This is a genomic window from Bacteroides muris (ex Afrizal et al. 2022) (genome assembly GCF_004793475.1).
Lineage (GTDB): Bacteria > Bacteroidota > Bacteroidia > Bacteroidales > Bacteroidaceae > Bacteroides > Bacteroides muris.
This window is the reverse complement of record NZ_SRYZ01000017.1, coordinates 1-57,671: the sequence shown is the minus strand read 5'-3', so window position 1 is coordinate 57,671 and position 57,671 is coordinate 1. Positions and strand designations below refer to the sequence as shown.

Genomic DNA, 57,671 nt, shown 5'->3' with positions numbered 1-57,671 from the left:
ATTCCCGTAGACTTCTCACTCCATCCTTGTACATACATCGGAGACGTATCGAAATAATTCACACCATGTGCAATGGCATAATCCACCAGTTCGTTTACGGCATCCTGGTCTATCATTTCCCCTTTTCCATCCGGAGCAGGAATGGTAGGCCAGCGCATACAGCCATATCCTAAAATAGAAACTTTGTCACTTCCTAAACCGGGAAAACTACGATAGGTTATCTTATCCGTCGGAACCGGTCCCAAGATATTGTTACTTGTATCACTTCCTTCTTTAGAACTGCAACCATACAAGGCGGTGGCAGATGTTGTAGCCGTGATACCTACAATCTTCAAAAAATCACGGCGACTCATGTTTTTATGACGTTCTTCCATATTCACCAATATTACAGATATCTATACAATCCTGTGTCTTTCATGCCCTTCCACATAGATGGCACTGAAGGGACGGGCAGGGCAAAGATTTTCGCACGCACCACAGCCGATGCAGCGCTCTACATTGACAACCGGGATTTTCGGAGAATTCTCATCTTCCGGACTGCTCGGTACCATTTGTATGGCAGCTACCGGACAATGGCGGGCACAATTGCCACATTCCATCCCGTCGGTCAATGGTATACAGTTCTTTTTCGCCCACACAGCATGTCCTATCTGAATGGAAGATTTATCAGCTTTGGTTATTGGACGAATGGCACCTGCGGGACACACTTCGGAACACTTTGTACACTCCGGTCTGCAATAGCCGCGCTCGTAGGCCATTTCCGGCTGCATTAGTTTCATCAAGTCTGCAGATGGCCGAAGCACTTGATTGGGACAAACCGATACACAGAGTTGGCAAGCTGTACAATGTTGTGTCAAATGGCGTATGCCCAATGAACCTGGAGGGACGATAGGAGTGCTACGCTCCGGAATTTTCTTATCTTCAATGGTTGCCAATCCACCGTCCCCTTTCTTTTTTTGTGCTTTCAAAACAGAGTTGACCGCTACCAGAGCAGTGACTGTAAAGAAACGACGACGAGTCTCGTTCATTTGTTTCGGAACTTTCTTCGGAGTCGTATAGGAGATAGCTCCATGGCTGCACTTGTCTATACAGTTCATGCAAGTTACGCAACGGCTGGCATCAACCTTATGCTCCTTAATATCAATACAAGCCGCTTTGCAATTACGGGCACACAAACTGCATTCATTGCATTTATCCGGCTCTATCATAATACGGAAAAAAGAATAACGTGAAAGGAAACCTAGCACAGTTCCTACAGGACAAATCGTATTGCAGTAAGTACGTCCGTTTCGTCCTGCCAAAACGGCAAGCACTACGAAAGTGGCAACAGCAATAATAAAGGTAGACCAGCTTTTCAACCACACATCTGTTTCATAAAAGGCATAACTGCCGGCACGTTCTGCAAAATAGGCGAGCAGGTTGTTGCTCCATTGCCACAACGGCTGGAAAAAATTGTTGGCTATGCGCCCATATGAACTGTAAGGTGCCAGCAAAGCCGCCAAAGAACTGAATCCGGCAACCAAGGCAATAATGAATATTCCCAGCATTCCATAACGTAACCATGATATTGCCGGAGAATAGGAGTAGGGGAGTTTTTTACGTTTCTTAAACTTCCTGCCTATCCAAGCCATTACATCTTGAAGTACCCCCAACGGGCAGATAACGGAACAATAGACACGCCCACATATCAATGTAAGAATTACAAGAAATAATACTACTCCTACGTTCAACGCCAATACTGCCGGTAAGAACTGGATTTTGGCTAGCCATCCGAACCATCCGTGCAGCATTCCCGTGAAATCAAGGAACAACAAGGTAATGAGTGCAAAACAAAGCGTTGCAAAGGCCAGTCTGATTTTACGTAACATGATAGTTTTGTATAAGTGTTTTAATTATATGGACAGCGGATATCTTCATTACGCATTTCATGCAATTTGTATATGGCCACTTCTTTCATGTACAGCCTCTATCAACGCCTTGTTTGCCTGCGATTCTTTGATATTAGGATGCGCCAGGAGAACCACTATCTGCTTTGAATCTTTTCCCATATTGTGTTTCTTTTAGTCTTAGAAATATAAATGAGTACGCAAATATAAAGAAATATGGATACATAACAAAAAAAGGAACAACATTAGTTGTTCCTTTTTTTGTTATGTACACCCTCAGGGATTCGAACCCTGGACCCACTGATTAAGAGTCAGTTGCTCTACCAACTGAGCTAAGAGTGCATTTCTTATTTGCGGGTGCAAAAGTAATCCTTTTATTTTATTCATGCAAATAAATTGAAGTGTTTTTTGCTATGAAATGAGATTTTTTATTCAAACTCATATAAATCAGAAGGAGTTGTACGCTTCAAAGCGCATAACTGCACATCCTTTCCTACGATAATTCCTTTTTCCCTTAACTTCCATTCCACTGTCTTATAGGCCAATTCTGGATGGTTATTGTCCTTGCTCAAATGGCAAAGCCAAATATACTGTAAATGCTCCGTCATATTTTCCGAAAGGAATTCGGCAGTAGCAATATTGCTCATGTGCCCGGTACGGCTGGTAATACGTTCTTTCAGGTATTGGGGATAGGTACCCATACGCAACATCTCCTCATCGTAGTTGGCTTCCAATATCAGATAATTGGCCTTTTTGATATATTCTGCAGCTGTAGGAGTGATTTCACCAAGATCTGTAAGAAAAGCAAAGACCTTTCCGTCTATCTCAATACAATAGCCCACATTGTCCGTGCCGTCATGAGGTACTTCGAAAGATTCGATATGAAAGTCTTCCAACTGCATGGGTTGCTGCTTTTCCAGATAACGGACAGACGAATATAACTTTTCCGTCATGCAATAGCTCCGGTTGATACCCTTATGAATCTGGGCAGTTGTATAAATAGGAATATTCTGCTTCTCACCCAGTCCGCCTACCGCTTTAATATGATCTGCATGGTCGTGCGTAACAAATACCGCACGTATCATTTCCATGCTGATACCTGCTTCCTTGAGTCCTTTTTTTATCGTCCGTACTGCAATGCCGGCGTCAATGAGTATTCCATATTTTTCTGTACCTATATAATAGCAGTTGCCACTGCTTCCACTGGCAAGGCTTATAAATTTTACTTTCATCCTAATCTCCTTAATTACAAAAAAACCGTCACTTTTAAAAAAAGTGACGGCAAATATACAAAAAGTATGCAATACATGCCCCTTATGCCTTCTTCTTTTTGTCGATGAATTCGGTCGTTTTGGCAAAAACGAATAATGCAATTGCTGCAACCAATCCTATAGCAGCGAAATAATACCAAATATAATGTGCATTGACACTGGCTGCTTCCCACGCTTCGCGGGTTTCAAACAAGCTTGGGTCAGGACAATATTTTGTCAGAAGTACCCCCGCAATACCAAACCCCAAAATAGAAGAGAGGAATGAATGAAGATGACTGAAACCAAGGTACATGCCTTCTTCGCCCTTGGGGGCTTGCAAAGAGAAGTATTCCAGATAACGTGGTGAAATGAAACATTCAGCCAAAGCCTGTACTACAATGCCAAGCACCATCATTAAAGTAATATTACTCATGCCGGCAATAATGTCATTACCCAACAAATTACCGCATGCCATCAGCAATGCCGATACCGGAATAAGAAACATGCCTATATTCATGGAAGTAATTGCGGTGCGTTTTGCCATCCATCGAGTAATAAAGCTTACGCAGCAAACCACTACAAACGGGTTTACATTGGCTATCCACCCCGGTTTGGCCGTTTCACCCGCCATACGGATGACATATTTGGGCATAGTTGCATAGAGTTGTTGCTGCACCATCCAAAAACCGGTTACGATGAGAATAAGAATCAGCAAACGCCAATTAGTGATAATACGCAGAAAGCCTTGTCCAATTTCACGCATGCTTTTTCCTTCACCTGCTGTATGTGCCGATTTATACAATAAGATGACAGCCGATAATGCTAACAACGTCATGACAGCCGAGAAGTAATTGATATAAATATAAGCTTGCTCACCGATAACATTCCGTAGAGGATCGACCACCGTTTTCCCGGTAAATGCGCCTATATTCACCATCATATAGAAGATGGAATAACCGCGTGCACGGGTAGCCTCTGTTGTTTCCTTAGCCACCGATCCCGATATAATAGACTTGATGAACGAACCTCCCACCATGATAACAAACAATACAGGGACAATCATCCAGCGGTCATTACTGTCTGGCAATCCGGAAAAACGGGTTATCTCACCATACTTCACCAGACCGGCAGCTTCCAGCAGGGTAGGAAGCAGTCCCAAGCCCAAATATCCGATGGATAGTAATGAGAAAGCAATAATCATTGACTTTCGGAAACCTATCTTATCGGCATATGCGCCCGTAAAGATAGGCAACAGATAGAGTCCTCCCGAAAACAAGCCGGAAATCATGCTTGACTCAAAATCATTGAAACCTAAAATGTTGGAAAGATAAATGGTAAGAATAATAAATACGGCATAATATGCCATGCGTTCGAACAGTTCTACTGTACTACTTACCCAAAAGGCTCTGTTGAAACCTTTGGAAGTGGGTTGGGGTGATGTCATCATCCTTTGTAACGATTAAAATTTATGCATTAAATGAAAAAATAAGTGCAAAAATAGAAAATTAATATCGTGTTTGCAAAATATTAATTTCTTGCAAACACGATATTAATAAGCTGCAGACAAAGTATTAACTTCCTATTTATCGCTATTTATCTTTTCATTTATATGGAATACTCCGTATCTTTGGACAATTTTATAAAAACGACCATTCATGAAAGATAAAATTGAATTCATAGCTTTTGATGCTGATGATACACTGTGGGAAAGCGAACTTTATATTCAGGAGTTCGAACACAAATTCTGTAACCTTTTAAGGCAGTATCTGCCCGCTTCATCCATATCACAAAGTTTTTTCGAAACAGAAATGAAGAATCTGCACATGTATGGCTACGGACTGAAGAGTATAATGCTCAGTATGACTGAAACCATCTGCAAAGTGACAGACGGAAACGGAAGTATACATCTTATAGAGGAAGTAATAGGATGGGGACAAGAACTACTGCAGAAACCGGTCATACTGCTGGGAGGCGTGGAAGAGACCATATCGTCACTTCATGGGAAGTATAAATTGGTGTTGGCCACTAAGGGGGACTTGTTCGACCAGAAAAGGAAAATAGGAGCCTCCGGACTGCAAGAATATTTCCATCATATCGAAATCATGAGTGACAAGAAAATCGATGATTACCGGAGGCTGATTGAAACATTGGGCTGTCTGCCTGAAAAACTCCTGATGATAGGTAATTCTGTAAAATCAGACATACTTCCGGTATTGGAACTTGGGGGGTATGCTGCCCATGTACCATACAACGTGACTTGGGCATACGAGCAACATGAAGGGGAAATACGACATCCCAATTTTATACAATTGGATAGTATCAAAGAAATATTAGATAAGCTATAAGTTATGAGTTAAACTGCATGACTTATAGCTTACTAGTGCTGTTAGAATTGGAAGAAATTCTTGGCATTATAATAGCTGATATCTTCAATCATCTGGTTTACGCGTTCCATCTCGGAGACAGGAATTTCACCATTTTCCACATCACGGCCTACAAGATTGCACAATGTACGGCGGAAATATTCATGACGCGGATAGGAGAGGAAGGAACGGGAATCGGTCAGCATACCAACAAATCGGCTTAACAAGCCTAATACAGAAAGGGCATTCATCTGCTTTTCCATACCATCCTTTTGGTCGAGGAACCACCAACCGGAACCGAATTGAATCTTACCGGCAATCGTCCCATCTTGAAAGTTGCCCAGCATAGTGGCAATTACTTCATTAGCGCATGGATTCAAGTTATAAAGAATAGTTTTGGTCAGTTTACCATTGGAGTTTAAACGGTCGAGGAATTTTGCCATGGCTTTTGCTGTAGTAAATTCGCCAATGGAATCAAAACCGGTGTCAGGTCCTAATAGCTTGAACATCTTACTGTTATTGTTGCGAATAGCACCATAATGAAACTGTTGTGTCCAACCTTTCTCCCAATCCATTTCGCCAAACACAACCAGCATGGCCGACTTGAATTTCAGAATTTCTTCTTTCGTCAATTCGGCACCGCCATATACTTTATTAAATATAACCTTAATCTCTGCTTCTCTATAATCTTCGGCATAGAATTCTTCAATTCCGTGGTCAGACAGTTTACAACCTTGTTCTGCGAAGAAATCGTGACGCTTACGCAAGGCTACAACCATATCGTCAAAGTTGGAAATAGTTACATCGCTCGCTTCGGCCAATTTTTCTACGTATATACGGAAATCGGCAGGAACTTCCACTGCCATTGCCTTGTCTGGACGCCAAGTGGGCAGCATTTTGATTTCAAAGCCGCTTTCTCGTGTTTTAATATGATGTTCCAAAGAATCAATAGGGTCATCCGTAGTACAAACCACTTCCACGTGATAGCGGCGCATCATGCCGCGGGCAGAATATTCGGGCAGTTTCAGCTTCTCATTACATTCATCATAAATTTCACGAGCTGTTTGAGGATTCAGAATCTTATCGGTTCCAAAAGCAGTCTTTAATTCAAGATGAGTCCAGTGGTACAGCGGATTACGGAAAGTATAAGGTACAGTTTCGGCCCACTTCTCAAACTTTTCCCAATCTGTAGTATCCTTACCGGTACAGAAGCGTTCGTCCACACCATTGGTACGCATAGCACGCCACTTGTAGTGGTCACCTCCCAACCAGATTTCAGTCAGTGACTTAAATTGATAATCTTCCGCCACCATTTGAGGAATCAAGTGACAATGATAGTCGATAATCGGCATCTTAGCCGCATGCTCGTGATACAACTTCTGTGCTGTTTCCGTTTGCAACAAGAAGTTTTCGTCCATAAAGTTTTTCATCTTTTTGTGCTTTAAGTATCTAAAAATATTACTTTCTATTCATTATATCTATATAGTGTTGATTGTGAATATAATAGACTTGATAACTGTTTTCGTTTTTATTAACCGTTATCGAACACAAAAGTAGAAATTTTACTTGGAGAAACAAAATAATCCGAATCTTTGTATTCATACTGCTGTGTTAGTATTGCTTCTTAAAATCCATCCAAGAAAAAGGTATGCAGGAATACTATAAAAGGTATTCTTTTATTCCTGTGGCATAAACAAGCAGACCGTACAAAAGGAGTTTTTTGTACGGTCTGCTTGTTTATGCCACAGTTGATGGAAAATATTAAGCCACAGTTTTCTTTTTCGTCTAAAGATTTTCCTGCTCTGCTGCCCGCAATATAAAAGTAGTGGCGCCAATGGTTACGATGGCTCCATCGTCAATGCGAATGCGGTCTTTGTCACCCAAAATTTCATTATTAAGGAAAGTTCCCGTCAGGCTGGGAGCATCGCGTAAGGTATAAATCAACGCTCCCTGCTTATTGCTCTTTACATTAATGATACAGTGACGCCGATCCATACTCATATCCGAAGTCTCAATCGGTACTTCAATAACATTCCCCACGCAACGCCGGCCTATGATATTGTCACCTTCCTGCAATGGAAGCACCTGCTTAAAACCAAACACATTCTCAATGACCGTGATGCTGCCAAAGGCTTCTTTAAACTCTGCTTCATCCGGACGTTCTTCTTTTTGAGGGGCTTTCATCTTTGATTTGCCTAAACGGATACTGAACTGCTTCTTACACTGGTCGCATACAAAGACCAGCGATTGACCTTCGGTATACTTGGTTTCATCGAATGTTAGGTAATTCTCACATTTAGGACAACGGATACGCTTCATGATAGTTAAAAAATTAAAGAATTAAAAAATAAGGCAAGGGTAGATTACTTTCTACTTCTTTAATACCCAAGCGTTCTTATACGCTTTATTCTGGCGAACTCTGTTCAATTCCTGATATGCTTCTGTTTCTGTATCGCAAGACTTAATGCTGACACGCATTTTACCATTGCCAACGATTGCTTTTGCATGAGGATAACCTTTTTCAATCAGTTGCTTTGCCATTGCTTCGGCATCCTTCTCTGTACCTACACTGGCAATGATGACATGGTATTTCTTTGCGGAGACAAGTAACGGAGCTACACTCTCTGTAGTTGTCTTTTGAACTTCACTTTTTGTTGTTGCAGATGCAGAGGACACTTCTGCCGTCTGTTGCTTAGGTTGGAGAATAACCGGAACTACCTCTTTCTTTGCCTGCAGCCTCGTGTGTGTTTGAGCCGACGCTTTCGGAATGTCGGCCTTCTGGCTGACAACAATCGGATTAATGGCAAGTGATTCCTTTTCTATCATCTCGAAAAGTTCATTCGGAAGTAGTTGCGCATAATTTCCTTCAATCACTTCTGTATTTTCTATCGGTGTAGACAAAAAGAAAAACAAGGCGACCACTGCAACCATGGCAACTGCATTCAGCAAATAGGAACGGTTGAATTTAATCTCAAACTTTCGCTTTTTGTCTTCCGGCACAACTGGAACAGAATAACGGACGGTCTTTTCCGTATACGGTTTCTTCTGTTCTGCCAGTTCCTGTATTTCAAAACTATCCAGTCCATATAAGTAGGGAGTAGTTATCTTGTGGTCATAGGGAGCAAAGTCATAAGTGCCGTGAATGGAGTAACGCAATTCGCCAATGTTGGGCAAATCCACCTTGCCTTCTTCATGGAGAGCAGTGACTATATACGACACTTTTTTTTCTACAATCCGCGTAGCATCGGAAAAGTCGGTATCATAGACAGCCATGTAAGATTGTACAAGTAATCCGTCATTCATCTTCAATTGAGGATTAAAGCCGATGATACGGGTAGGAGGCAGAAAAATATTTTCTTCCGCTACTCTCATTGCCGACGTATAATGGGCTACAAATCCTCCCAAGCCGGGAACAATGACACAATCGTTCTCCAATAACAATATTTCTATATGTTGTGCTAATTCAATCATGCTACAAAAGTAGCGGAAATATCGGATATACGCCAGTTTCAGAGCTTTTTTTCTTACTAAAAAATTATAAACACTGCCTCTTGAAAATGCATTTTCAAGAGGTATTTCGATAAGGAAAGAGGTTTTTTACCAGAAAAATTTCTACTTTTGTATAGTTTTACTATGCTCGCCAAGAATAGAAGGATAATTGCCCTTGTAAGAGTATACAAACCTAAATATTTAACTAAAACTATTATGCGTATTATCTTCTGTCTGATGGTTTTCTTGTCTGTAGGAAAGAGCACGATGCTGGCACAGCAATTGTCTTCATTCTTGGAATATGGAGTAACTCTGCATACTGGTGCAAATACCCCTCTTTGGCAGGTCAGCAACCAGCAAGGACTCACTTCGCTTGACAACAACACTTACATGCGTGGGGGTATATCCCATAAACGCGAACTTGGAAAATGGAGATTTGAGGAAGCACTAGATGTGGCAGCGGTAGCGGGATTCACTACTTCCTTCATTGTACAACAGGCTTATGTAGACATCCGCTATAAATGGTTCGGATTCTTTGTCGGCAGTAAAGAACGGAATTCCCCATTACTGAATCAAGAACTGAGCAGTGGCGGCATGACCTGGTCGGGCAATGCACGTCCCATTCCACAGGTACAGATAGGTATACCCGAGTATGTACAGTTGCTGCCCCGTTTAGGCCTGAAAGGAGAAATCTCGTACGGGTGGTTTACAGACAATAAATACCAACGGGAACAAGTCGGAGAGAAATACTGGTATACCAAGAACATCAAATATCATCATAAAGAAGGGTTTCTGCGTATCGGCATACCCGAAGGAAAATGGCAGTTGGAACTCGGAATGACTCTCGACACCCAATTCGGAGGATATAAGATTGGAGGAGCCGAACCGGGGGACTTGGGCAACGGATGGAAGGATTACATACGCGTATTCTTCCCCGGCCACGGGCGTGAAGACGGACCGGTAGGTGAACATCTGGCTTTCCAAGGCAATTTTCTGGGCAGCGAATATGTCAAAATGACTTATCGTCCTAAGGAAGATTTCTCCATCAGCGCCTATCTGGACAATCACTTCGACGACTTTTCCGCTATGGTCAAACTCAACGGATGGGATGGCTTATGGGGGGTGGAATATAAATCCAACCATACCCAGGCTATCAATGGAATCGTTATCGAATATCTCCAAACGACCAACATGAGCGGTCCTCTGCACGGTTTGCAGAATTCCGTAGTAAATAAGACCGGAGGCGCCGACAACTATTACAACAACGGTTACTACCCAGGGTGGGTACATTGGGGTATGGCGATAGCCAATCCGTTGATAGCATCGCCTATCTATAATAAGGATGGCAATATGAGTTTCAAATACAATCGCGTTAAGGCCTTGCATCTGGGATGGAGCGGTGACATCGGCAGTGAGTGGAGATACATAGCAAAATTGTCCCACAGCAGAACTTGGGGAACTCCTCACCGTCCGATACCTGATATATTAGAAAATTTTTCTACTTTTGCATCGTTTTACTATACTCCCCGCAAATGGAAAGGCTGGTGCTTCAACGCATCCCTTGCATTGGATATGGGGGAGATATATGGAGACAATTTCGGATTCCAACTGAAAGTACATAAAACATTTTAAGAAAATGAACTATATACAAACAGAGATTGATGGTGTATGGCTGATTGAGCCGAAAGTATTCCACGATGCCCGCGGATATTTTATGGAAGCATTTAAGGAAGAAGAGTTCCGTGCACATGTCGGAGATGTTCACTTCATTCAAGATAATGAGTCCAAGTCCTCTTTCGGGGTATTACGTGGTCTGCATTACCAAAAGGGTGATTGCAGCCAGGCTAAACTGGTACGTGTCATAAAAGGAAAGGTACTGGATGTGGCTGTCGATTTAAGAAAATCTTCTCCCACTTTCGGAAAGCATGTCAGTGTGGAACTGAGTGAGGAGAATAAGAGACAGTTCTTCATTCCGCGTGGCTTTGCCCACGGTTTTCTGGTGCTGAGTGATGAAGCTGTCTTTACTTACAAGGTAGACAACGTATATGCACCGCAATCCGAGGCATCCATCCGTTTTGACGATGAAAGCATCGGCATTGAATGGCCCGTTGCTGCGGAACAGCTTCTATTGTCAGATAAAGACGGACATGCCGTATCGTTTAAAGATGCGGTCTATTATGAATAAAATATGAAAATAGCCATTGTCGGTACAGGATACGTCGGTTTGGTAACCGGAACCTGCTTTGCGGAAATTGGTGTCAATGTTATTTGCGTAGACACGAACAGTGAAAAGATTGAGTCACTGAAAAAGGGCATTATCCCTATCTATGAAAATGGACTGGAAGAAATGATTAGCAGGAATGTGAAAGCGGGGCGCCTGCGATTCACCACGTCTCTGGAGAGTTGCCTGAATGAGGTGGAAGTGGTGTTCAGTGCCGTAGGCACACCACCCGATGAAGATGGCAGTGCCGACTTGAGTTATGTGCTGGAAGTTGCCCGCACCATCGGACGCAATATGCAGAAATACGTGTTGGTGGTAACCAAAAGTACCGTTCCCGTAGGTACCGCCGAGAAAGTGCAAGCTATTATTCAAGAAGAGCTTGATAAGAGAGGGGTGAATGTTGAATTTGATGTCGCTTCGAATCCCGAATTTCTGAAAGAAGGTAATGCCATCAACGATTTCATGAGTCCCGACCGTGTAGTGGTGGGAGTGAAGTCCGACCGTGCGAAGAAAGTTATGAGCAAACTCTACAAACCGTTCCTGCTGAATAATTTCCGCGTCATCTTTATGGACATCCCTTCTGCAGAAATGACAAAGTATGCAGCTAACTCCATGCTTGCCACCCGTATCAGCTTCATGAACGATATTGCCAATTTGTGCGAATTGGTGGGGGCAGATGTAAACATGGTGCGCAATGGCATTGGCTCGGATACCCGCATCGGGCGCAAATTCCTCTATCCGGGAATAGGTTATGGTGGTTCATGCTTCCCTAAAGACGTCAAGGCACTGATTAAGACGGCCGAACTGAACGGTTACAAAATGCGTGTACTCCATGCTGTAGAAGAAGTGAACGACAAACAGAAAAGTGTCTTATTCGAAAAGCTGCAGAAGCATTTCAATGATGATTTGAATGGAAAGACTATCGCCATTTGGGGATTGGCCTTTAAACCCGAAACAGACGACATGCGCGAAGCCCCGGCCTTGGTCTTGATTGACAAGCTGTTGAAAGCAGGTTGCAAAGTACGTGTCTACGACCCGGCTGCCATAAACGAATGCCGATGCCGTATAGGTGAGAGCATTTATTATGCAACAGATATGTACGATGCTGCATTGGATGCAGATGCATTGATGCTGGTGACTGAGTGGAAAGAATTCCGCTTGCCTTCATGGGCAGTCATCAAAAAGACCATGAAGCGACCGCTGATATTGGACGGACGTAATATCTACGATAAGAAAGATATGGAAGAACAAGGTTTCACCTATCATTGTATCGGAAAATGAAGTTGCAGAAAAAACAAAAGAAATAAACAGAGACGCTATGACGATAAAAGGAAGTGCGATTCTCATTGTATTTGTTGTCTCATTGGCATCATGCAGCAACAAACAAAAAGGGGAGGTTTTCGTAAAGGAAGACCTCACTGCAAAACAGCTGTTGCAAGGCATTTGGGTGAACGATGAAACAGAGATGCCGTTAATTCGCATTGAGGGAGATACTGTATATTATGCCAATTCGCAAAGCATTCCCGTACCTTTCAAGGTAGTTCACGATACAATCTACATATACAGCAATGAACCGGTGGCCTATAAGATAGACCGGCAAACGGAATATAGCTTTTGGTTCCGCTCGCTGGCCGACGAAGTAATCAAACTGCATAAATCAGAAAATGAGGAAGATTCATTGGCTTTCACCAGCCACGAAGTAGAGGTTATCTCTACTACTCCGGAAGTAATAAAGAAAGACAGCATTGTGACATACAAGAATGTAAGATATAGGGGATATGTGTATATCAATCCCTCAAAAATGAAGGTTTTCAAGACTTCTTATTCCGAGAATGGTATCAACGTGGACAATGTGTATTATGATAATGTAATCCATATCTGTGTATACGAAGGGAAGAAAATACTTTACGGCCAGGATATCACCAAAAAGATGTTTACGGATATATTCCCTGCCGAGGTGCTGAATCAGACCATTCTTGCCGATATGAATTTCATGGGTGTGGATGACAGAGGGTACCATTACCAGGCAACTCTCGGCATACCCGAAAGTTCTGTATACAATCTGGTAAATATGATTATTGGTTTTGACAATACTATGAATATAGAAAAAGCAGAATAAATCCGCTTTTTCTATTTCTTCTCGCCGCTGTTCTGCGGGCGCTTATTTCTAGGCTTGCCACCTTTATTACTATTGCGACTGTTCCTGTTTCCTTCTGGCTTACGTCCGCTATCATGGCTACCTCGTTTCCTTCCACCAGATGCTCTCGGCTTGTATTCGGGTGCTTCACCCAGCTCTTCGGGAATCGGTATCTTATAGATATCCCTATCCAGAAACTTTTCAATATTCTTAAAATTACTTTGCTCCTTCTCGGAAACGAAGGTGATGGCTACGCCATCATTGTTGGCACGCGCCGTACGTCCGATACGGTGTACATAATCTTCACTGTCGTGGGGAACGTCATAGTTTATCACCAGACGGATGTCATCGATATCAATACCTCTCGCAACAATATCCGTAGCTACCAGGATATTGATACGTCCTGCCTTGAACTCGTACATTACTTCTTCGCGCTGTGCCTGCTCCAAATCGGAATGCATTTCCCCAACGTTCAGTTTCATCTGCTTCAAGGCTTTGGTCATTTCCTTCACCTTCAGTTTAGAAGAAGCAAAGATGATAACACGTTCCGGCGTCCCCTCTGCAAACAGACTGCGGATAATCCCCAGTTTCTGGTTCTCATAGCAAATGTATGCAGCCTGCACAATCTTTTCCGCCGGCTTAGAAACTGCCAGTTTCACTTCGGCAGGGTTGTTCAGAATGTTACCAGCCAACTGTTGTATCTTAGCAGGCATGGTGGCAGAGAACATGATTGTCTGCCGCTCTTTAGGGAGGAATTTGACAATCTGCATAATATCGTCATAAAATCCCATGTCCAGCATCCGGTCTGCTTCGTCCAGAATAAAATAAGAGACACGGGAAAGGTCTACATAGCCAAGGCTAAGATGGGCTATCAAACGCCCCGGGGTAGCAATAACGACATCAGCACCGAGTGTCAACCCTTTTTTCTGCTGCTCAAACAGTATTCCGTCATTACCACCATACACGGCCACGCTGGAAACCGGCATGAAATAAGAAAAACCTTCCATCTGTTGGTCTATCTGTTGTGCCAATTCACGGGTAGGAGCCATGACAATGCAGTTGATGGCATCGGCTGGATGTCCACCCTCTGAAAGCTTGTTCAATATAGGCAACAAATATGCAGCCGTTTTTCCTGTTCCGGTTTGTGCCACTGCTATTAAATCTCGACCTTCGAGTATGACGGGTATTGATTTTTCTTGTATAGGGGTGCACTCTTCAAAGCGCATGGCATCCAGTGCCTCCAGCACATTGCCATTCAAATGTAGTTCTGAAAACTTCATGTATCTCTTTTAAATTTGAGTACAAAGATAGGAAAAAGACTTATAAAATAGATTCTTACAGTAAAAAAATGAGCCCTTGGGACAATAATTGTCTAAAGGGCTTGCAAATTTATTTCAAATATCTGCCTTCAACGGGGAATATCAATGTATGAATCCTTGAATCCCAGAAAGTAAAGTACGCCATCTAAGCCGATGGTGTTGATGGATTGCTTGGCATTGGCAACTACTTTGGGCTTTGCATGGAAAGCAATTCCAAGGCCGGCAATTCCCAGCATGGGCAGGTCGTTGGCACCGTCGCCCACAGCAATAGTCTGTGCAATATCCACTTTCTCCACCTGGGCTATCAAACGCAGTAATTCCGCCTTACGCTTACCGTCTACTACATCACCGAGATAGCGACCGGTCAGTTTACCATCTTCTATTTCCAGCTCGTTGGCATACACATAGTCTATACTGTACTTCTTCTGGAGGTATTGCCCGAAGTAGGTAAAACCTCCAGAAAGAATAGCTATCTTATAGCCGTATTTTTTCAAAACATACATCAGGCGATCCACACCTTCCGTAATGGGAAGGTTCTCTGCAATCTCCTGCATCACAGATTCATCCAATCCTTTCAACAAAGCCACTCGTTCGCGAAAACTCTCAATGAAATCTATCTCACCACGCATGGCACGTTCGGTAATAGCCTTTACCTGGTCACCCACACCTGCACGTATGGCCAGTTCGTCAATCACTTCGGTTTCAATCAGCGTAGAGTCCATATCGAAGCAAATGAGGCGGCGCATTCGGCGGTACATGTTGTCCAACTGGAAAGAGAAATCCATTTCCAGCTCTGTTGCCAGTTTCATCAACTGCTCTTGCATGGCAATACGGTCTTTCGGAGTGCCGCGAACGGAAAACTCGATGCAGGCACGCGTATGTGATTCGCACTCGTCCAGCGGGATACGTCCTGTAAGGCGCTTGATGGCATCGATATTCATGCCTTGCTCTGCAAGAATACGGGTAACGGAGGATATTTGACGGGCAGACAACTTACGCCCCAATAAAGTAAGAATATAGCGGTTCTTTCCCTGCATATTCACCCAATTCTCGTACTCTTTGGCAGTAATGGGGTAGAAACGGACAGTCACTCCCAAGGAGGAAGCCTTGAAAAGCAGTTCTTTCATAATAAACCCAGAGTGTTGTTCTTCCGTCTTGCACAAAATGCCCAATGAAAGGGTATTGTGAATGTCTGCCTGGCCGATATCCAGAATGGTAGCGTCATATTTAGCCAGAATTTCTGTCACGGAAGCTGTCAGTCCTGGACGGTCTTCACCCGTAATACGTATCAGGATAAGTTCAGTGTTCAATGGTTGCATAAGTCATCTTTTTGATAGAATAATAGGCTACAAAAGTAAGGAAAATTCCCGCTATTTATGCTAAATAACATAAAAATGTACCCCTAAAAAGTGAGAAAAATGCTTGTTTATTTGGAAGTTTGTTTAAGAATTACTTACCTTTGCAACCGATTTCAGAATTAAAAGCTTTGAATATCAATGGGTTCCTTCCCATTTCAAGCTTTGAGAAGACGATGTTCCGGGAAGAAATCACTGTTGAAGGACAGTCCCGGATAGTATTAACCAAAACCGTGCCGCATGAAATATGCAAAATGGATTTTTGTTGTATTACTAATAAGTTCCTTGACTTCTTTTGTAGAAAAAGACAAACCTACCGGAGGTTTGAATGTGGGTGACATGGCCCCGGATTTTAAAATCCAATCCATGTCGGCAGAGCAATCCCAAACCGACCTTTCCGATTTGAAAGGAAAGTATGTGTTGCTCAGCTTTTGGGCAAGTTACGACGCGCAATCCCGGATGCAGAACGCAAGTTTGAGCAATGCGCTTCGCTCTACTACCCACAAGAATGTGAAGATGGTTTCAGTTTCATTCGATGAGTATCAGTCAATCTTTGAGGAAACCATCCGTAAGGACCAAATAGTTACGCCCACTTGTTTCGTGGAAACTAAAGGCGAATATTCCGGCCTCTTCAAGAAGTATCGCTTGGGCCGCGGATTTACTAACTATTTACTGGATGATAATGGTGTAATTATTGCCAAAAACATCTCTGCTGCAGAACTTTCCGCTTACTTGAATTAAGCTTGTCGATGCTCGGTGCATACGACAGCGACTTAAAGAACCTGTAAGATGAAAGTGAGGGTTGTTCCCCGAAACCCGGCATCTCTTTCCGGCAAAAAGGGGAACAGAACAAAAGAGGAAATGAATACAACAAAAAACCCCTCCCGCACTTGCACAACGCAAGAGTGGGAGGGGATTCTTATTTTATGGCTTTCCGAAGGCAAGCATCCTAAACCTCTACTTTAGTATGCTAAACCTTAATTTGAGCAGGCTAAAGCAGAGGTTTGGAATACTTATTTCGGTGCTTTCCTATATAGATAGAATGCAATGAAGGCATACATTACGTTCGGTATCCACACTGCGATGACCGGAGGCATATTGCCGTTCACGGCAAATGTGGAAGCAATGGTCTGAAACAGAATATAAGAGAAACTCAATGCCAGACCGATACCCAAATGCAATCCCATTCCGCCTTTCGTTTTCTTGGAAGACAAAGACACTCCAATCAACGTCAGGATAAAGGAAGCGAATGACATGGCAATACGCTTGTGGTACTCTATCTCAAATTCCTTGATGTTGGCAAAGCCGCGCTGCCGCTGCCTGCTGATGTACTCGCTCAGCTGAGGGTTGGTCAACATCTCCTGCTGGTTCTTCATAATCAGGAAGTCGGCAGGCTCCATGAACAGAGTGGTATCTATGCGGTCTCCTTTTATGATACTCTCTTTCATGCCATCCATCTGGCGAATCATATAATCCTTGATTTTCCACTTATGTACGGCCGTCGTGTCGTAAGTAATGGAACGGGCCGTCAGGTGGGAGACCAGTTGCTTGTCGTTGAACTTGTCCAAAGAAAAACGATAGCCGGTCTTGCTGTAGTCTTCAAAACGTTCGATATAGGCAATTACTCCCGAATCCACTTCCAGCTGGATATTCCGTGCCGTATTCGCCTTGCGGGGTTTGTAGTACTTGTCCTCAAAATTAATACGTGTCACACTGCCTTTGGGAATGACATAAGACCCGAGGCAGAATGTCACTACCGCAATGATTGCCGCAGACACCATGTAAGGACGCAGCATACGCTTGAAACTCATTCCCGTAGAGAACATGGCGATGATTTCCGAGTTCTCCGCCAATTTGGAAGTAAAGAAGATTACGGCAATAAACACAAACAGCGGACTGAACAGATTGGCAAAGTAGGGGATGAAGTTCAAGTAATAATCAAAGACAATCGCGTTCCACGGTGCTTCATGAGACATAAAACGGTCCATCTTATCGTTGAAGTCGAACACCACCGCAATAGAGATAATCAACGCAATGGCAAAAACATACGTACCCAGAAACTTCTTAATGATGTACCAGTCCAGCCGCTTCAGGAATTTACCTCTCGGCAGCTTTACATTCTTCCATATCCTCCAGTTCTTTCTTCTCATAATCTTGTCGATACGCGTTTCACCATCATTGGTTTCCAGGTAGCAAAGTCGCCTGCAATGATATGCTTGCGTGCTTCGCCCGCCAGCCATAGGTAGAAGGCCAAGTTGTGGATGGATGCTATCTGCATGGCAAGCAACTCCTGTGCATGGAACAGATGGCGCAAGTACGCCTTGCTGTACATGGTATCTACGTAGGAGGCACCGTCTGCTTCAATGGGAGAGAAATCCATTTCCCATTTTTTGTTGCGCATGTTCATGATGCCGTCCTTGGTAAATAACATGCCGTTGCGTCCGTTTCGGGTAGGCATCACACAGTCGAACATGTCGACACCGCGTTCAATGCCTTCCAGGATGTTTACCGGAGTCCCGACTCCCATCAGATAGCGAGGCTTGTCTTTGGGAAGAATCCCGTTCACCAACTCAATCATCTCGTACATCTTGTCTACAGGCTCGCCCACAGCCAGACCACCAATGGCATTGCCGTCAGCACCTTTGGAGGCAACAAACTCTGCCGACTGCTCACGGAGGTCGCGATAAACGCAACCCTGCACAATGGGAAATAAGGATTGCTGATAACCGTACTTCGGTTCTGTTTCGTTGAAACGCTTGATACAGCGGTCTAGCCAGCGATGCGTCAATCCCAGTGATTTTTTGGCATATTCGTAGTCCGAATCCCCCGGAGGACATTCGTCAAAGGCCATCATGATGTCTGCACCGATAGTACGTTCTATATCCATCACTTTCTCCGGTGTAAAGACATGCTTGCTGCCGTCAATATGCGAACGGAATTCCGCACCTTCTTCACGCAACTTGCGGATACCGGACAACGAAAATACCTGGAAGCCGCCACTGTCTGTCAACATAGGACGGTCAAAGCCGTTGAACTTATGCAGTCCACCGGCTTTCTCTATCACTTCCAGTCCCGGACGCAGATAAAGATGATAGGTATTACCCAATATTATCTGCGCCTTTATGTCCTCTTTCAGTTCAGGCAGATGCACGCCTTTCACTGTTCCCACTGTACCTACCGGCATAAAGATAGGTGTCTCAATCTGCCCGTGGTCAGTAGTAATCAGTCCGGCACGTGCATTGGTCTTGCTGTCTGTATATTGTAACTCAAATGTCATTTCTCTTGCTTTTCAGTCTTTTCTTTCTTTACGGACAAGTCGATGGCATCGGCTACTTTTTCATCAGTCAGCGCAATGGCAAACACTTCCTTAATATCTTTCACATAGTGGAAAGTCAGTCCTTTCAGATATATATCCTGTATCTCTTCTATATTCTTGCGGTTTTCGTCGCTTAAGATAATCTCCTTGATGCCTGCACGCTTGGCTGCCAGTATCTTCTCCTTGATGCCTCCTACCGGAAGTACCTTACCGCGAAGTGTTATCTCTCCCGTCATAGCAAGATTGGCCTTCACCTTTTTCTGGGTGAGGGCAGAAGCGAGGGAGGTAGCCATCGTGATACCGGCAGACGGACCGTCTTTCGGAATGGCGCCTTCGGGCACATGGACATGGATGTTCCAGTTATCAAAAACCTCTTCGTCAAGATTCAGCAAGGAAGCATGCGCCTTGATGTATTCCAGTGCCAGCATGGCCGACTCTTTCATTACATCACCCAAATTACCGGTCAGTGTCAAACGTCCGCCCTTACCACGGCTCAGGCTAGTTTCCACGAAAAGTATCTCACCACCTACGGCAGTCCACGCCAGACCGGTCACTACTCCTGCGTACTCATTGCCCTGATACTTATCACGGGTATATTCAGGCGCACCCAGGAATTCGTACAAGTCTCCCGGTTTGATTTCGGTCTTCGCAAAATAACCGTCCGTAGCATATTGGCGTGCAGATTTACGGAGTATCTTTCCGATTTTCTTTTCCAGTTCGCGCACACCGCTCTCACGAGTATAATTCTCTATAATGGCTTCCAGCGTGTTCTTCGGAATCTTGATATCATTCTTTTTCATACCGTTTGCCTCCAATTCCTTCGGAACCAGATGGCGGCGGGCAATCTCAATCTTTTCTTCCGTGATATAGCCGCTTACTTCAATCAGCTCCATACGGTCCAACAACGGTCCGGGGATGGTATTCAGATTGTTGGCAGTAGCGACGAACATCACTTTGGACAAATCATAGTCCACGTCCAAAAAGTTATCATGAAATGTAGTGTTCTGTTCCGGGTCAAGCACTTCGAGGAGGGCAGAGGAGGGGTCTCCCTGGCGGTCGGCACTCACCTTGTCTATTTCGTCCAGGATAAATACCGGATTGGAGGAGCCTGCCTTTATCAGATTCTTGATAATCCGTCCTGGCATGGCACCGATATAGGTTTTGCGATGACCGCGAATCTCGGCTTCATCATGCACGCCACCCAACGACATACGGATGTACTTACGCTTCAAAGCAGCAGCAATGGAACGACCCAAAGAGGTTTTTCCTACACCCGGAGGGCCATATAGGCAGATGATGGGAGATTTCATATCGCCCTTCAACTTCAATACGGCCAGGTGTTCCAGAATGCGTTCTTTCACTTTCTCCAAACCATAATGGTCTTTATTCAGTGTCTTTTCCGCATTGGCAAGATTCAGATTATCAGCTGTATAAATACCCCATGGCAAGCTAAGCATCGTCTGCAGATAATTCAGCTGCACGCTGTAGTCGGGAGACTGGGGATGGGTGCGTTCCAACTTATCCACCTCTTTTAAGAAAGAGGCCTTCACCTCTTCATTCCATTTGACTGTCTCCGCTTTCTTGCGCATTTCCTCTATCTCCTGCTCCTGACCGCCACCACCCAGTTCGTCTTGAATGGTTTTAATCTGCTGCTGCAGGAAATACTCACGCTGTTGTTGGTCTATATCCTCGCGTGCACGCATCTGGATAGACTCTTTGATTTCGGCAAGCTGAACTTCACGATTCAGAATCTCGAGCAGGCGATAGGTACGCGCCCGCAAAGAGTCGATACGGAGCAATTCTATCTTTTCGTCTTTCTTGAGCGGGAGGTTCGTACAGATAAAGTCTACCAAAAACATGGGATTGGTGATGTTCTTGATGGCAAATGCCGAATCTTGAGGAAACATATCGGAGGACTTGATGTAGCGTACGGTCAAGTCCTTGCATGCCTCTACCAATGCATGAAACTCCTTGTCATTCTTGTCCGGAAGTTCTTCATTCAGCGTAGCTATCCGTCCCCTCAGATAAGGAGTCGTATTCGTAATCTCCTTCAGTTCCATACGTTTGGAGCCTTGCAGGATGACAGTAGTCGTCTGGTCTGGCATTTCAAGCACGCGTACTATCTTGGCAACCGTACCGATAGTATGCAAATCATCAAGCATAGGTGTTTCTGTTTCAGCCACCTTTTGGCATACAACAGCTATATAAGATTTTTTCTTTTCTGCTTCACGCACCAATTTAAGGGAAGATGTTCTTCCTACAGATACCGGCATAAACACCCCAGGGAACAATACCATATTTCGAAGAGGCAATATTGGTAAGACCTCTTCTACCTCAATGTCCATCAATTGTTCCTCATTCCCCTCAAAATCAGCAATTACAGAGAAAGCGTTTCCGTTTCTATCTTCGACATCACTCAGGTAATTTCTTTTTTTCATTTCTTTCTTTTTAGTTTATGTCATATTGGCAGGCCAATAAAGCGCCCGCAAAGTTAAGCTATTTCTTCATAAATAGACGTTCTCATCCTTTAAAAAGACAAAAACAGTGCCAATTTTGTGACAAATATGCAGGCTTTGATTATTTTTGAGCCCAATTAAAGAAGATAAACATGACGAAATCATCTTTCAAGTTCAAACAATTTACCATATTTCATGACAAATGCGCCATGAAGGTAGGCACGGATGGCGTACTTCTCGGAACATGGGCACCGGCAGATGGTGCTGAGCGCATACTGGATGTGGGGACTGGTACCGGATTAATAGCCTTACAGTTAGCGCAAAGAAATCCGCATGCCCGGATTACCGCAATCGAGATAGATGCAACGGCAGCCGGACAAGCTGCCGAAAATGTATCACGCTCTCCGTGGACTGATAGGGTAGAAGTCGTATGTTGTGATTTCCGAGATTATCAGCCTGAAAACAGATTTGACCTCATCGTTTCCAACCCTCCCTATTTTATAGATGCCCTAAAATGTCCTGATGAACAAAGGTGCACAGCACGGCATGCGGGCAATTTGAATTACGACCTGCTGTTCCGTCGTTCGGCATCTCTGCTTAAAGAGCAAGGAGTCGTAAGCATTATTATTCCGGCGGAAGCTGAAAAAACGGTTGTGGATACAGCTTGGAACCATAAGTTGTTTCCATTGCATCGTGTGCAAGTCTTCACCAAACCCGAAAAACCGTGCAGACGGGTATTGCTGAACTTTGGTTTTGAAGCAAAAAAGTGTAGAGAAGAGAAACTCTGTATTGAGATGAATCACAATGAGTTTACTCCTGAATATGTAGCTTTAACGAAAGATTTCTATCTGAAAATGTAATTTTAATTGCATAAAACTTGCCTAAATGTTTGGTTGGTATCAGAATTGTTTTTACCTTTGCACTCGCTTTTCAGAAGTAAAGCATTCGGGGTGTAGCGCAGTCCGGTTAGCGCACCTGCTTTGGGAGCAGGGGGTCGTGGGTTCGAATCCCGCTACCCCGACAAAACAAGAGGCATCTACAATAAAATGTAGGTGCCTCTTGTTATTTTCTCCTTTCTATCCAAACAGCAACGTAAAGCAGCTCCCTTTTCCCACGGCAGACTGCACTGTGATATTTCCGCCGTGCCGGTTCATTACTTGTTTACACAAACTAAGCCCGATGCCCGAACCGGAGGGCTTGGTGGTGAAGAACGGTACAAAAATCTTATCCTGCACTTCCGGTAAGATGCCTTCACCATTGTCGCTGACAGTGATAAGGCATTGCCACGAGAGGGCGGGTAACATCTTCACTTCTATCTGGGGATGCTCTTTCCTGCTACACGCTTCTTTGGCATTTTTAATCAGATTAATCAATACTTGTTCTATCTGTGCCCGGTCTATCTGGAGTATGCGGTCGGTTTCCGGAAGTTCTATCCGGATATACTCTTCCGAAAACAACTTCTGCAAATCCTGCAACAGCTCGCGGACAGCGACCGGATGACGGACGGGGGCGGGAAGTCTTGTCAGCTTCCGGTAATTCTCCACAAACTCCAGCAAGCCCTTACTACGGCGGTGAATGGTCTGTATTCCCTGCCGCATGGCGGGATAGTTCTTTTCCGACATTTCCCGCTCGCTCAAGGTTTCGGAGAGGGAGATGATGGGAGTAATCGAATTCATTATTTCGTGCGTCAGCACACGTATCAGCTTTTGCCACGCCTCCATCTCATTGCGTTCCAGCACGCGGGTACGGAAATTCTTCATTGCTTCGGAAAGCTCGTCCACCATATCCTCCATAGAACGGTTCTTGTAGGGAGAACGGAACGACAGCATCATGTCGTCATAGCGCAGGCTCTCTGCCAGATGGCGCATCATGCGCACCTGCATCATCTGCAAACGGTACAGATGGGCGCCAATCGCCAGCAATATCAAGAAAACCATCAGCGCACTGAACCACAGTCCGGCATCCACCAGCAGATAAACGCCGACCGAAAGGAAGGCTATGCCGATGATGTGCAGTGCCACAATCAATGAATATTGTTTCATAAGCCTAATTTTTCAAGTTTCCGGTACAAGGCAAAGCGGGTAATGCCCAGGTATTCGGCGGCACGGGTCACATTTCCCTCGCTGAGCCGCATGGCACGTTCCACCGCCTGCCGTTCCAATTGTTCCAGGTTGAGGACTTCTTCTTCCTTCTTCTGGCGGGAAGCCGAAGCTTGGAACATAAAATTCTCCGGACGAAGTAAAGAGCCGTCTCCCAGTATCACGGCACGTTCCATGGTATGCTGTAATTCGCGTACATTACCCGGCCAGGCGTATTTCAGCAACTTGTTCTTCGCCTCACGGGTCAGCCCACGCATCTCTTTCTGATATTTGCGAGCATAGCGTTGCAGGAAATGCTCTGCCAGCAGGAGGATGTCGTTTCCACGTTCTCGCAGAGGAGGGATATGGAGTTCGATGGTATTGATGCGATACAGCAGGTCTTGGCGGAAGTCTCCTTCGTCCACCAACCGACGGATGTCTGCATTGGTGGCGCAGATGAGCCGCACATCAATGGGCGTAGCCTGCGTACTTCCCAAACGACTGATACAACGCTTTTCGATGGCAGTCAGCAGTTTGGCTTGCATGGGCAGAGAAAGATTACCTATCTCGTCCAGAAAAAGCGTACCGCCGGTTGCCACTTCCATACGTCCGGCTTTCGCTTTCCGCGCATCGGTGAATGCGCCTTTTTCGTAACCGAACAACTCGCTTTCGAACAACTGTTCGGGGATACTGCCGAGGTCTATCGTAACAAACGGCTTTCCATAGCGGGGAGAATTGCGGTAAAGCAGGCGGGCAATCACATCCTTTCCGGTTCCATTCTCACCCAATATAAGTATGTTGGCATCCGTATCGCGCAACTTCTCCATGGTAGAGAAGACTTGCTGCATGACAAGAGAATCACCGATAATAACCTTTTCGGAGCCTCCCGCTGTGGCATTGCTCAGAACTTCCACCTGCTCCTTCAGCAGATTTATCTCAGTCCGCGAACGACGCAGCTTCATGCCCGAAGAAAGGGTCGCCAACAATTTCTCTTTCTCCCACGGCTTGGGAATGAAATCCGTAGCCCCCGCTTTGATGGCACGCACTGCTTTGTCCGTATCCGCGTAGGCAGTCATGAAGATGACCACTGCTTGCGGGTCGATACTGAGAATCTGCTTCAAACTGTCGAAACCTTCCTGGCCGCTGATGGCATCACGGCTGAAATTCATATCCAGCAGAATAATGTCGGGACGGAAAGTGGTCATAAAATGCTCGATGCGGTCGGGGGTCACTGCCACCTTTATCTTCTCGGCGTAGGGTTCGAGAAGAAGGTTCAATGCAAAAAGCACATCCTCGTTATCATCTACAATCAATATTTTACCAAACTGCTCCATATCTGTTTTCTTTTTGTGTAGGCAATGCAGGCAAGACCTGTACAATCCCACATCTCTTGTATGGGCAAAGATAAGTATAATATTCATGTGTTGTGTGTGCATTATCGCACTATTTTTGTGCGTAACTGCACACGTTTGGAGAGCCTCTAATCATATCAAACACCTATAATACAATATCTTATGCTTATGGCATAGAATTTGAACTTTATAGAGTAAAGAAAACAACTATGCACCGGAATATATTTTTATTGCTTATTACATTCAGTCTGACGTCGAGCGCCATTAGCCAAGAGCACACGCTGGTGCTGACTTTGGAAGAAACCATCGAGCAGGCACGCCGGCAGTCACCCGACGCCCAGAATGCCCGCCATAGCTTCCGCTCCGCCTATTGGAACTACAAATACTACTGTGCCAACTACTTGCCGGCGCTCAAACTCACTTCCAATCCTTATCTGGACCGCGCCATCAATAAGGTGACCCAAAGCGATGGTAACGTCAAGTTCATAGAGCAGAACCTGCTGAGCACCGACCTGACACTGAGCCTGACACAGAACGTGCCGTGGACTGGGGGAACCTTTTTCATTGAAACAACTGCACAGCGTCTCGACCTTTTCAGCAGTGACACCTATTCCTGGCAGACTTCACCCGTCAACATCGGATACAGCCAGTCCTTGTTTGGCTACAACAGCCTGAAGTGGGACCGGCGCATCGAACCTATCCGTTATCGCGAAGCCAAGAAAACCTACGTGGAAACCCTTGAGCTTGTTGCCGCCAATGCCACAGAGAAGTTCTTCAACCTGGCCAAAGCACAAAGCAACTACGAAATAGCCAACGCCAACTACGCCAATGCCGACACCTTATATATATATGCGCAAGGACGATATAACATCGGCACCATTAGCGAAAACGAAATGTTGCAACTCGAACTCAACAAACTGACCGAAGAAACCAACTGCATGAATGCCCGCATCGAAGTAGAGAACTGCATGCAGGAGCTCCGTTCCTACCTCGGCATCCAAGAAGACCTCCTTATGAAAGTGAGGGTAGATAACCGTGTGCCCGACCTGCACGTCGACCTGGATGCTGCGCTGATGCTTGCCAACGAAAACAGCCCGGAGATACAGAACATGCTGCGCCGCAAGGTGGAAAGCGAGAGTGCCGTGTCGCGCGCCAAGGCCAATGCCGGACTGAAAGCAGACATCTACCTGCGCTTCGGTTTGACACAAACTGCCGACAAGCTGAAAGATTCCTACCGGAATCCACTGGACCAGCAGTACGTCAGCTTGGGCATTACCCTCCCCATCTTGGACTGGGGGCGCGGAAGGGGACAAGTACGCGTGGCCCGTTCCAACCGCGACCTTGTCTACACGCAGGTAGAGCAGGACAAAACGGATTTCGATTTGAACGTACGGAAACTCGTGAAGCAATTCAACCTGCAGGCGCAACGAGTAAACATAGCCGCCCGCACGGACTATACAGCCCAACGGCGTGCCGAAGTAGCCCGCAAGCTCTATCTACTCGGCAAGTCCTCGGTACTTGACCTCAATGCTTCGATTGCAGAAAAAGATACGGCACGGAGAAATTATGTCACGACTCTATACAATTACTGGAGCCTGTATTATACATTGCGGAGTCTGACGCTTTATGATTTTGAAAACAACAAGCCATTATCGGAAGACTTGGATAAGATTGTGGATAATCAATATTATTTTGATAATAAGTCGATAACGAGTGCCAAACGATGAAACCTGCATTATCTAAATCCGAGAGTGGCGATGACAACAGACAAATATTCGATAAAGAAATAACATGGTAAATATTATGGATATAAAACTTGAAAAGAAACCCTGGTACATCCGTTACCGCTACTATCTGGCAGGAGGTTCCGCCTTCCTTGTCTTTCTAATCTATGTAATCACCCTTTCACTGGGTCCCAGCAAACTACGTATCGAGCAAGACAACATACAGATAGCCGAAGTCAAGAACGGCAAATTTATGGAATATGTAGATGTGGAGGGAGTGATTCAGCCCATCCTTACCATCAAAGTCAATGCACGTGAAGTCGGAAGCGTGGAACGCATCATAGGAGAGGAGGGGAGCCTGCTCCGGCAAGGAGACACCATCCTTGTCCTGGAAAACCCCGACCTGCTGCGCAGCATCGAAGACCAGCGCGACGACTGGGAAAAGCAACTCATCACTTACCGAGAAAAAGAGATTGAAATGGAACAGAAAAGCCTGAACCTGCAACAACAAGCCCTGCAGACCGATTATGACCTCAACCGCCTGCGCAAGAGTTTCGCCCTCGACAAGGAAGAGTACCGCATGGGCATCAAGAGCAAAGCGCAGCTCGAAGTTTCCGAGGACGAATACAACTATAAAGTGAAAAATGCCCATCTTCAAAGGGAAAGCCTCCGTCATGACTCTGCCGTCACCGTCATCCGCAAAGACCTCATCAGAAACGACCGCGAACGGGAACGGAAAAAGTATGAACGCGCCTGCGAACGGCTCGGCAACCTGGTGGTGAAAGCTCCCGTCACCGGCCAGCTCAGCTTTGTCAAGGTGACTCCGGGACAGCAGGTCGCTTCCGGCGAAAGCATTGCAGAAATCAAGGTGCTGGACCAATATAAAGTGCATACTTCCCTGAGCGAATACTACATCGACCGCATTACTACGGGGCTGCCCGCCACCATCAATTATCAGGGAAGAAAATACCCGTTGCGCATCACGAAAGTGGTTCCCGAAGTCAAAGACCGCACGTTCGACGTAGACCTCGTCTTCATGGGCGACATGCCCGACAATGTGCGTGTAGGCAAGAGCTTCCGGGTGCAGATTGAGTTAGGCCAGCCGGAAGAGGCGCTCGTCATTCCGCGCGGCAACTTCTACCAGAGTACCGGCGGACAATGGATTTACAAACTGAACACCACAAAGACAAAAGCCGTGCGCGTGCCGCTTGGCATCGGTCGCCAAAATCCGCAACAATACGAGATTACGGAAGGTTTGCAACCCGGAGATTGGGTAATTACAACGGGATATGATACCTTTGGCGAGGCGGAAGAATTGATAATGAAATAAAACAACGTACTATGAGACAAATAATGTATGGCAGGCAGCACAACAGAATCCGGCAGAAGTCATTAAAAACGAATAAGAAATGAAATATTTATAAACCATAAAAACCAAGCATTATGATTAAGACAGTAAATCTACAAAAGATTTTCAAGACCGAGGAAGTACAGACTCTGGCTTTGAACGACGTAAACATGGAAGTGAAAGAAGGGGAGTTTGTCGCTATCATGGGACCTTCGGGCTGCGGAAAATCCACTCTACTGAACATTCTCGGTCTGTTGGACAATCCTACATCCGGAGAATATTATTTGAATGGGACTGAAGTATCCAAATATACAGAAGCCCAACGTACCAACTTGCGGAAAGGAGTCATCGGTTTTGTATTCCAAAGCTTCAACCTGATTGATGAGCTGAATGTATACGAGAACATCGAACTGCCGCTACTCTACATGGGCATTCCTGCCGCCGAACGCAAGCGCCGGGTAGAAACCGCCATGGAACGTATGGCAATCATGCACCGCAGTAAGCATTTTCCGCAACAGTTGTCCGGCGGACAACAACAGCGTGTCGCTATCGCACGTGCAGTTGTATCAAATCCTAAGCTGATACTTGCCGATGAGCCTACCGGTAACCTCGATTCAAAGAATGGAAAAGAAGTGATGGAACTGCTGGGTGAGCTGAATAAAGAAGGTACCACAATTGTTATGGTGACACACTCACAGCATGATGCCGGTTTTGCCGGACGCATCATCAATCTGTTTGACGGACAAGTGGTGACAGAAGCCAATTTGTGATAACCCCTGTTTCATTTATGAGTTGACAATGTACGATTGATGCCACTTTTGAATTTACTAAGTGCCTGTCAGCAAGCGGGCGTTTGGCAATACAAATTTCAGTCGTACATCGTCAATCTATAGATTTCTCGAACCTTTTATATACATGATATGAATTCTTATCTTTCCTTGAAATTAGTCATGAGAAGCTGGAAACGCAATAAACTGTTTGTTGCCATTTCCCTTGTCAGTCTGGTCGTCGGTATTGCCTGCACCACTTTGTTGATGGCATTTGTGATACACGAATATAACGTTGAGAACTATAATCCCAACAAAAATCGTATTCTGCGTTTAGTCCAGACTCTACCTTTTGCCCAACAGGTAGTAGAAGGTACATTCATATACGGTGGAACTGTTCCTCAAATAGTATCTCAGTTTCCGGAAATAGAGTCTTACTTACGTACGCAAACATTCAAGGATGTAAGGGTAAAGATTGAAGAACAAGAATTTCAAAGCTGGAGCTTGGTAGCAGCAGATTCAACATTAACGGCTTTTTTCCCTTTCCATAATATAGTAGGGGATGTTCAAGACGCATTACTGAAACCAGGAGACATAGCTGTAAGTGAACTGTTTGCCAAGAAATGTTTCGGTACAACAGATTGTATAGGAAAAAATGTAGATATACTATTGAGCGAAATAGGTATCAGACGCATCGTTGCCGTATTCGGCCAACCAGAGCAAAGCATGATGCATACAGACATACTCCTACCATTGGAAGCTACTGAAAGCTCTGATTGTATGCTATTGCTGAAAGAAGGTACGGATATAAAGAAATTCCGCCAACGTTTCGGAGAAACAGAACTGCCCACTTTGTTGGGAAACGGACATCTTCGTACCCAAACATTGCAAGAATCTTATTTCGACGCTACGGTAAAAGACAGTAATCAAGTTATCAAACATCAGCAGAGCACCTTATTGGGTGTAGGGCTGTTGTCCGCATTACTGATTCTATTCATCGGTTGTTTCAACTTTATAAATCTGAGTTTCTCCCGTTTGTTGCGTCAAGTGCACATGCTTCACATTGAATCCATAATGGGAGCCACAAGATCACAAATGCGCCAACAACTGTTCTTGGATACTTTTCTGATGGTTCTTGTCGCTTTCCTTTTATCTTTATTGTTGATGAATGACTTATTGCCTGCATTTAATCATATGGTTTCTGTCAAACTGACAATGGAATATTTGTTTTCATGGCAAGTGTTCCCTCTTATCTTGTTGTTTATCATAATATTGTCTGTCATACCGGCAAGTTATATGGGTCATAGGTTGCATTCCATATCCGAAACCAATTACCGTCATTTCTTTACCGGACGCAAAAAACGTTTCATTGTGGCCTTATTGGTAACCATACAATTCATTATCTCCATTGGCTTGATGAGTACATTCATGATTATCCGTTCACAGATGTATCTGATTAAGCAGGAAGAAAAGCACTATGAGAATATTATTAATGTATATACAGATGCCAATGCACAACTGGCGCTAAAAAACCGGGTAGATGAGGTGAAGAATATAGAAGGGGTAGAAGCGGCAATAACCTCCAATACCGGAATATATCCGATGAGTTTAGGAATCCCGGGCAAGGATGATTCCGGTGACAATCTGCTCATGTTGGAACTATACGAGGATTGTCTGGAATTCCTAACAATGCATCATATTGAACTGCAAGATTCCCTGCGAGTATTCCATCTAATGTCCCGTACTCCACAACCTGCACTAATCAATGAAACATTCGTGGATTTATTGGTGCCCGAAGGAGAAAATCCTATCGGACAGCCCATTTCCAAGTATGTGCCCGAAAGAGAAGAACTTACAAAAGGTACAATTATCGGTATAGTAAAGGATTTCAAAAAGTACTCCATGACAGACCAAGTGGCTCCCTTACGAATACTCCTTTATGATACTCCACAAGATAATTTCTCAACTCTGGTTATAAAGGTAAAGGCCGGATATAAAGATAAAGTCATTAATTGCCTAAGAGAATCATACGAAAAGAAAAATCCAGGCATTCCTTTGAAATATGATGATATGTATCAGAAATTTGTGTCCTACAATCAGGACATAGCACACTTCTCGCATATCTTATTCATGTACGCCTGTGTCAGTATATTCCTTACTCTTTTCGGATTATTTGGCATCACACATTATGCCGTTTCACAGCGTAAACGTGAAATAAGCATCCGCAAAATTCACGGTGCATCCGCCCGCCAGATTCTATGGCTTATCAATTATCCGTTCCTTAGCTATGTAGGCATCGCATTCGTCGTAGCCGTCCCTGTCATTTATCTTTTTATGACATATTGGTTACAGCAATTTGCATACCATGCCACTCCCAACGCCTTTCACTTTCTGCTACCCTTGCTTTTTACTATAGGCATCACCTGCTTTACGATATGCCTGAATGGATATCGGGCAGCCGTCACCTCATTTCATCCGCGCCGCAACAGCCAGTAATACCCCGAGCACCACACCCAATATCGCTGCAAACAGCACCCGCATTTCTCCCGGCAGGAGGAATGTGATGGTGTGTGCCGGATACCAGAAAAAAGGAATTGTTTTCTTGAAGACAAAATTCCATTGCGCATCCCAATTCAGATGCGTAATGATGCGGGTCATCGGGATAGGAGTGAGGAGGCTGCGAGGCGAACCTCCACAATTCAGGATATGCGTATCCGTAATCTTATGGAATGTCATGAATACCGGAGCGAAAATGGTATTCATGGCAACTGAAATAGCGAGGGCTATCCATAATTTGTCCAGGCAGAATTCCCCGTTTATAATGGCGGCGGCATTTGCCATTCCCATATACTCCATGAATTGCGGCACACCCTTGGAGAAGATTATCATGGCCGCATTGATACCCATTCCCAGCAGTCCCCACACTACGGTACGAGGCAACACTCCAAATCCTTTCCGGCTATAGACTCCGGCACTGATGCGAAGTCCCAGCATCTCACCCAGTGTAGCAAGGATTCCGAATTTAATGAAACTCATCACCATGCCATGTGCAGCGTTGAAAGACTTATACCAATCGTAAACAGGTTCACTCACAAAGAATGTCAGGAATAGTATCACCAGAACAAAAATAAAGAGGAAGTCTTTCTTTTTCATACAAAAGTCATGTTTCTCATAATGTGGCAAACATACTAAAATTATTCTGATTTAAAAGCAAATAAGTAAATAAAAGGTGTTTTGCTAAACAGAACAAAGTGTTTCCCTTAACCGAACAATCTGTTTCATTAGGGGGAACACTTTGTTTCATTATTCAGAACAGTTCGTTTCATCATATAAAAACACCTTGTTTTCTATGGATAAAATAAAGTGTTCAGCACTGTGAACTAACGAATTATCACTATCAGATTCCCCAGAAGTCCATATCATAAGTCTCGGCGCAAAAAAAGTGGGATTCAGAGAAACCTCTGATCCCACTTCATCATATATAGTAAGCAACGGACAGTTATTTCTTATTCTTCATATATTCATCCGCTTTCTCCTTGGCACGTGCCACGCGCTTGGCTGTATCTGGATGAGAAGAGAACATCTTCTGGAACTTGGATTCCTTCGGTGCCTCCGCTGAAAGTTCAAGCAATTTGTTCAAAGCATTGTACATGGCATACGGATCGAGATTATTCTTGATGCAGAATTCAAAGCCATAATCATCCGCTTCCGTCTCCTGCTTCTGGGAGTATTGAGCACCTGCCAATGCCTCGGCCATGGCACCCAGTTCAGAATCACTCAATTTGGATACCGTAGAACTTGCAGCGCCGGCAGCATTCTTCACAGCCGAACGAAGGTAAGCATTCTTCATCGCATCCTTGGAATCCGTATGGATGACGTGACCTATCTCGTGGCCGACAACTGCCATCACTTCATCATCCGTCATGATGTCCATCAGTCCGGCACAGATGCGTACACTGCCATCACCACACGCAAAGGCATTCACATCTATCACTTCGTAAACACCGAAGTTTACCTTCAAGCCGTCCACTTCCTTGATATTTCCGGTCAGCTTCTCCAAACGCTTGCCGTAATCCGTATCGGGTTTCGTCAGCGGATTATGCGTATCCATCCATTCCATATACTCCTTGCTCATCGCTGCAATGTCAGCGTCGGACAATGAAATAGCCTTGATGGCATCTGTACCGGCTTGGACAGCTTTGGTCACATTGATTTTCTTTCCACCGATTTTGAACTGCGCATAGGCAGTAGTGGTACAACTCATTCCGCATACTACAGCAGCAATGATGAAGAAATTCTTTTTCATGTACTTTATGATTTAATTTTAATCCTATTTCATTTTGTCTATAGCAAAAAGCCGCCTAATCAATTATTAAACGGCTTTTCCAATATCTGTTTGAATCAGTTTACTTGATAATATCCAACGCTTTGAAACACTTGGTCAGCTTTTCTACAGCGTAATCCACTTGTTCTACGGTATGGGTAGCCATCAACGCTACACGTACCAGAGTATCTTGCGGAGCACATGCGGGCGGAATAACCGGATTGATAAAGATGCCTTCGTCAAAAGCCAACTTCGTTACCGTAAATGTCTTCTCCGTATCACGCACATAGAGCGGAATAATAGGAGATTCTGTCTCACCTATTTCAAAACCCGCATCGCGGAACTTCTTCAAGGCATAGTTGGTGATGTCCCACAAACGCTGAATGCGTTCAGGTTCGGACTTGATGATATGAAGCGCTTCGCGAGCTGCAGCCGTAGAGGCAGGTGTGCTACTTGCCTGGAATATATAAGAACGAGCGTTATGGCGCAACCAATTGATTACCGCCTTGTCTCCAGCCACGAAACCACCGATAGAAGCCAATGATTTGCTGAATGTACCCATAATCAAGTCTACATCTTCGGTAACACCGAAATGGTCGCAGACACCACGGCCTTGCTTTCCAAATACACCCAGGCCGTGAGCTTCGTCCACGTAAATGCTGGCATTGTATTTCTTCTTCAGGCGGACGATTTCGGGCAGATTGGCCAAGTCGCCTTCCATGGAAAATACTCCATCCACGACAATCAGCTTTACAGCATCCGGTTCGCACTTCTGGAGTTCCTTCTCCAAAGCTTCCATATCGTTATGCTTGTACTTCAATTGAGTGGCAAATGCAAGACGACGGCCGTCTACAATGGAAGCATGGTCACGGTCATCGCAGATAATATAATCCCCACGTCCCACAACGGCGGGAATAATGCCTTCGTTTACAGTGAATCCGGTAGAAAAACAGAGTGCTTCATCTTTTCCCACGAATTCAGCCAATTCCTTCTCCAGCTCAACATGTATATCGAGTGTTCCGTTCAGAAACCGGGAACCGGCACAGCCGGTACCATATTTTTCCGTAGCAGCTATTGAGGCGTCAATGATACGTTTGTCGTATGTCAGTCCCATATATGCATTGGAGCCAAACATCAGAACCTTTTTACCATCCATCATTACCTCTGTATCCTGATGGCTGTTGATTGTGCGAAAATAAGGATATACGCCTTTTGCCATAAACTGTTGCGGCAGGTCGTATTTCGCAAATTTGTCTTGTAGTAAACCCATGAAATATCTTTTATATAATGAATATTTAATTCTATTAAATACAAGTCTTAAAAAACAGGGGGCAAAGATAGCAAAATATGTCGGTATATGTTCTATTTACATTAAAAAAACTACTTATTCTTATTTTTAAAAGCACTATATGGTTAATTTTTCAGATATTTATATTACTTTTGCCAGTTGGAAAACTGCATAGCAATAATCCTTGCATGAACGAATACAAGAAGAAAATAGCATTTATCATAAACCCCATATCCGGCACTCAAAGTAAGGAACAGATACTGAAATGGCTCGACGAAAAGCTGGATAAGGAAAGGTATGAACAAGAAGTGATTTATACCGAACGGGCAGGCCATGCTGTAGAGATAGCGGCACAAAAAGCGCAAGAAAATGCACATGCCGTCATCGCCATAGGGGGAGATGGTACCATCAATGAGATAGCCCGCTCACTGGTACATACAAAAACCGCTTTGGGCATCATTCCCTGCGGTTCCGGCAACGGACTTGCCCGCCACCTGCAAATTCCGATGGAACCCAAAAAGGCCATCGACATCATTAATGACGGACTGATAGACATCATTGACTACGGAAAAATCAACAATGTACCTTTCTTCTGTACCTGCGGTGTGGGATTCGACGCATTTGTAAGCCTGCAATTCTCCAAAGCGGGAAGGCGAGGACCGCTCACTTATCTGGAAAAAACCCTGCTTGAAAGCTTGAAGTACCGTCCGGAAACCTATGAACTGGAAATGGATGGCAGTACCCTGCGATACAAGGCGTTTCTGATAGCCTGCGGAAACGCATCACAATATGGGAACAATGCCTATATTGCCCCACAAGCCACATTGAACGACGGGTTGCTGGACGTCACCATACTTGAGCCATTCACCGTACTCGATGTACCGTCACTCTCTTTCCAGCTCTTCAACAAGACTATTGACCAGAACAGCCGGATTAAGACATTCCGCTGTCAGACACTCCGTATTCACCGTTCCAAACCGGGGGTAGTCCACTTTGACGGTGACCCGATGATGATGGGAGAGAATATAGATGTAAAGATTATGAAGAAAGGGCTACAGGTCATTGTTCCTCACGACGCGGAAAAAGACACGAACGTCTTGCAGCGGGCACAGGACTATATCAACGGACTGAAACAGATTAATGATTCTTTTGTGGAAGACATCGCCCATAAAAACAAGATGATACTGGATAAAGGCAAAAGACAATTCAAAAAACTGACGAAAATGTAATGCTATAAAAAGGTACTGTAAGGAGTTTCTGAAAATAACTTTCCCCTTTTGATGCGTCATATAATATGTTTTATGTATTTTTGCATGTTCAAAATAGTAAATAAGTAAATCGTCAAACAGTAAATAAAAAGATGTATAGATCAAACACCTGCGGAGAACTCCGTATCTCCGATGTTAACAAGCAAGTGACGCTGGCAGGTTGGGTACAGCGCAGCCGTAAGATGGGAGGTATGACTTTCATTGACCTCCGCGACCGTTACGGAATTACCCAATTAGTGTTCAACGAAGAGGTGAATGCCGAACTTTGCGAGCGTGCCAACCACTTGGGCCGTGAATTCGTAATTCAGGTAAAAGGTACCGTAAACGAACGTTTCAGTAAAAACCAGCATATCCCGACGGGAGACATTGAAATCATCGTATCGGAACTGGATGTCTTGAATTCATCCCTGACCCCTCCCTTCACCATCGAGGAGAATACGGACGGTGGCGACGATATCCGCATGAAGTACCGTTATCTGGACTTGCGCCGTGCCAACGTACGCAACAATCTGGAGCTTCGTCATAAAATGACAATTGAAGTACGCAAATATTTGGACAATCAGGGATTCATCGAAGTGGAAACTCCTATTCTGGTAGGTTCCACACCCGAAGGTGCACGCGATTTCGTTGTTCCTTCACGTATGAACCCGGGACAATTCTATGCCTTGCCTCAAAGCCCGCAGACACTGAAGCAATTGTTGATGGTTTCCGGTTTCGACCGTTACTTTCAGATAGCCAAATGTTTCCGTGACGAAGACCTGCGTGCCGACCGCCAGCCGGAATTCACACAGATTGACTGCGAAATGTCTTTTGTGGAGCAGGATGACGTCATCAACCTCTTTGAAGGCATGGCCAAATATCTGTTTAAGGAAATCCGTGGTGTAGAGATGGACGAACCGTTCATGCGTATGCCGTGGGCAGATGCCATGAAGTATTACGGTAGCGACAAGCCCGACCTTCGTTTCGGCATGAAGTTTGTGGAACTGATGGACATCATGAAAGGACACGGATTCCCGGTATTCGACAATGCAGCCTACATCGGCGGTATCTGCGCAGAAGGCGCCGCACATTATACACGTAAACAACTGGATGCGCTGACCGAATTCGTGAAAAGACCGCAAATTGGTGCCAAAGGTATGGTATATGCGCGCGTAGAGGCAGATGGCAACGTAAAATCAAGTGTCGACAAGTTCTATACGCAGGAAGTATTACAGGAAATGAAGGCTGCTTTCAACGCCAAGCCTGGTGACCTGATTCTGATTCTGAGCGGTGACGATGCCATGAAGACCCGCAAGCAACTGAACGAGTTGCGTCTTGAAATGGGTAACCAACTGGGACTGCGCGACAAGAACAAGTTCGTCTGCCTCTGGGTGGTTGACTTTCCGATGTTTGAGTGGAGTGATGAAGAAGGCCGCCTGATGGCTATGCACCATCCGTTCACCCATCCGAAAGACGAAGATATTCCTTTGCTGGACACCAACCCGGCAGCTGTCCGGGCAGATGCATACGACATGGTGTGCAACGGTATTGAAGTGGGTGGAGGTTCTATCCGTATCCACGATGCACAGTTGCAAGCCAAAATGTTTGAGATTCTCGGATTCACTCCGGAGAAGGCTCAGGAGCAGTTTGGCTTCTTGATGAATGCCTTCAAATACGGCGCACCTCCTCACGGTGGTCTGGCATACGGTCTGGACCGTTGGGTCAGCATCTTCGCAGGTCTCGACAGTATTCGCGACTGCATTGCATTCCCCAAAAATAACAGTGGACGCGATGTAATGCTGGATGCACCTTCGGCTATCGATCAGAAGCAACTGGACGAACTGAACCTGATTGTTGAAGTGAAAGAGTAAGAGCTGTTACAAAGTAGGAGGGTGAAAGAATCTGCACGCATTTTTCGTTTTGCAATAATCGGCACGCTGAATGCCTTGATTATGGCTGTTACCGTATGGGTAATGATGGACGAACTGGAAATCAACTATATGCTCTCCAATGTAACCGCATATATACTTGCACAGATACACAACTTCATCTGGTGCAAGTACTGGATATTCCCCACAAAAAAAAAGAGCAACACTTGGCGACAAGTGCTGCTCTTTTCCATAGCTTTCGGAATGGCTTACGGAGCACAATTCCTTTTCCTCATCGGATTGGTGGAGGGGCTGGACTGCAACGAATACCTTGCCCAGTTTCTGGGATTATTCATTTACGGAAGTGTCAATTTCCTGATGAACAAACGGGTGACATTCCGTTAATTTCCCCCCACACACAAAATCCCTGTTGCTATCAGTCAAGAAATCGTTTCGTCAATCCGTCATAGGCGTCAATTCTGCGGTCGCGCAAGAAAGGCCACCAACGGCGTACATTCTCCGAACGTTCCAAGTCCACTTCTACAACGATATTTTCCGGCCGTTCGTTTCCTGCTTGGGCCAAGAATTCACCTTGCGGTCCGACCACGAAACTATTTCCCCAAAACAAGATGCCATTGGTCTGCATGGAAGGATCCGGCTCATGTCCCACACGGTTCACAGAAACCACCGGCAAGCCGTTGGCCACGGCATGTCCACGCTGGGAGATAATCCAAGCATTGAGCTGACGCGCCTTTTCATCGTCCGTATCACTGCTTTCCCAGCCAATGGCCGTAGGATATATCAATATTTCAGCTCCCTTCAATGCCATCAAACGTGCTGCTTCCGGATACCACTGGTCCCAGCATACCAATACCCCCAACTTACCCAAAGACGTCTGAATAGGTTCGAAGCCTATATCACCGGGAGTAAAATAAAATTTCTCATAATAGGCAGGATCATCAGGAATATGCATCTTCCGGTATTTTCCGGCGATGCTGCCATCACGCTCAAAAACAACTGCTGTGTTATGATACAATCCGGGAGCGCGTTTCTCGAACAGAGAAGTGACCAGTACAATATCGTTGGCAGCAGCCAATTCGGAATAGAATCCCGTCGAAGGGCCGGGAATCGGTTCTGCCAAGTCGAATAACTGTGTATTCTCTGTCTGACAGAAATACAGAGAGTTATGCAGTTCCTGCAAAACAACCAACTGGGCTCCGTGCGCTGCACATGCCTCTATGCTTTTGGCCAAATTCATTAAATTAGTCCTGAAGTCCTTGGTATTGGCCTGCTGGATAATACCTACTTTGATTTTTCTTGCCATCTTAATTCTATGGTTTACGTTTTACTATGTATAATCGACATTACTTCAACACCCCTATGGGATATTGCATGGTAACACAATGCAAAGAGCCGTGTTGCTTAATCAAAGCACGGCAATCTATCCCAATAATTTCATAACCGGGAAAAGCCTCCCGCAGCACTTCCCCTGCACAGGCATCATTCTCCGGCTGGCGATAAGTGGGGTAAAGCACTGCATCATTCAGAATCAAGAAATTAGCGTAAGTGGCGGGAAGCCGTTCCCCTTCTTCTTCTATCTTATCGGCCATGGGCAGAGCCAGCAAACGGTAAGGTTCCCCCTTCAACGTACGGAAAGTCTTCAGTTGCTCCTCCATGCGATGCAGTTCTTCGTAATGCTCATCATCCACATCCTTGCATTGCACATAGGCTATCGTGTCGGCAGGGCAGAAACGGGCCAGTGTGTCTATATGGCTGTCCGTATCGTCACCTGCCAAATAACCGTGGTCCAGCCAAAGGACGCGTTGCAGGTGAAAGACGGAACGAAGATATTCCTCAATTTCCACCCGGTTCATCTGTCCGTTCCGGTTAGGGGAAAGCAGACATTCGGAGGTGGTAAGCAACGTACCCATGCCGTCACTTTCGATGGAACCGCCTTCAAGGACAAACCCCAAGCGATTTACATACTTTCCTTTCATCACTTCTGCCTCTACTGCACGACGCGTAATCAAATTATCCTTATCGGATGCAAACTTCAATCCCCATCCGTTGAACTTAAAGTCGAGCAGAGATACACCGTCAGCATCCAATAGGGTGATAGCTCCATGATCGCGTGCCCAAGTGTCATTCGTTTCACACTTCAGGAAACGGACATTTTCCATATTTACCCTGTCGAGAATCTGTTTCTTCACCTCATCCGGTTCCGGAGTTACAATCAGCAATGTCTCCCGCGCGGCTATTTCGCGGGCAATGGCAACAAAACATTCCTGCACTTCGTCCAACATATAGGCCCAGTCCGTACCCGCATGAGGCCATGTAAGCTGTATGCCGCTTTGCAAGGCCCATTCGGCAGGCAAGTGGGGAGCACGTGTCTCTACCTGAAAGCTCATATTCTTGCCAAAACGCACCTGACAGTCTTTCTCCGTTGCACCACCCAATGGAATTCCTACAAAATATCCCATATTATTTATCTTTTCTAATTCGTTACTTTTTAAGTTAGCAGAGAGAGGGAGAATAAACCTCAGGTTTAGAATTGCCAAACCTCTACTTCAGACTTCTAAACCTCTACTCTATGATTACAAACCTCTACTCGTCAATTATCACTTATCTTCCTTCGGTTTCCGGTCGAAGAACGGATTCTTGGAGGATGCACTCACCGGAATGGCAAAAACAGTCTTGCATCCTTTCAGCCAATCCAAACGCTGGGCGGCAAGTCCGGCAGAAAACATCACACGGGTATCCACCCTCAAATCGGCAGCCATGGCACAAGCCGAACCTACGGCTATCCCTACATCCACCGTATTCAAGGCACAAGGCACTCCCTCCGGACGACCGGCACAAGTGGGAAAACCGCAGTGTCCGCAATTCAAACCTTGCATCTGCTCGCGCGTACCTATTATAATTACACATTCAGCCTGCAAAATGTTGTCCGCATCACGGAGAAAGAACTTCATACCGTGCTCTTCAACCATAGCGACCATCTTTTCAGACAGCTTTTTAATGTCTTCACCCGTAACCAGCGCAGCTTCAATCACATCAATACCTTTTCCTTTCGGTGCCGTGCGCGCAGCAATCAGCATTTGTCTTGCCACGTCAAGCACATGTTCATGGCGGCAATCACGTTCATTCTGTATCATAGTCTTTCTTTCCTGAATTAATTAGTGCGTCAAAGATAGCACAAATATTTTTTTGCACTATCTTTGCAATACAGAAAGATTAAAAGGAACGCCATGCTGCAAATAGAAAATGCCAGTATCGCCTACGGCAACGATATACTTTTCTCGGGTTTCAACCTGCAATTGGAAAGGGGAGAGATAGCCAGTATCTCCGGCCCTTCGGGATGCGGTAAATCGTCACTGCTGAATGCCATACTTGGGTTTACCCCGTTAAAAGAAGGACGTATCGTATTAGACGGCATTCTGCTGGATAAAGGAAACGTCGACGTTGTCCGTAAGCAGACTGCATGGATTCCACAAGAACTGGCATTGCCGCTGGAGTGGGTAAAGGACATGGTACAGTTGCCCTTCGGTCTAAAGGCAAACCGGGGCACGCCTTTTTCTGAAACCCGCTTATTTGCATGTTTCGAGGATTTGGGTCTGGAGCGGGAGTTATATTACAAACGGGTAAACGAAATTTCCGGAGGCCAGCGCCAACGGATGATGATAGCCGTAGCCTCAATGATTGGCAAACCACTGACCATTGTCGATGAACCGACTTCCGCTCTCGACTCCGGTTCCGCGGAAAAAGTGCTCTCTTTCTTCCGCAGGCAGACAGAAAATGGAAGTGCCATACTGACCGTATCCCATGACAAAAGATTCGCCAACGGATGTGACCGACATATAATCATGAAATAACATACACACTATTGGGAACCATAGATATATCATACCTCAGCCTGGGCATCGGATTATTGCTATTATTAATACCGCTGTTTTACATCTGGAAGTTCAAGACCGGACTGTTGCGCGCTACTGTGATAGGTACGGCACGCATGATTGTCCAGCTGTTCTTCATCGGCATATACCTGAACTATCTCTTCTTGTGGGATAACCCGTGGATAAACTTTCTATGGGTAATTGTCATGATATTCGTAGCATCGCAGACGGCATTGGCACGAACGCAATTGAAGAGGAAGATTCTGCTCCTGCCCATCTCTACAGGTTTCTTATGCAGTGTAGTATGTGTAGGCTTGTACTTTATCGGAATAGTACTGAGAGTGGAAAACGTATTCAGCGCCCGGTATTTCATCCCTATTTTCGGCATATTGATGGGTAACATGCTATCCAGTAACGTCATAGCCCTCAACACCTATTATAGCGGACTGAAACGGGAACAACAGCTTTACCGGTATCTTCTCGGCAATGGCGCCACAAGAGCAGAGGCACAAGCACCCTTCATCCGCCAAGCCATCATCAAATCCTTCAGTCCGCTGATTGCCAATATATCCGTGATGGGGCTGGTTGCTTTTCCGGGAACCATGATTGGGCAGATATTGGGTGGTAGCAGCCCGAATGTGGCCATCAAATATCAGATGATGATCATGGTCATCACCTTTACCGCCTCCATGCTGTCACTGATGATTACAATCTCTTTGGCTTCCCGCAAGTCGTTTGATGCTTACGGCAAGCTACTGCCGGTGATGGTGGAGAAGAAGGGAAAAAAGGAGCATAAATAACCATATTGTACCCACAAAAATAGTTCAATTATATATAAATATACAGCCTACAAGACTTTTTTTAAACTGGAATTCTTTTTAATCCATTGCTTTTTACTATATTTGCAACCAAATTTTCTGTTCACAATGAAAATTAAGGAATTAGTAAGCGCCCTTGAACGGTTCGCGCCTCTGCCATTGCAAGACGGATTTGATAATGCCGGCCTGCAAATCGGATTGACAGATGTGGAAGCAACAGGGGCTTTGTTGTGTCTTGACGTTACTGAAGCTGTACTGGATGAAGCCATTGCATTGGGGTATAATGTGGTTATATCACATCACCCTCTCATTTTCAAAGGGTATAAATCCATCACGGGCAGGGATTATGTGGAACGTTGTATCTTGAAAGCCATCAAGAATGACATCGTTGTTTATGCTGCGCACACCAACCTGGATAATGCGCGGGGAGGAGTGAACTTCAAAATTGCCGAAAAAATAGGTTTAAGAAATGTTCGTATCCTGGAAGCCAAGGAAAATGCGCTGGTAAAGCTGACCACATTTGTACCGACTGCCCAAGCGGAAGAAGTACGGAAATCCTTGTTCGATGCCGGATGTGGCAATATCGGTAATTATGATTCGTGCAGTTATAATCTGGAAGGCGAGGGGACATTCCGTGCCAGGGAAGGTGCCACCCCATACTGTGGAGCGATAGGGGAGCTGCATACCGAACGGGAAGTGCGTATTGAAACAATCATACCCGCCTACAAAAAAGCGGGAGCTGTCAAGGCACTGCTTGCGGCACATCCATATGAAGAACCGGTCTATGATATTTATCCCTTGCAAAACTCATGGCCACAAGCCGGAGCCGGTGTTATTGGTGAACTGGAAACACCGGAGACAGAGCTTGAGTTCCTGAAACGGATAAAGAAAACCTTCGAAGTAGGGTGTCTCAGACATAACAAACTCCTCGGGCGGGAAATACAGACTGTTGCATTATGTGGCGGTGCCGGCGCTTTCCTAATGCCGCTTGCCATCCGCAACCGTGCAGATGTCTTTATCACTGGCGAGATAAAATACCATGACTATTTCGAACATGATACCGATATATTATTGGCTGAAATAGGGCATTATGAAAGTGAGCAATATACGAAAGAAATATTTTATACAATAATCCGGGATTTGTTTCCTCATTTTGAGGTCCAGATGACCAAGGTGAATACAAACCCCATAAAATACATGTAAGTAAAATGGCTAAAGAAGCAAAAAAAGATTCTCAGGAATTGACCGTAGAACAGAAGTTGAAAGCTTTGTTCCAATTGCAGACAATGCTGTCCAAAATCGATGAAATCAAGACGTTGAGAGGTGAACTTCCACTGGAAGTACAGGACTTGGAAGACGAAATAGCCGGTCTGAGTACCCGTATAGACAGAATCAAGGCAGAAGTATCCGAGTTGAAATCCTCCATCGCAGGAAAGAAAGTTGAAATTGAAACCGCAAAGGCTTCCGTAGCTAAATATAAAGACCAGCAGGACAACGTGCGCAACAACCGCGAATATGACTTCTTGAGCAAGGAAATCGAATTCCAGACATTGGAAATCGAACTCTGCGAAAAGCGTATCAAGGAATTTGCCGCACAAGAGGAAGAAAAATCTCAGGAAGTGGCAGAAAGTGCTACTGCGCTGGAAGAAAGACAAAAAGACCTTGACGTTAAGAAGAGTGAACTGGACGAGATTATTTCCGAAACCAAGCAAGAGGAAGAGAAGCTGAGAGACAAGGCCAAAGAACTGGAAACAAAAATCGAACCCCGTCTGCTTCAGTCCTTCAAACGTATTCGTAAGAATTCACGCAATGGACTGGGTATCGTATATGTACAGCGCGATGCTTGCGGTGGTTGCTTCAACAAGATTCCGCCTCAGAGACAATTGGACATCCGCTCACGTAAGAAAATCATCGTTTGCGAATATTGTGGCCGTATCATGATTGACCCGGAACTGGCAGGCATAACTCCCGAACAGAAAGTGGAAGTTGTAAAGGAAAAGCCAGTAAGAGCAAAAAGAAAAATCGTACATATCGGCTCAGATAATTAAAAATAGAACATTTTTACATGAAAAACGGCAATAGTCAAGACCTCTATTGCCGTTTTTTTGTTAAATAAGCTCATAAAACTCTATAGTTAAAGAAAAAAGGTGTAGTTTTGCTCATCAAAAAATTAATAGAATTAAATAAAAAAGCATGAGACAAAACAAATTATTCATACTTTATTCACTTTTAGGAATATTGATGGCATCGTGCATAAAAGATGAAGCACCCAATGCTGAAGCTGATATAACAGGTATTTTTTTCGAAGAAGATGTGCTGGCAAGCGCTCGTTTCAATTTAAATCCATCTTACAATGATAATCTGCAGGCCTACCCCATATTAGTAAAAGTAAAAGAGGGCACTCCTTTAAACAAACTATCCCCCCTGTTTGAGTTGACGCCAGGCGCTACCATTAGTCCGGAAAGTGGTAGTGAACACGATTTCTCTGACGGAAAAAGGGTAAAGTATACCGTAACTTCCGAGAACAAGGCTTGGCAGCGAGTATATTCCATCGATGTACGCGAACAATCGGTATCAGACATACCCAATGAATTCCATTTTGAAGACATACGACTTATCAATGGAATTGTCCCCAAATACAAATATCAGGAGTTCTATGAAGAACAAGACGGATTGGAACTGACATGGGCCAGTGGAAATGAAGGATTCAACTGGGCAGCCAGTTCATCAGCTACTGAAAATTACCCTACGTCACAATATAACAATGGTAAAAACGGAAAGTGTGCCAAATTAGAAACTCGGCTTACCGGCTCTCTGGGAGCAATGGTAGGTATGCCGATAGCTGCCGGAAATTTGTTTATCGGTGAGTTTGATATGACGAATGCTCTCACCAGCCCATTGAAAGCCACACATTTCGGCACTCCTTTCTGTTATAAGCCCTCACGTCTAAAAGGTTGGTACAAGTACAAAGCCGGTGAACGTTTTTATGAAAACGGCGGATACACCGACCGTAAAGATGTGATGAACATCTATGCTATCTTTTACGAAGGCGAAAGTTACAACGAGGCAGGGGAAGCTACAGAAATAATATTGGATGGAAATCTGCCAAACCAGAATTATGAACACCCCAATATGGTAGCTTTGGCTTTAATATCCAATCCACACGAAACTGATGATTGGGAGTCTTTCGACATTCCTTTTGATTATCGGAGATATGGAAAAGAAATAGATGAAACCAAGCTGGCAAAAGGAAAATATAAACTAAGTATCGTTTTTGCATCCAGCAAGGACGGGGCAACTTTTGAAGGTGCGCCCGGAAGCACTTTACTTATAGACGAAGTGGAACTGATTTACGAATAAGAATCATATAGAATTGGAATACAACATGATAAAGAAAATAGTAGCATTTATCGTACTGGTGGGATGTATGCAGACTGCTTTATACGCTCAAGAAAACCAGAACCGTACGCTTATAAACGCCGCTCTACACGGTTGGGAATATGAAATAAGGGCCGGTGTCAGTATCGGCGGCACTTCTCCGCTTCCATTGCCCGTAGAAATACGGAGTATCGATGCCTACAATCCTACTTTAGCTCTTATGCTGGAAGGAAATGCCATCAAGTGGTTGGGAAAAACTAAAAAATGGGGAGTAATTACCGGTGTAAGACTGGAAACCAAAAATATGATTACCAAAGCGACAGTAAAGAACTATGGCATGGAAATCATAGGAAATGACGGTAACCGCTTGAAAGGCAACTGGACGGGAGGAGTGAAAACCAAAGTGCGCAATGCTTACATTACCGTCCCCGTGCTTGGAGCATATAAGATTGACTCACGATTGCGGGCCAAGGCAGGTATATATGTCTCATATCTGATGGATGAGGAATTTTCCGGACATGTATATGAAGGCTATTTGCGTGAAGGTAATCCTACCGGAAAGAAAGTCAACTTCTCCGACGGTGCCATTGCCACTTACGACTTTTCGGATGACTTGCGCAAGTTTGCATGGGGTTTACAAGCCGGCGTAGACTGGCGTGCCTTCAAGCATCTGAATGTATTTGCCGACCTTACATGGGGATTGAATGATATTTTCAAGAAAGATTTCAATACCATTACCTTTGCCATGTATCCCATCTACTTGAATGTAGGATTCGGGTATGCCTTCTAAGATACTCGGGTATACAGAGTAAATACTCATAAACAAATAGAGGTTTAGGTTGTTATCAATCCCATAAAAAGATAACTACCTAAACCTTTATTTGTTTATGAATATAAAAGATTGGAGCACTGCGTTGCTCATATTATGCCTATGCCCTGCGGCTATGGCACAGAAAGCCAACCGCGATGCGGCGTTCCAGACAGAGCATATCTGCCTGCAGACCTATCCTGATAGCATCGCTTGCATTCGGAGTCATGCCGCTCGCAGCTTTTTACAACTCGAGCAGGAGCGGGAAAACGCATCGCACCGGGAAGGTGCCGTAGTATTCGATATGGCGCTGAATACCTTGCTCGCCACGGTCTATATCCCGAATTTCTACGAATTGATGCAGAAGTTGCAGGAAAAGTTCGGCAGCAAAAAGAGGAATTCATAACAAAAAATGTATCTTTGTATGCTGACTTTTTGTCGTACCCATAAAATATTGAAAGCATGAAAGCATATTTCATCACGATACTTGCTTTGTTCGCTTGCATGGCTACCGCCATCCGACCACTGCAAGTATCAAGACTTGAAAACCAGATTGACAGTCTACTCAAAGACAAGAAAGCCACCGTCGGTATAGCCGTATGGACAGACAAAGGAGATATGCTCCGATATAACGACCATGTACACTTCCCCTTGCTTAGTGTATTCAAATTCCATGTGGCACTGGCCGTACTGGACAAGATGGACAAGCAGGGAATCAGTCTGGACAGCATTGTTTCCATAAAGGCATCCCAAATGCTGCCCAATACCTACAGCCCCCTTCGGAAGAAATTCCCCAATCAGGATTTTACGATTACGCTTAGGAAACTGATGCAATACAGTATTTCCCAAAGCGACAACAATGCCTGTGACATCTTGATAGAATATGTAGGAGGTATTAAATATATCAATGACTATATCCGCAGGTTGGGTATCGACTCCTTCAACCTCTCGGAAACAGAAGATGACATGCACTCCAGTTTCGAGGCTGTATACCGCAACTGGAGTACTCCTTCCGCTATGGTCCGACTACTGAGAACGGCCGATGAAAAAGAGTTGTTCTCCAACAAGGAGCTGAAAGACTTCTTATGGCAGACCATGATAGATACTGAAACCGGTGCCAACAAACTGAAAGGTATGTTGCCAGCCCAAACCATGGTAGGACACAAGACCGGCTCTTCCGACCGCAATGCCGACGGCATGAAAACTGCGGATAATGATGCCGGACTCGTTATCCTTCCCGACGGCCGGAAATACTACATTGCCGCCTTCGTCATGGACTCATACGAGACGGACAAGGACAATGCGGACATCATCGCTCGCATATCACGCATGGTATACGATGCGATGAGATAAGATAGATAAGAAAAACAAGGAGGCTATCGTCAGCTCCTCCTATAAATTTTGATACTCGGGTATATCTTGCAGAAAAGTATAGCTGTTATGCTCGTAATCTATGTGGCAACAATAATGCTGAAGCCCGTTGCTGACAACCAGATAATCCACTTTCAGCACCATGTTGTAGCGAGTAATCTGGTCGAAAACCTTTTGGGTGATTTCTATTTCGGGGGCCTTGTATTCCACAATCATCCGGGCAGTGAGGTCACGCCGATAGAGCACTGTATCACAGCGTTTCTTTGTACCGTTCAGCTGTACCTGCACCTCATTTGCCATAAGCGCTTGCGGATACCCCTTGTGAACAAGAAGAAAGTGAACGAAGTGCTGCCGTACCCATTCTTCGGGTGTCAAGGCGACATAACGACGACGGATTACATCGAAAATAACATTTTTTCCGTCTCTTACGGCAATTTTAGTATCGAATGCTGGTAGGTTTAACGATAACATTTACTACATTTGTAAGTTAAATAATGGTTCCCCGTCTTTCGGGAACACAAATTTAATGAAATCTTATGAAAACAAAAGAAGAAATCGTAGCCAATTGGCTGCCCCGTTACACAAAACGTAACCTGGAGGATTTTGGAGAGTACATTCTGTTGACCAACTTCAACAAGTACGTAGAGATTTTCGCAGAAAAGTTCAATGTTCCCATTTTCGGTAAAGATGCCAACATGATATCTGCCAGTGCGGAAGGAATGACCATCATCAACTTCGGCATGGGAAGCCCTAATGCCGCCATTATCATGGACTTGTTAAGCGCCATCAAACCCAAGGCATGTCTGTTCCTAGGTAAGTGTGGCGGCATAGACAAGAAAAATAGAATAGGAGACCTTATCCTTCCCATAGCCGCCATCCGTGGCGAGGGTACTTCCAACGACTACTTCCCACCCGAAGTTCCATCACTCCCGGCATTTATGTTGCAACGCGCCGTTTCTTCTGCCATCCGCGACTATGCTCGCGACTACTGGACCGGTACCGTATACACCACCAACCGCCGCATCTGGGAACATGACGAGGTATTCAAGGAATATCTGAAGAAAACCCGTGCCATGGCCGTTGATATGGAGACAGCGACTTTGTTCAGTTGTGGTTTTGCCAATCATATTCCCACGGGAGCCCTTCTGCTGGTTTCAGACCAACCGATGATTCCGGAAGGTGTAAAAACCGACAAGAGCGACAATCTGGTTACCCAGAACTATGTAAATGAGCATGTTGAAATCGGCATTGCATCCCTGCGCATGATTATTGATGAGAAAAAAACCGTAAAACACTTGAAATTCGACTGGTAGTCCCTTATGGGCATCCCGTAGCACTTTTACTTTATATATGGCAAAACAAGAAACCACATGTGATGATATTCTAAAGGAGCTGAGAGCCAAGCAATATCGCCCCATCTACTATCTTATGGGCGAGGAATCGTATTACATAGACCTCATCTCCGACTATATCACAGATAACGTTCTCACTGACACCGAAAAGGAATTCAACCTGACCGTAGTTTACGGTGCAGACGTGGATATAGCTACCGTCATCAATGCGGCCAAGCGCTATCCGATGATGTCCGAACGCCAAGTCGTAGTTGTAAAGGAGGCACAAGCCATCCGCAACATGGAAGAGCTTTCATACTACCTGCAAAGGCCGTTGAATTCCACTATTCTTGTCCTATGCCACAAACATGGAGTACTGGACAGAAGGAAGAAACTGGCTGCCGAAATAGAAAAGGTGGGGGTCTTGTTCGAATCCAAGAAGGTGAAGGATGCCCAGTTGCCGGCATTCATCACCTCATACATGAAGCGCAAAGGTGTAGACTTGGAACCCAAAGCCACCTCCATGCTTGCCGATTTCGTAGGTACGGACCTCAGCCGCCTTACGGGAGAACTGGAAAAACTGATTATAACTCTTCCAAAAGGTCAGACACGCGTCACCCCCGAACAGATAGAACGCAACATCGGAATCAGCAAGGATTATAATAACTTTGAACTTCGCAGTGCAATCGTAGAAAAAGATATACTAAAGGCCAATAAAATAATAAAATATTTTGAAGAAAATCCGAAAACAAACCCTATTCAAATGACTTTATCTTTACTTTTCGGTTTCTTCTCCAACTTGATGTTGGCATACTATGCCCCCGAAAAAACAGAGCAGGGCATTGCTGGCTTCATAGGCTTGAAAACTCCCTGGCAGTCTCGCGAATACCTAAGTGCCATGCGTCGCTATAGCGGTGTAAAGACCATGCAGATAATTGGAGAGATTCGATATTCAGATGCCAAATCCAAAGGAGTAGGAAATTCCTCTCTAAGCGATGGAGATATCCTCCGGGAACTGGTCTTTAAGATTCTACACTAACGACTGATTTGCTACCATTCTGTTATTTTTAGGGGGATTTATCCCCCTTTTTTCTATTTCATCCTTCAATACAGACAAGAGAATAAGAGATAACTCTCATATTCACAATATACTACACTCATTTATAAGCCTTGAGAATTATTTTTTCACGACGAATCGACCACTTATGCGGAAATAAGGCGAGGATTCAAATCCTGAAGAACAGACAATAAAGAGAGAATCTTATTTTCTTATTCATGTCACATTTTTTCTTCTTAGTAAGGAGGAATGTAAAAATCACTCTGACTTTAAATCGGTATAAAAAGAATCTGTCATGCTTTTCATGAGTACGATAGTTGTAATCTGCAACTACAAGTATTTACTGTTGTAAATATATGACATTACATAATCACTACATTTAAAAATATTATATAACAATTGTGATATTACATTTGAAAATACAAATGTAATATACGATATTTAATGTCGTAAACTAATGATTTACAAAAATAATAGAGTAGGGGTTAACCTACTAGTTTATAATATATAACTATGCAAATATCAATAATATATATTATTTTATCAAATTATCAGATTATATAATACGAAGGATTGGCAAAAAACAAATGTAATATAGGATTTTATGCCAAATAAATATAGCATAATACCTCTAATAGCCATACATATATATTATTTTATTAAACCTTGAATAAATATCTATTTTGCTCATTATTCCTACTATAGCATTTGTAATAATTAATGTTGTAATAATAGTATTTCATTTGTGAAATATAAAATATTACATTTTTAATTTGCTTTTATGGCGCTGTTTTTTTACTTTTGTAATCCAATAATTATCATATACAATTGTAATAAACACATAAGCCATGAGCATAAAAGACAGATTCAAAATGGTTATGGACCGAGAGAAACTGACAGCAGGAGCTTTTGCCGAGAGCATCGGTGTGGCCCAAGCCACCATTTCCCACATCTTGGGTCCGCGTAACAAATATCCAAGTACGGAAGTTATTCTCCGATTGCATCAACGTTACAATGATATAAACTTGGAGTGGCTGCTTACCGGCCAAGGCAATATGAGTAATAATCCGGACTCACCCGAAAATGATGGATTCGACTATCCTCTATTTGCTGAGAATCCGGAAAATCTGACCAACGGGCTGGATGAAACTGAGAATCGCACGGAAATTGCATTAGAAACATCCTCAAAAACGCCTAAAGAAATTGTAAAACAAGAGATTATATACAAAGAAAGACCTCCCAGAGAAATCACTGAAATAAGAATTTTTTTTGATGATAATACCTACGAGACTTTCAAACCGGAAAATTGAAGAATGAGAATGGAAATAGACTAACGCCCCGGCATAAAAAAGAAACGGGTTCATTTTATTCTACACTCGGTTTACATTATCTTTGCATCCGAAAAGAAAAACATCCCTCTTTATAGATATGAAAAAGTATATTTTAGATCTGACAGTGACGGAGAACCTCCGCTTACACGCCAACTACGTGCTGCTGAAGCTGACTTCTCCGTCCCCGCTTCCGGAAATGTTGCCGGGACAATTTGCAGAGATTCGCGTGGACGGCTCGCCTGCCACTTTCTTACGCCGCCCCATCTCCATCAATTATGTAGATAGACAACGGAATGAAGTCTGGTTTTTAATCCAACTTGTAGGCAACGGAACCAAGCGACTAGGCGAAGCAAAAGCAGGCGATATAATCAATGTAGTGCTTCCACTGGGAAACAGCTTCACAATGCCTGAAAAACCCTCAGACAAGCTCTTGCTGGTGGGTGGAGGTGTAGGAACAGCTCCTATGTTATATTTAGGCGAACAGCTTGCCAAGAAAGGCTGCAAGCCAACATTCCTGCTGGGTGCCAGAAGTGACAAAGACTTGCTTCAATTGGAACAGTTTGCCGCCTATGGCGAGGTATATACCACTACTGAGGATGGCAGCCATGGAGAAAAGGGATATGTAACGCAACACTCCATATTAGATAAGGTGTGCTTCGAGCAGATATATACTTGCGGTCCGAAACCGATGATGATGGCAGTAGCAAAGTATGCCAAAAGTAAAGGCATCAGTTGCGAAGTATCTTTGGAGAATACGATGGCGTGTGGTATAGGTGCTTGTCTGTGCTGCGTGGAAAATACCACGGAAGGCCATTTGTGCGTATGTAAAGAAGGTCCGGTTTTTAATATAAACAAACTATTATGGCAGATTTAAGTGTAAATATTGGCGAATTGCAAATGAATAATCCGGTGATGACTGCATCCGGAACATTCGGATATGGTGAAGAATTCGCCGATTTCATCGAACTATCGCGAATAGGTGGTATAATTGTAAAGGGAACTACCCTTCACAAACGTGAAGGCAATCCGTATCCGCGTATGGCAGAGACTCCTTCAGGTATGTTAAACGCTGTAGGACTACAGAATAAGGGCGTTCATTACTTTGTCGAACACATCTATCCTCACATTAAAGATATTCAAACCAACATGATTGTGAATGTTTCGGGGTCTGCCATCGAAGACTATGCCGAAACAGCAGCCATTATTAATGAACTTGACAAAATTCCTGCCATAGAATTGAACATTTCTTGCCCCAATGTGAAGCAAGGCGGAATGGCATTCGGAGTTACTGCCAAAGGAGCAGAAGAAGTAGTAAAAGCCGTGCGCTCAGTTTACAAAAAGACACTTATCGTAAAACTCTCACCGAACGTTACCGACATCACCGAAATAGCCCGTGCAGCCGAAAATGGCGGCGCAGACAGCGTTTCCCTCATCAATACCCTGCTGGGAATGGCTATAGACGCGGAACGCAGGCGTCCCATGCTCTCCACTGTAACCGGTGGTATGTCCGGTGCAGCCGTAAAACCCATTGCCTTACGTATGGTATGGCAAGTAGCCAAAGCAGTAAAAATCCCCGTCATAGGTTTGGGAGGTATCATGAACTGGAAAGATGCTGTGGAATTCATGCTTGCAGGTGCCTCTGCCATCCAGATTGGTACGGCAAACTTCATAGATCCCACGGTTACGGTGAAAGTGGCAGAAGGAATAAATGACTATCTCGACAGACACGGTTATCAGTCCGTAAAGGACATTATCGGTGCACTTGAGGTATAGTGAATAACAAGAGAACGTCATTCGCCATATATATTCATAAAAAAGGACATTCGTCAACGAATGTCCTTTTTCTTTTTATTTACATCAGTAGACTTATTCTCCCAACAAATCCGGACGCAGTCTACGAGTCCTTTCCAATGACTGTTGCAGCTCCCATTCTTTAATTTTTGCCTCGTGTCCGGAAAGTAAAATATCAGGAACCTTCCATCCGTTGTAGTCAGCGGGACGCGTATAGACCGGCGCTGCCAGCAGATTGTCCTGAAAGGAATCTGAAAGTGCAGATTGCTCATCGGAAATCACTCCCGGAATGATGCGGACGATGGCATCTGCCATGACGGCCGCCGCCAGTTCTCCACCAGTCAGCACATAGTCGCCGATGCTGATTTCTTTCGTGATGAGATGTTCGCGAATCCGGTAATCTATCCCTTTGAAATGCCCGCAGAGAATGATGAGATTCCGGGCAAGGGAAAGAGTATTTGCCATCGGCTGATTGAACTGTTCACCGTCGGGGGTAGTAAAGATAACCTCGTCGTAATCCCGCTCAGCCTTCAGAGCGTTGATGCATCGCTCTATCGGCTCTATTTTCATCACCATTCCGGCGAAGCCGCCAAACGGATAATCGTCTACACGACGGTACTTATCTTCTGTATAATCACGAAGATTATGTATACATATCTCTGCAAGCCCTTTATTTTGAGCACGTTTCATAATGGAACAGTTGAAGAATCCCTCAATCATTTCCGGTAAAACTGTGATAATGTCAATGCGCATATAACTTTATTTTAGCTATTTCAAGCTGCAAAAGTACAAATATTCGGGGAGAAACCCGTATTTTTGCGTTCAAACAATCCGAAAACCCTATGACTGTAAAAGAAAAAATAGACAGGCTTCGTGCGGAATTACACCGGCACAACTACAATTATTATGTGCTGAATGCTCCTGAAATATCCGATAAGGAGTTTGACGACCTCATGCGCGAGCTACAAGAGTTAGAGAAAGAACATCCTGAATACCAAGATGATAATTCGCCCACGATGCGTGTAGGAAGTGATTTGAACAAGAATTTCACACAAGTGGCACACAAATATCCCATGCTTTCATTAGGAAACACTTATTCCGAAAGTGAAGTGACCGACTTCTACGAACGGGTAAAGAAAGCACTGAACGAAGATTTTGAAATCTGCTGCGAGCTGAAGTATGACGGCACTTCCATCTCGTTGACTTACGAGGACGGCAAACTGGTGCGTGCCGTCACCCGTGGCGACGGTGAAAAGGGCGATAACGTGACGGATAATGTGAAGACAATCCGGACGATTCCGCTGGTACTCCATGGGAATTATCCTAAATCATTCGAAATCAGAGGGGAAATTCTGATGCCCTGGGTGGTCTTCGAAGAACTGAACCGGGAAAAGGAAGCACGTGAGGAACCGCTTTTCGCCAATCCGCGCAATGCTGCTTCCGGTACATTGAAATTGCAGAATTCCGCTATCGTAGCATCCAGAAAGCTGGATGCTTATCTCTACTATCTATTGGGAGAGGAATTGCCCTGTGACGGCCATTACGAGAATCTGCAAGCCGCCGCCAGCTGGGGATTTAAAACATCAGAGCACACCAGAAAAGCCCACAGCCTGGAGGAAGTCTTCGAATATATCAATTATTGGGATACAGAACGTAAGAATCTTCCGGTGGCTACTGATGGTATTGTGTTAAAAGTCAACAGTTTAAAACAACAGAAGAATTTGGGATTCACAGCGAAGTCCCCCCGATGGGCCATCGCATACAAATTTCAGGCAGAACGTGCACTGACACGGCTGAACAAAGTCACCTATCAGGTAGGACGTACCGGTGCAGTGACTCCGGTTGCCAATCTGGACCCCGTGCAACTGTCCGGCACCATTGTGAAACGTGCCTCTCTGCACAATGCAGATATTATCGAAGGACTGGACTTGCATATAGGCGACATGGTGTATGTGGAAAAAGGCGGTGAAATCATCCCAAAAATAACCGGAGTCGATAAGGATGCCCGCGGTATGCTTATCGGTGAAAAAGTGAAGTTCATCACTCATTGTCCCGAATGTGGCAGTAAACTGATACGTTTTGAAGGAGAAGCAGCCCACTATTGCCCTAATGAAACCGCTTGCCCTCCGCAGATTAAAGGGAAGATAGAGCATTTCATCAGCCGCAAAGCCATGAATATAGACGGACTGGGACCTGAAACCGTAGATATGTTCTACCGATTAGGGCTGATAAACGATACTGCAGATTTATACCAGCTCAAAACCGACGACATCAAAAACCTGGAACGAATGGGCGAAAAATCGGCAGAAAACATAGTCAACGGTATCGCGGCAAGTAAAGAAGTGCCATTCGAAAGAGTACTCTTTGCACTGGGCATACGCTTCGTGGGAGAAACGGTTGCCAAGAAAATAGCCAAGTCCTTTACGGACATCGAAGAGCTGGAAAACGCGGATATCGAAAAGCTGAAAAACATCGATGAAATTGGTGAAAAAATAGCGCAGAGCATCATAACTTATTTCTCCAATCCCGCCAACAGAGAGCTGGTGGAACGGCTGAAAGCAAACGGCCTGCAACTCCACCGGACGGAAGAAGACCTCAGCGGATACACCGACAAACTGGCGGGTCAGTCCATCGTCATCAGCGGCGTATTCACTCATCACTCACGGGACGAATACAAAGAGATGATTGAAAAAAACGGTGGAAAAAACGTCGGCAGCATCTCCTCCAAAACCAGCTTTATCCTGGCCGGAGAAAATATGGGACCTGCCAAACTGGAGAAAGCACAGAAACTGGAAGTTAAGATTATGAGCGAAGATGAGTTTTTGACATTGATATCCTAACAAATTTCCACAAAAAGCTTTTTTATGGCTTATATTTGTAGGGTAAATCGAAAAAATTCGTACTTTTGCGAGTCATTTAATTAGAGATTACTTTATAATACTCATGATACAGACAAGATTGAAAGGAATGGGGGTAGCGCTGATTACTCCATTTAAAGAGGATGAAAGCGTTGACTACGATGCGTTGATGCGTTTGATAGACTATCAACTTCAAAACAATACCGACTTTTTGTGCGTACTCGGCACCACAGCAGAAACTCCGACTCTGACCGAAGAGGAGAAAAAGAAAATCAAGAAAATGGTCATCGAGCGGGTGAACGGAAGAATTCCCATCCTGCTGGGCGTAGGCGGAAACAACACCCGTGCCATAGTGGAAACACTGAAAAATGACGATTTCACCGGAGTAGATGCTGTTCTTTCCGTTGTTCCATATTACAACAAACCCTCGCAAGAGGGTATATATCAGCATTATAAGGCCATATCGGAAGCAACTGATTTGCCGATTGTGCTTTATAATGTCCCCGGTCGTACCGGTGTGAACATGAAGGCGGAAACAACCCTGCGCATTGCACGCGATTTCAAGAATGTGATAGCCGTCAAAGAAGCTTCGGGCGACATCACGCAGATGGATGACATCATCAAAAACAAACCGGCCAATTTCGACGTTATTTCAGGTGATGACGGTATTACCTTCCCTCTGATTACCCTAGGGGCCGTCGGTATCATCTCAGTCATCGGAAACGCGTTCCCACGTGAGTTCAGCCGTATGGTACGCCTGGCACTGCAAGGAGACTACGCCAATGCATTGACCATTCACCACAAATTTGCCGAATTATTCAAGCTTCTGTTTGTAGACGGTAACCCTGCCGGAGTAAAAGCCATGCTCAACGTAATGGGAATGATTGAGAACAAGCTCCGTCTGCCATTGGTGCCGACCAGAATCACCACTTTCGAAGCTATGCGCAAGATTCTGGATGAATTGAACATTAAATGTTAAGGCCTTATACCGCCCTTATAAGATATTAATTTCCAGTATACAACATATTAATATCAGATATGCAAGAAGTTAATTTCGTGAAAACACGAAATTAACTTCTTCTTTTTTCCTATGCGCCTGTATTATCAATATAATCCAAAACCAGTCTGCAGATAAGGGATCAGTCCGAAAACCCTGTGGGTATATTATGTTAATACGCGAAAGTGAATTATCTTTGCGGTTAAATTAAGCAATATCAATCCCATGAATTCTAATCGCCCCCTACATA

General features: G+C 44.6%; 50 protein-coding genes, 2 tRNA genes and 2 pseudogenes (1 of these 54 running past the window's edge). 30 read left to right on the top strand and 24 right to left on the bottom strand.

Features of this window, described 5'->3' with window-relative positions; translation table 11 throughout:
- The 6 genes and pseudogenes from E5355_RS09335 to E5355_RS09310 all read right to left on the bottom strand — a co-directional run.
- Positions 1–374, bottom strand: partial view of an aldo/keto reductase gene (locus tag E5355_RS09335; protein ID WP_136010152.1) — the 5' portion only. Its footprint begins 1,024 nt before the window's first position; 374 of the gene's 1,398 nt are visible here — the first part of the coding sequence; its start codon is at positions 372–374; its stop codon lies beyond the left edge, outside the window.
- A 21-nt stretch (positions 375–395) separates the two neighbouring features.
- Positions 396–1,868, bottom strand: coding sequence for a 4Fe-4S binding protein (locus E5355_RS09330; RefSeq protein ID WP_136010151.1), 1,473 nt, complete (start codon positions 1,866–1,868; stop codon positions 396–398).
- Between the two features lie 41 nt (positions 1,869–1,909).
- Positions 1,910–2,048: pseudogene (locus E5355_RS20135) on the bottom strand (flavodoxin family protein); the annotation flags it as partial.
- 107 nt (positions 2,049–2,155) lie between these two features.
- Positions 2,156–2,228: transfer RNA gene (locus E5355_RS09320), tRNA-Lys, on the bottom strand.
- A gap of 86 nt (positions 2,229–2,314) precedes the next feature.
- Positions 2,315–3,118, bottom strand: a complete 804-nt coding sequence (locus tag E5355_RS09315; RefSeq protein ID WP_136010150.1) for an MBL fold metallo-hydrolase — start codon at positions 3,116–3,118, stop codon at positions 2,315–2,317.
- Between the two features lie 82 nt (positions 3,119–3,200).
- Positions 3,201–4,583 carry a peptide MFS transporter gene (locus E5355_RS09310; protein ID WP_136010149.1) on the bottom strand — a complete coding sequence of 461 codons (1,383 nt, stop codon included), beginning with the start codon at positions 4,581–4,583 and terminating at the stop codon, positions 3,201–3,203.
- A 208-nt stretch (positions 4,584–4,791) separates the two neighbouring features.
- Here E5355_RS09310 and E5355_RS09305 point away from each other — a divergent pair, with 208 nt between their 5' ends.
- On the top strand, positions 4,792–5,481 hold the full coding sequence (locus E5355_RS09305; protein WP_136010148.1) for an HAD family hydrolase: 690 nt from the start codon (positions 4,792–4,794) through the stop codon (positions 5,479–5,481).
- A gap of 41 nt (positions 5,482–5,522) precedes the next feature.
- Here the strand turns inward: E5355_RS09305 and uxaC are convergent, their stop codons facing one another.
- The 3 genes from uxaC to E5355_RS09290 all read right to left on the bottom strand — a co-directional run bounded on the left by uxaC (position 5,523) and on the right by E5355_RS09290 (position 8,970).
- Positions 5,523–6,929 (bottom strand): glucuronate isomerase, encoded by a 1,407-nt coding sequence (uxaC, locus tag E5355_RS09300; protein WP_136010147.1) that lies wholly within the window; start codon positions 6,927–6,929, stop codon positions 5,523–5,525.
- A gap of 355 nt (positions 6,930–7,284) precedes the next feature.
- A complete protein-coding gene (locus tag E5355_RS09295) occupies positions 7,285–7,818 on the bottom strand; it encodes an FHA domain-containing protein (protein ID WP_136010146.1) in 534 nt (177 codons plus the stop codon).
- A 51-nt stretch (positions 7,819–7,869) separates the two neighbouring features.
- Positions 7,870–8,970 carry an SPOR domain-containing protein gene (locus E5355_RS09290; RefSeq protein ID WP_136010145.1) on the bottom strand — a complete coding sequence of 367 codons (1,101 nt, stop codon included), beginning with the start codon at positions 8,968–8,970 and terminating at the stop codon, positions 7,870–7,872.
- 234 nt (positions 8,971–9,204) lie between these two features.
- Here E5355_RS09290 and E5355_RS09285 point away from each other — a divergent pair, with 234 nt between their 5' ends.
- Genes E5355_RS09285 through E5355_RS09270 form a run of 4 tightly spaced genes read left to right on the top strand, consistent with a single transcriptional unit; the run spans position 9,205 to position 13,328 of the window.
- Positions 9,205–10,620, top strand: coding sequence for a capsule assembly Wzi family protein (locus E5355_RS09285; protein WP_136010144.1), 1,416 nt, complete (start codon positions 9,205–9,207; stop codon positions 10,618–10,620).
- A gap of 4 nt (positions 10,621–10,624) precedes the next feature.
- Positions 10,625–11,173: a dTDP-4-dehydrorhamnose 3,5-epimerase gene (gene rfbC, locus E5355_RS09280; RefSeq protein WP_136010143.1), complete on the top strand. Its 549-nt coding sequence runs from the start codon at positions 10,625–10,627 to the stop codon at positions 11,171–11,173.
- 3 nt (positions 11,174–11,176) lie between these two features.
- Entirely contained in the window at positions 11,177–12,490 is a 1,314-nt protein-coding gene (locus E5355_RS09275) for a UDP-glucose dehydrogenase family protein (RefSeq protein WP_136010142.1), read from the top strand.
- 37 nt (positions 12,491–12,527) lie between these two features.
- Positions 12,528–13,328: a DUF4738 domain-containing protein gene (locus tag E5355_RS09270; protein ID WP_136010141.1), complete on the top strand. Its 801-nt coding sequence runs from the start codon at positions 12,528–12,530 to the stop codon at positions 13,326–13,328.
- Between the two features lie 11 nt (positions 13,329–13,339).
- Here the strand turns inward: E5355_RS09270 and E5355_RS09265 are convergent, their stop codons facing one another.
- Positions 13,340–14,626 carry a DEAD/DEAH box helicase gene (locus E5355_RS09265; RefSeq protein WP_136010140.1) on the bottom strand — a complete coding sequence of 429 codons (1,287 nt, stop codon included), beginning with the start codon at positions 14,624–14,626 and terminating at the stop codon, positions 13,340–13,342.
- Positions 14,627–14,754: 128 nt separating this feature from the next.
- Entirely contained in the window at positions 14,755–15,984 is a 1,230-nt protein-coding gene (serB, locus tag E5355_RS09260; protein WP_136010139.1) for a phosphoserine phosphatase SerB, read from the bottom strand.
- Between the two features lie 276 nt (positions 15,985–16,260).
- Here serB and E5355_RS09250 point away from each other — a divergent pair, with 276 nt between their 5' ends.
- On the top strand, positions 16,261–16,761 hold the full coding sequence (locus tag E5355_RS09250) for a TlpA family protein disulfide reductase (protein WP_136010137.1): 501 nt from the start codon (positions 16,261–16,263) through the stop codon (positions 16,759–16,761).
- A 272-nt stretch (positions 16,762–17,033) separates the two neighbouring features.
- Here E5355_RS09250 and E5355_RS09245 read toward each other — a convergent pair whose 3' ends face one another.
- From E5355_RS09245 to lon, 3 genes are read right to left on the bottom strand one after another with little or no spacing between them, the layout of a single operon-like run.
- The gene (locus E5355_RS09245) at positions 17,034–18,170 is read right to left on the bottom strand and encodes an LptF/LptG family permease (RefSeq protein ID WP_136010136.1); all 1,137 of its coding nucleotides are present in this window, start codon (positions 18,168–18,170) and stop codon (positions 17,034–17,036) included.
- The gene (gene tgt / locus E5355_RS09240; RefSeq protein WP_136010135.1) at positions 18,167–19,297 is read right to left on the bottom strand and encodes a tRNA guanosine(34) transglycosylase Tgt; all 1,131 of its coding nucleotides are present in this window, start codon (positions 19,295–19,297) and stop codon (positions 18,167–18,169) included. Before tgt ends, E5355_RS09245 begins: the two co-directional genes overlap by 4 nt.
- Positions 19,294–21,774: an endopeptidase La gene (lon, locus tag E5355_RS09235; RefSeq protein ID WP_136010134.1), complete on the bottom strand. Its 2,481-nt coding sequence runs from the start codon at positions 21,772–21,774 to the stop codon at positions 19,294–19,296. The genes tgt and lon overlap by 4 nt, the downstream gene beginning before the upstream one ends.
- Before the next feature lie 170 nt (positions 21,775–21,944).
- On the opposite strand from lon, the gene E5355_RS09230 reads away from it, so the two are divergent.
- Together E5355_RS09230 and E5355_RS09225 are read left to right on the top strand one after the other, a co-directional pair.
- Entirely contained in the window at positions 21,945–22,652 is a 708-nt protein-coding gene (locus E5355_RS09230; protein WP_136010133.1) for a tRNA1(Val) (adenine(37)-N6)-methyltransferase, read from the top strand.
- A gap of 86 nt (positions 22,653–22,738) precedes the next feature.
- Positions 22,739–22,813: transfer RNA gene (locus E5355_RS09225), tRNA-Pro, on the top strand.
- A 55-nt stretch (positions 22,814–22,868) separates the two neighbouring features.
- Here E5355_RS09225 and E5355_RS09220 read toward each other — a convergent pair.
- Together E5355_RS09220 and E5355_RS09215 are read right to left on the bottom strand one after the other, a co-directional pair.
- Positions 22,869–23,834 (bottom strand): sensor histidine kinase, encoded by a 966-nt coding sequence (locus E5355_RS09220; RefSeq protein WP_136010132.1) that lies wholly within the window; start codon positions 23,832–23,834, stop codon positions 22,869–22,871.
- Positions 23,831–25,204, bottom strand: a complete 1,374-nt coding sequence (locus tag E5355_RS09215; protein WP_136010131.1) for a sigma-54-dependent transcriptional regulator — start codon at positions 25,202–25,204, stop codon at positions 23,831–23,833. The genes E5355_RS09220 and E5355_RS09215 overlap by 4 nt, the downstream gene beginning before the upstream one ends.
- Before the next feature lie 227 nt (positions 25,205–25,431).
- Between E5355_RS09215 and E5355_RS09210 the strand changes: the two genes are divergently transcribed.
- The 4 genes from E5355_RS09210 to E5355_RS09195 all read left to right on the top strand — a co-directional run bounded on the left by E5355_RS09210 (position 25,432) and on the right by E5355_RS09195 (position 31,557).
- On the top strand, positions 25,432–26,949 hold the full coding sequence (locus E5355_RS09210) for a TolC family protein (RefSeq protein WP_136010130.1): 1,518 nt from the start codon (positions 25,432–25,434) through the stop codon (positions 26,947–26,949).
- A gap of 76 nt (positions 26,950–27,025) precedes the next feature.
- Positions 27,026–28,276 carry an efflux RND transporter periplasmic adaptor subunit gene (locus E5355_RS09205; protein WP_136010129.1) on the top strand — a complete coding sequence of 417 codons (1,251 nt, stop codon included), beginning with the start codon at positions 27,026–27,028 and terminating at the stop codon, positions 28,274–28,276.
- Positions 28,277–28,389: 113 nt separating this feature from the next.
- Positions 28,390–29,064: an ABC transporter ATP-binding protein gene (locus E5355_RS09200; protein ID WP_016273768.1), complete on the top strand. Its 675-nt coding sequence runs from the start codon at positions 28,390–28,392 to the stop codon at positions 29,062–29,064.
- 180 nt (positions 29,065–29,244) lie between these two features.
- On the top strand, positions 29,245–31,557 hold the full coding sequence (locus E5355_RS09195; protein ID WP_246866919.1) for an ABC transporter permease: 2,313 nt from the start codon (positions 29,245–29,247) through the stop codon (positions 31,555–31,557).
- On the opposite strand, the gene E5355_RS09190 is transcribed toward E5355_RS09195, so the two are convergent.
- From E5355_RS09190 to spt, 3 genes are all read right to left on the bottom strand, one after another.
- The gene (locus E5355_RS09190) at positions 31,528–32,214 is read right to left on the bottom strand and encodes a hypothetical protein (RefSeq protein ID WP_136010127.1); all 687 of its coding nucleotides are present in this window, start codon (positions 32,212–32,214) and stop codon (positions 31,528–31,530) included. The genes E5355_RS09195 and E5355_RS09190 overlap by 30 nt on opposite strands.
- A gap of 346 nt (positions 32,215–32,560) precedes the next feature.
- Positions 32,561–33,367 (bottom strand): M48 family metallopeptidase, encoded by an 807-nt coding sequence (locus E5355_RS09185; RefSeq protein ID WP_136010126.1) that lies wholly within the window; start codon positions 33,365–33,367, stop codon positions 32,561–32,563.
- A gap of 100 nt (positions 33,368–33,467) precedes the next feature.
- The gene (gene spt / locus E5355_RS09180; RefSeq protein WP_016273772.1) at positions 33,468–34,655 is read right to left on the bottom strand and encodes a serine palmitoyltransferase; all 1,188 of its coding nucleotides are present in this window, start codon (positions 34,653–34,655) and stop codon (positions 33,468–33,470) included.
- A gap of 206 nt (positions 34,656–34,861) precedes the next feature.
- Between spt and E5355_RS09175 the strand changes: the two genes are divergently transcribed.
- The 3 genes from E5355_RS09175 (at position 34,862) to E5355_RS09165 (ending at position 38,193) form a co-directional block, all read left to right on the top strand.
- Positions 34,862–35,902 carry a diacylglycerol/lipid kinase family protein gene (locus E5355_RS09175; RefSeq protein WP_136010125.1) on the top strand — a complete coding sequence of 347 codons (1,041 nt, stop codon included), beginning with the start codon at positions 34,862–34,864 and terminating at the stop codon, positions 35,900–35,902.
- Between the two features lie 131 nt (positions 35,903–36,033).
- Positions 36,034–37,791, top strand: a complete 1,758-nt coding sequence (aspS, locus tag E5355_RS09170) for an aspartate--tRNA ligase (RefSeq protein ID WP_136010124.1) — start codon at positions 36,034–36,036, stop codon at positions 37,789–37,791.
- Between the two features lie 21 nt (positions 37,792–37,812).
- The gene (locus tag E5355_RS09165; protein WP_035458002.1) at positions 37,813–38,193 is read left to right on the top strand and encodes a GtrA family protein; all 381 of its coding nucleotides are present in this window, start codon (positions 37,813–37,815) and stop codon (positions 38,191–38,193) included.
- 31 nt (positions 38,194–38,224) lie between these two features.
- On the opposite strand, the gene E5355_RS09160 is transcribed toward E5355_RS09165, so the two are convergent.
- From E5355_RS09160 to E5355_RS09150, 3 genes are all read right to left on the bottom strand, one after another.
- The gene (locus E5355_RS09160) at positions 38,225–39,112 is read right to left on the bottom strand and encodes a carbon-nitrogen hydrolase (protein WP_016273776.1); all 888 of its coding nucleotides are present in this window, start codon (positions 39,110–39,112) and stop codon (positions 38,225–38,227) included.
- A gap of 40 nt (positions 39,113–39,152) precedes the next feature.
- Positions 39,153–40,268: an agmatine deiminase family protein gene (locus tag E5355_RS09155; RefSeq protein ID WP_136010123.1), complete on the bottom strand. Its 1,116-nt coding sequence runs from the start codon at positions 40,266–40,268 to the stop codon at positions 39,153–39,155.
- 138 nt (positions 40,269–40,406) lie between these two features.
- Entirely contained in the window at positions 40,407–40,943 is a 537-nt protein-coding gene (locus E5355_RS09150; protein ID WP_136010122.1) for a ferredoxin domain-containing protein, read from the bottom strand.
- A gap of 93 nt (positions 40,944–41,036) precedes the next feature.
- Here E5355_RS09150 and E5355_RS09145 point away from each other — a divergent pair, with 93 nt between their 5' ends.
- The 8 genes and pseudogenes from E5355_RS09145 (at position 41,037) to E5355_RS09110 (ending at position 48,038) form a co-directional block, all read left to right on the top strand.
- Positions 41,037–41,660: an ABC transporter ATP-binding protein gene (locus tag E5355_RS09145; protein WP_136010121.1), complete on the top strand. Its 624-nt coding sequence runs from the start codon at positions 41,037–41,039 to the stop codon at positions 41,658–41,660.
- A gap of 11 nt (positions 41,661–41,671) precedes the next feature.
- Positions 41,672–42,481, top strand: a complete 810-nt coding sequence (locus E5355_RS09140; protein ID WP_136010120.1) for an ABC transporter permease — start codon at positions 41,672–41,674, stop codon at positions 42,479–42,481.
- Positions 42,482–42,607: 126 nt separating this feature from the next.
- Positions 42,608–43,702, top strand: a complete 1,095-nt coding sequence (locus tag E5355_RS09135) for a Nif3-like dinuclear metal center hexameric protein (protein WP_136010119.1) — start codon at positions 42,608–42,610, stop codon at positions 43,700–43,702.
- A 5-nt stretch (positions 43,703–43,707) separates the two neighbouring features.
- A complete protein-coding gene (locus tag E5355_RS09130) occupies positions 43,708–44,547 on the top strand; it encodes a zinc ribbon domain-containing protein (RefSeq protein WP_136010118.1) in 840 nt (279 codons plus the stop codon).
- Positions 44,548–44,692: 145 nt separating this feature from the next.
- The gene (locus E5355_RS09125; RefSeq protein ID WP_136010117.1) at positions 44,693–45,859 is read left to right on the top strand and encodes a PCMD domain-containing protein; all 1,167 of its coding nucleotides are present in this window, start codon (positions 44,693–44,695) and stop codon (positions 45,857–45,859) included.
- Positions 45,860–45,884: 25 nt separating this feature from the next.
- The gene (locus E5355_RS09120; RefSeq protein ID WP_136010116.1) at positions 45,885–46,667 is read left to right on the top strand and encodes a porin family protein; all 783 of its coding nucleotides are present in this window, start codon (positions 45,885–45,887) and stop codon (positions 46,665–46,667) included.
- A gap of 172 nt (positions 46,668–46,839) precedes the next feature.
- Positions 46,840–47,091, top strand: a pseudogene (locus E5355_RS09115) (hypothetical protein); the annotation flags it as partial.
- A gap of 56 nt (positions 47,092–47,147) precedes the next feature.
- Entirely contained in the window at positions 47,148–48,038 is an 891-nt protein-coding gene (locus E5355_RS09110) for a CblA family class A beta-lactamase (RefSeq protein WP_136010115.1), read from the top strand.
- Between the two features lie 39 nt (positions 48,039–48,077).
- Here the strand turns inward: E5355_RS09110 and E5355_RS09105 are convergent, their stop codons facing one another.
- On the bottom strand, positions 48,078–48,527 hold the full coding sequence (locus E5355_RS09105) for a type I restriction enzyme HsdR N-terminal domain-containing protein (RefSeq protein ID WP_136010114.1): 450 nt from the start codon (positions 48,525–48,527) through the stop codon (positions 48,078–48,080).
- Between the two features lie 65 nt (positions 48,528–48,592).
- Here E5355_RS09105 and E5355_RS09100 point away from each other — a divergent pair, with 65 nt between their 5' ends.
- The 5 genes from E5355_RS09100 to E5355_RS09080 all read left to right on the top strand — a co-directional run bounded on the left by E5355_RS09100 (position 48,593) and on the right by E5355_RS09080 (position 53,548).
- A complete protein-coding gene (locus tag E5355_RS09100) occupies positions 48,593–49,369 on the top strand; it encodes an AMP nucleosidase (RefSeq protein ID WP_136010113.1) in 777 nt (258 codons plus the stop codon).
- A 37-nt stretch (positions 49,370–49,406) separates the two neighbouring features.
- Positions 49,407–50,426, top strand: coding sequence for a DNA polymerase III subunit delta (holA, locus tag E5355_RS09095; protein ID WP_136010112.1), 1,020 nt, complete (start codon positions 49,407–49,409; stop codon positions 50,424–50,426).
- A gap of 866 nt (positions 50,427–51,292) precedes the next feature.
- A complete protein-coding gene (locus tag E5355_RS09090) occupies positions 51,293–51,754 on the top strand; it encodes a helix-turn-helix domain-containing protein (protein WP_136010111.1) in 462 nt (153 codons plus the stop codon).
- 118 nt (positions 51,755–51,872) lie between these two features.
- Positions 51,873–52,649: a dihydroorotate dehydrogenase electron transfer subunit gene (locus E5355_RS09085; RefSeq protein WP_136010110.1), complete on the top strand. Its 777-nt coding sequence runs from the start codon at positions 51,873–51,875 to the stop codon at positions 52,647–52,649.
- On the top strand, positions 52,637–53,548 hold the full coding sequence (locus E5355_RS09080) for a dihydroorotate dehydrogenase (RefSeq protein WP_136010109.1): 912 nt from the start codon (positions 52,637–52,639) through the stop codon (positions 53,546–53,548). Before E5355_RS09085 ends, E5355_RS09080 begins: the two co-directional genes overlap by 13 nt.
- 93 nt (positions 53,549–53,641) lie before the next feature.
- Here the strand turns inward: E5355_RS09080 and trmD are convergent, their stop codons facing one another.
- A complete protein-coding gene (gene trmD, locus E5355_RS09075) occupies positions 53,642–54,319 on the bottom strand; it encodes a tRNA (guanosine(37)-N1)-methyltransferase TrmD (protein ID WP_136010108.1) in 678 nt (225 codons plus the stop codon).
- Positions 54,320–54,408: 89 nt separating this feature from the next.
- Between trmD and ligA the strand changes: the two genes are divergently transcribed.
- Complete coding sequence (ligA, locus tag E5355_RS09070) at positions 54,409–56,406, top strand: NAD-dependent DNA ligase LigA (protein ID WP_136010107.1); 1,998 nt, start codon at positions 54,409–54,411, stop codon at positions 56,404–56,406.
- Between the two features lie 103 nt (positions 56,407–56,509).
- Positions 56,510–57,403 carry a 4-hydroxy-tetrahydrodipicolinate synthase gene (gene dapA, locus E5355_RS09065; protein ID WP_136010106.1) on the top strand — a complete coding sequence of 298 codons (894 nt, stop codon included), beginning with the start codon at positions 56,510–56,512 and terminating at the stop codon, positions 57,401–57,403.
- Positions 57,404–57,671 lie beyond the last annotated feature (268 nt).

Coding starts and splice junctions, on each gene's coding strand:
- E5355_RS09330 (WP_136010151.1), bottom strand. CDS start 1,868: ATGTTACGTAAAATCAGACTGGCCTTTGCAACGCTTTGTTTTGCACTC.
- E5355_RS09315 (WP_136010150.1), bottom strand. CDS start 3,118: ATGAAAGTAAAATTTATAAGCCTTGCCAGTGGAAGCAGTGGCAACTGC.
- E5355_RS09310 (WP_136010149.1), bottom strand. CDS start 4,583: ATGATGACATCACCCCAACCCACTTCCAAAGGTTTCAACAGAGCCTTT.
- E5355_RS09305 (WP_136010148.1), top strand. CDS start 4,792: ATGAAAGATAAAATTGAATTCATAGCTTTTGATGCTGATGATACACTG.
- uxaC (WP_136010147.1), bottom strand. CDS start 6,929: ATGAAAAACTTTATGGACGAAAACTTCTTGTTGCAAACGGAAACAGCA.
- E5355_RS09295 (WP_136010146.1), bottom strand. CDS start 7,818: ATGAAGCGTATCCGTTGTCCTAAATGTGAGAATTACCTAACATTCGAT.
- E5355_RS09290 (WP_136010145.1), bottom strand. CDS start 8,970: ATGATTGAATTAGCACAACATATAGAAATATTGTTATTGGAGAACGAT.
- E5355_RS09285 (WP_136010144.1), top strand. CDS start 9,205: ATGCGTATTATCTTCTGTCTGATGGTTTTCTTGTCTGTAGGAAAGAGC.
- rfbC (WP_136010143.1), top strand. CDS start 10,625: ATGAACTATATACAAACAGAGATTGATGGTGTATGGCTGATTGAGCCG.
- E5355_RS09275 (WP_136010142.1), top strand. CDS start 11,177: ATGAAAATAGCCATTGTCGGTACAGGATACGTCGGTTTGGTAACCGGA.
- E5355_RS09270 (WP_136010141.1), top strand. CDS start 12,528: ATGACGATAAAAGGAAGTGCGATTCTCATTGTATTTGTTGTCTCATTG.
- E5355_RS09265 (WP_136010140.1), bottom strand. CDS start 14,626: ATGAAGTTTTCAGAACTACATTTGAATGGCAATGTGCTGGAGGCACTG.
- serB (WP_136010139.1), bottom strand. CDS start 15,984: ATGCAACCATTGAACACTGAACTTATCCTGATACGTATTACGGGTGAA.
- E5355_RS09250 (WP_136010137.1), top strand. CDS start 16,261: ATGAAATATGCAAAATGGATTTTTGTTGTATTACTAATAAGTTCCTTG.
- E5355_RS09245 (WP_136010136.1), bottom strand. CDS start 18,170: ATGAGAAGAAAGAACTGGAGGATATGGAAGAATGTAAAGCTGCCGAGA.
- tgt (WP_136010135.1), bottom strand. CDS start 19,297: ATGACATTTGAGTTACAATATACAGACAGCAAGACCAATGCACGTGCC.
- lon (WP_136010134.1), bottom strand. CDS start 21,774: ATGAAAAAAAGAAATTACCTGAGTGATGTCGAAGATAGAAACGGAAAC.
- E5355_RS09230 (WP_136010133.1), top strand. CDS start 21,945: ATGACGAAATCATCTTTCAAGTTCAAACAATTTACCATATTTCATGAC.
- E5355_RS09220 (WP_136010132.1), bottom strand. CDS start 23,834: ATGAAACAATATTCATTGATTGTGGCACTGCACATCATCGGCATAGCC.
- E5355_RS09215 (WP_136010131.1), bottom strand. CDS start 25,204: ATGGAGCAGTTTGGTAAAATATTGATTGTAGATGATAACGAGGATGTG.
- E5355_RS09210 (WP_136010130.1), top strand. CDS start 25,432: ATGCACCGGAATATATTTTTATTGCTTATTACATTCAGTCTGACGTCG.
- E5355_RS09205 (WP_136010129.1), top strand. CDS start 27,026: ATGGATATAAAACTTGAAAAGAAACCCTGGTACATCCGTTACCGCTAC.
- E5355_RS09200 (WP_016273768.1), top strand. CDS start 28,390: ATGATTAAGACAGTAAATCTACAAAAGATTTTCAAGACCGAGGAAGTA.
- E5355_RS09195 (WP_246866919.1), top strand. CDS start 29,245: ATGAGAAGCTGGAAACGCAATAAACTGTTTGTTGCCATTTCCCTTGTC.
- E5355_RS09190 (WP_136010127.1), bottom strand. CDS start 32,214: ATGAAAAAGAAAGACTTCCTCTTTATTTTTGTTCTGGTGATACTATTC.
- E5355_RS09185 (WP_136010126.1), bottom strand. CDS start 33,367: ATGAAAAAGAATTTCTTCATCATTGCTGCTGTAGTATGCGGAATGAGT.
- spt (WP_016273772.1), bottom strand. CDS start 34,655: ATGGGTTTACTACAAGACAAATTTGCGAAATACGACCTGCCGCAACAG.
- E5355_RS09175 (WP_136010125.1), top strand. CDS start 34,862: ATGAACGAATACAAGAAGAAAATAGCATTTATCATAAACCCCATATCC.
- aspS (WP_136010124.1), top strand. CDS start 36,034: ATGTATAGATCAAACACCTGCGGAGAACTCCGTATCTCCGATGTTAAC.
- E5355_RS09160 (WP_016273776.1), bottom strand. CDS start 39,112: ATGGCAAGAAAAATCAAAGTAGGTATTATCCAGCAGGCCAATACCAAG.
- E5355_RS09155 (WP_136010123.1), bottom strand. CDS start 40,268: ATGGGATATTTTGTAGGAATTCCATTGGGTGGTGCAACGGAGAAAGAC.
- E5355_RS09150 (WP_136010122.1), bottom strand. CDS start 40,943: ATGATACAGAATGAACGTGATTGCCGCCATGAACATGTGCTTGACGTG.
- E5355_RS09145 (WP_136010121.1), top strand. CDS start 41,037: ATGCTGCAAATAGAAAATGCCAGTATCGCCTACGGCAACGATATACTT.
- E5355_RS09135 (WP_136010119.1), top strand. CDS start 42,608: ATGAAAATTAAGGAATTAGTAAGCGCCCTTGAACGGTTCGCGCCTCTG.
- E5355_RS09130 (WP_136010118.1), top strand. CDS start 43,708: ATGGCTAAAGAAGCAAAAAAAGATTCTCAGGAATTGACCGTAGAACAG.
- E5355_RS09125 (WP_136010117.1), top strand. CDS start 44,693: ATGAGACAAAACAAATTATTCATACTTTATTCACTTTTAGGAATATTG.
- E5355_RS09120 (WP_136010116.1), top strand. CDS start 45,885: ATGATAAAGAAAATAGTAGCATTTATCGTACTGGTGGGATGTATGCAG.
- E5355_RS09110 (WP_136010115.1), top strand. CDS start 47,148: ATGAAAGCATATTTCATCACGATACTTGCTTTGTTCGCTTGCATGGCT.
- E5355_RS09105 (WP_136010114.1), bottom strand. CDS start 48,527: ATGTTATCGTTAAACCTACCAGCATTCGATACTAAAATTGCCGTAAGA.
- E5355_RS09100 (WP_136010113.1), top strand. CDS start 48,593: ATGAAAACAAAAGAAGAAATCGTAGCCAATTGGCTGCCCCGTTACACA.
- holA (WP_136010112.1), top strand. CDS start 49,407: ATGGCAAAACAAGAAACCACATGTGATGATATTCTAAAGGAGCTGAGA.
- E5355_RS09090 (WP_136010111.1), top strand. CDS start 51,293: ATGAGCATAAAAGACAGATTCAAAATGGTTATGGACCGAGAGAAACTG.
- E5355_RS09085 (WP_136010110.1), top strand. CDS start 51,873: ATGAAAAAGTATATTTTAGATCTGACAGTGACGGAGAACCTCCGCTTA.
- E5355_RS09080 (WP_136010109.1), top strand. CDS start 52,637: ATGGCAGATTTAAGTGTAAATATTGGCGAATTGCAAATGAATAATCCG.
- trmD (WP_136010108.1), bottom strand. CDS start 54,319: ATGCGCATTGACATTATCACAGTTTTACCGGAAATGATTGAGGGATTC.
- ligA (WP_136010107.1), top strand. CDS start 54,409: ATGACTGTAAAAGAAAAAATAGACAGGCTTCGTGCGGAATTACACCGG.
- dapA (WP_136010106.1), top strand. CDS start 56,510: ATGATACAGACAAGATTGAAAGGAATGGGGGTAGCGCTGATTACTCCA.